The sequence below is a fragment of the Agarivorans sp. D1326 genome, from assembly GCF_056958115.1.
This window is the reverse complement of sequence record NZ_JBTWEN010000014.1, coordinates 57,672-105,785: the sequence shown is the minus strand read 5'-3', so window position 1 is coordinate 105,785 and position 48,114 is coordinate 57,672. Positions and strand designations below refer to the sequence as shown.

The 48,114-nt window shown below is 44.7% G+C and carries 58 protein-coding genes and 1 tRNA gene (1 of these 59 cut by a window edge); 41 read left to right on the top strand and 18 right to left on the bottom strand.

Features of this window, described 5'->3' with window-relative positions:
• Nucleotides 1-79: 79 nt before the first annotated feature.
• From ACYFDN_RS20405 to rplQ, 18 genes are all read left to right on the top strand, one after another.
• Nucleotides 80-155: transfer RNA gene (locus ACYFDN_RS20405), tRNA-Thr, on the top strand.
• 323 nt (nucleotides 156-478) lie between these two features.
• Complete coding sequence (gene rplN / locus ACYFDN_RS20400) at nucleotides 479-847, top strand: 50S ribosomal protein L14 (RefSeq protein ID WP_016402143.1); 369 nt, start codon at nucleotides 479-481, stop codon at nucleotides 845-847.
• 10 nt (nucleotides 848-857) lie between these two features.
• Nucleotides 858-1,172 carry a 50S ribosomal protein L24 gene (gene rplX, locus ACYFDN_RS20395; RefSeq protein ID WP_016402142.1) on the top strand — a complete coding sequence of 105 codons (315 nt, stop codon included), beginning with the start codon at nucleotides 858-860 and terminating at the stop codon, nucleotides 1,170-1,172.
• 12 nt (nucleotides 1,173-1,184) lie between these two features.
• On the top strand, nucleotides 1,185-1,724 hold the full coding sequence (rplE, locus tag ACYFDN_RS20390) for a 50S ribosomal protein L5 (protein WP_040307252.1): 540 nt from the start codon (nucleotides 1,185-1,187) through the stop codon (nucleotides 1,722-1,724).
• 13 nt (nucleotides 1,725-1,737) lie between these two features.
• On the top strand, nucleotides 1,738-2,043 hold the full coding sequence (gene rpsN, locus ACYFDN_RS20385; RefSeq protein ID WP_016402140.1) for a 30S ribosomal protein S14: 306 nt from the start codon (nucleotides 1,738-1,740) through the stop codon (nucleotides 2,041-2,043).
• A 26-nt stretch (nucleotides 2,044-2,069) separates the two neighbouring features.
• Nucleotides 2,070-2,462, top strand: coding sequence for a 30S ribosomal protein S8 (rpsH, locus tag ACYFDN_RS20380; RefSeq protein ID WP_016402139.1), 393 nt, complete (start codon nucleotides 2,070-2,072; stop codon nucleotides 2,460-2,462).
• Between the two features lie 15 nt (nucleotides 2,463-2,477).
• Nucleotides 2,478-3,005 carry a 50S ribosomal protein L6 gene (rplF, locus tag ACYFDN_RS20375; RefSeq protein WP_016402138.1) on the top strand — a complete coding sequence of 176 codons (528 nt, stop codon included), beginning with the start codon at nucleotides 2,478-2,480 and terminating at the stop codon, nucleotides 3,003-3,005.
• A 9-nt stretch (nucleotides 3,006-3,014) separates the two neighbouring features.
• Nucleotides 3,015-3,365 carry a 50S ribosomal protein L18 gene (gene rplR / locus ACYFDN_RS20370; protein WP_016402137.1) on the top strand — a complete coding sequence of 117 codons (351 nt, stop codon included), beginning with the start codon at nucleotides 3,015-3,017 and terminating at the stop codon, nucleotides 3,363-3,365.
• Nucleotides 3,366-3,375: 10 nt separating this feature from the next.
• A complete protein-coding gene (gene rpsE / locus ACYFDN_RS20365; protein ID WP_016402136.1) occupies nucleotides 3,376-3,879 on the top strand; it encodes a 30S ribosomal protein S5 in 504 nt (167 codons plus the stop codon).
• 6 nt (nucleotides 3,880-3,885) lie between these two features.
• Nucleotides 3,886-4,068: a 50S ribosomal protein L30 gene (gene rpmD / locus ACYFDN_RS20360; RefSeq protein WP_016402135.1), complete on the top strand. Its 183-nt coding sequence runs from the start codon at nucleotides 3,886-3,888 to the stop codon at nucleotides 4,066-4,068.
• Nucleotides 4,069-4,070: 2 nt separating this feature from the next.
• On the top strand, nucleotides 4,071-4,505 hold the full coding sequence (gene rplO / locus ACYFDN_RS20355; protein ID WP_016402134.1) for a 50S ribosomal protein L15: 435 nt from the start codon (nucleotides 4,071-4,073) through the stop codon (nucleotides 4,503-4,505).
• A gap of 8 nt (nucleotides 4,506-4,513) precedes the next feature.
• Nucleotides 4,514-5,839 carry a preprotein translocase subunit SecY gene (secY, locus tag ACYFDN_RS20350; protein WP_016402133.1) on the top strand — a complete coding sequence of 442 codons (1,326 nt, stop codon included), beginning with the start codon at nucleotides 4,514-4,516 and terminating at the stop codon, nucleotides 5,837-5,839.
• Between the two features lie 41 nt (nucleotides 5,840-5,880).
• Entirely contained in the window at nucleotides 5,881-5,994 is a 114-nt protein-coding gene (gene rpmJ / locus ACYFDN_RS20345) for a 50S ribosomal protein L36 (protein ID WP_000868186.1), read from the top strand.
• A 107-nt stretch (nucleotides 5,995-6,101) separates the two neighbouring features.
• Entirely contained in the window at nucleotides 6,102-6,458 is a 357-nt protein-coding gene (gene rpsM / locus ACYFDN_RS20340; RefSeq protein ID WP_016402132.1) for a 30S ribosomal protein S13, read from the top strand.
• Between the two features lie 13 nt (nucleotides 6,459-6,471).
• Nucleotides 6,472-6,861: a 30S ribosomal protein S11 gene (rpsK, locus tag ACYFDN_RS20335; RefSeq protein WP_016402131.1), complete on the top strand. Its 390-nt coding sequence runs from the start codon at nucleotides 6,472-6,474 to the stop codon at nucleotides 6,859-6,861.
• A 26-nt stretch (nucleotides 6,862-6,887) separates the two neighbouring features.
• Nucleotides 6,888-7,508 carry a 30S ribosomal protein S4 gene (rpsD, locus tag ACYFDN_RS20330; RefSeq protein ID WP_016402130.1) on the top strand — a complete coding sequence of 207 codons (621 nt, stop codon included), beginning with the start codon at nucleotides 6,888-6,890 and terminating at the stop codon, nucleotides 7,506-7,508.
• Nucleotides 7,509-7,531: 23 nt separating this feature from the next.
• Nucleotides 7,532-8,518: a DNA-directed RNA polymerase subunit alpha gene (locus ACYFDN_RS20325; RefSeq protein ID WP_016402129.1), complete on the top strand. Its 987-nt coding sequence runs from the start codon at nucleotides 7,532-7,534 to the stop codon at nucleotides 8,516-8,518.
• 38 nt (nucleotides 8,519-8,556) lie between these two features.
• Complete coding sequence (rplQ, locus tag ACYFDN_RS20320; protein WP_040307251.1) at nucleotides 8,557-8,949, top strand: 50S ribosomal protein L17; 393 nt, start codon at nucleotides 8,557-8,559, stop codon at nucleotides 8,947-8,949.
• An 88-nt stretch (nucleotides 8,950-9,037) separates the two neighbouring features.
• Here the strand turns inward: rplQ and ACYFDN_RS20315 are convergent, their stop codons facing one another.
• Nucleotides 9,038-10,300 carry a cyclic di-GMP phosphodiesterase gene (locus ACYFDN_RS20315; protein WP_016402127.1) on the bottom strand — a complete coding sequence of 421 codons (1,263 nt, stop codon included), beginning with the start codon at nucleotides 10,298-10,300 and terminating at the stop codon, nucleotides 9,038-9,040.
• Between the two features lie 158 nt (nucleotides 10,301-10,458).
• Here ACYFDN_RS20315 and metA point away from each other — a divergent pair, with 158 nt between their 5' ends.
• The 3 genes from metA to mgtE all read left to right on the top strand — a co-directional run bounded on the left by metA (nucleotide 10,459) and on the right by mgtE (nucleotide 16,734).
• Nucleotides 10,459-11,400 (top strand): homoserine O-acetyltransferase MetA, encoded by a 942-nt coding sequence (metA, locus tag ACYFDN_RS20310; RefSeq protein WP_016402126.1) that lies wholly within the window; start codon nucleotides 10,459-10,461, stop codon nucleotides 11,398-11,400.
• An 89-nt stretch (nucleotides 11,401-11,489) separates the two neighbouring features.
• Nucleotides 11,490-15,170, top strand: a complete 3,681-nt coding sequence (metH, locus tag ACYFDN_RS20305) for a methionine synthase (protein ID WP_483512492.1) — start codon at nucleotides 11,490-11,492, stop codon at nucleotides 15,168-15,170.
• Between the two features lie 226 nt (nucleotides 15,171-15,396).
• Nucleotides 15,397-16,734, top strand: a complete 1,338-nt coding sequence (mgtE, locus tag ACYFDN_RS20300) for a magnesium transporter (RefSeq protein WP_016402124.1) — start codon at nucleotides 15,397-15,399, stop codon at nucleotides 16,732-16,734.
• Nucleotides 16,735-16,800: 66 nt separating this feature from the next.
• Here the strand turns inward: mgtE and ACYFDN_RS20295 are convergent, their stop codons facing one another.
• Nucleotides 16,801-17,148: a hypothetical protein gene (locus ACYFDN_RS20295; protein WP_016402123.1), complete on the bottom strand. Its 348-nt coding sequence runs from the start codon at nucleotides 17,146-17,148 to the stop codon at nucleotides 16,801-16,803.
• Nucleotides 17,149-17,221: 73 nt separating this feature from the next.
• Entirely contained in the window at nucleotides 17,222-19,141 is a 1,920-nt protein-coding gene (locus ACYFDN_RS20290) for an ABC transporter ATP-binding protein (protein ID WP_483512491.1), read from the bottom strand.
• Nucleotides 19,142-19,242: 101 nt separating this feature from the next.
• On the opposite strand from ACYFDN_RS20290, the gene ACYFDN_RS20285 reads away from it, so the two are divergent.
• Nucleotides 19,243-19,440, top strand: a complete 198-nt coding sequence (locus tag ACYFDN_RS20285) for a YheV family putative zinc ribbon protein (protein WP_016402121.1) — start codon at nucleotides 19,243-19,245, stop codon at nucleotides 19,438-19,440.
• Between the two features lie 118 nt (nucleotides 19,441-19,558).
• Here ACYFDN_RS20285 and ACYFDN_RS20280 read toward each other — a convergent pair whose 3' ends face one another.
• Genes ACYFDN_RS20280 through ACYFDN_RS20270 form a run of 3 tightly spaced genes read right to left on the bottom strand, consistent with a single transcriptional unit; the run spans nucleotide 19,559 to nucleotide 21,265 of the window.
• Nucleotides 19,559-20,056 carry an N-acetyltransferase family protein gene (locus ACYFDN_RS20280; protein ID WP_483512490.1) on the bottom strand — a complete coding sequence of 166 codons (498 nt, stop codon included), beginning with the start codon at nucleotides 20,054-20,056 and terminating at the stop codon, nucleotides 19,559-19,561.
• An 8-nt stretch (nucleotides 20,057-20,064) separates the two neighbouring features.
• On the bottom strand, nucleotides 20,065-20,286 hold the full coding sequence (locus ACYFDN_RS20275; protein WP_016402119.1) for a SlyX family protein: 222 nt from the start codon (nucleotides 20,284-20,286) through the stop codon (nucleotides 20,065-20,067).
• A 1-nt stretch (nucleotide 20,287) separates the two neighbouring features.
• Nucleotides 20,288-21,265, bottom strand: a complete 978-nt coding sequence (locus tag ACYFDN_RS20270; RefSeq protein WP_483512489.1) for a WD40 repeat domain-containing protein — start codon at nucleotides 21,263-21,265, stop codon at nucleotides 20,288-20,290.
• A 147-nt stretch (nucleotides 21,266-21,412) separates the two neighbouring features.
• Here ACYFDN_RS20270 and fkpA point away from each other — a divergent pair, with 147 nt between their 5' ends.
• Nucleotides 21,413-22,180, top strand: coding sequence for an FKBP-type peptidyl-prolyl cis-trans isomerase (fkpA, locus tag ACYFDN_RS20265; protein ID WP_016402117.1), 768 nt, complete (start codon nucleotides 21,413-21,415; stop codon nucleotides 22,178-22,180).
• A 98-nt stretch (nucleotides 22,181-22,278) separates the two neighbouring features.
• Here the strand turns inward: fkpA and ACYFDN_RS20260 are convergent, their stop codons facing one another.
• Complete coding sequence (locus ACYFDN_RS20260) at nucleotides 22,279-22,758, bottom strand: Rsd/AlgQ family anti-sigma factor (protein WP_016402116.1); 480 nt, start codon at nucleotides 22,756-22,758, stop codon at nucleotides 22,279-22,281.
• 184 nt (nucleotides 22,759-22,942) lie between these two features.
• On the opposite strand from ACYFDN_RS20260, the gene nudC reads away from it, so the two are divergent.
• The 6 genes from nudC (at nucleotide 22,943) to ACYFDN_RS20230 (ending at nucleotide 26,591) form a co-directional block, all read left to right on the top strand.
• Nucleotides 22,943-23,737 (top strand): NAD(+) diphosphatase, encoded by a 795-nt coding sequence (gene nudC / locus ACYFDN_RS20255; protein WP_483512488.1) that lies wholly within the window; start codon nucleotides 22,943-22,945, stop codon nucleotides 23,735-23,737.
• Nucleotides 23,738-23,841: 104 nt separating this feature from the next.
• On the top strand, nucleotides 23,842-24,906 hold the full coding sequence (gene hemE / locus ACYFDN_RS20250; protein ID WP_483512487.1) for a uroporphyrinogen decarboxylase: 1,065 nt from the start codon (nucleotides 23,842-23,844) through the stop codon (nucleotides 24,904-24,906).
• Between the two features lie 172 nt (nucleotides 24,907-25,078).
• Nucleotides 25,079-25,261, top strand: coding sequence for a hypothetical protein (locus ACYFDN_RS20245; RefSeq protein WP_016402113.1), 183 nt, complete (start codon nucleotides 25,079-25,081; stop codon nucleotides 25,259-25,261).
• A gap of 24 nt (nucleotides 25,262-25,285) precedes the next feature.
• Nucleotides 25,286-26,068 (top strand): sulfite exporter TauE/SafE family protein, encoded by a 783-nt coding sequence (locus ACYFDN_RS20240; RefSeq protein ID WP_016402112.1) that lies wholly within the window; start codon nucleotides 25,286-25,288, stop codon nucleotides 26,066-26,068.
• 10 nt (nucleotides 26,069-26,078) lie between these two features.
• Nucleotides 26,079-26,399, top strand: a complete 321-nt coding sequence (locus tag ACYFDN_RS20235) for a hypothetical protein (protein ID WP_016402111.1) — start codon at nucleotides 26,079-26,081, stop codon at nucleotides 26,397-26,399.
• 24 nt (nucleotides 26,400-26,423) lie between these two features.
• Nucleotides 26,424-26,591, top strand: a complete 168-nt coding sequence (locus ACYFDN_RS20230) for a PLDc N-terminal domain-containing protein (protein ID WP_016402110.1) — start codon at nucleotides 26,424-26,426, stop codon at nucleotides 26,589-26,591.
• Here ACYFDN_RS20230 and ACYFDN_RS20225 read toward each other — a convergent pair.
• On the bottom strand, nucleotides 26,588-26,971 hold the full coding sequence (locus ACYFDN_RS20225) for a TM2 domain-containing protein (RefSeq protein ID WP_483512486.1): 384 nt from the start codon (nucleotides 26,969-26,971) through the stop codon (nucleotides 26,588-26,590). The genes ACYFDN_RS20230 and ACYFDN_RS20225 overlap by 4 nt on opposite strands.
• Before the next feature lie 2 nt (nucleotides 26,972-26,973).
• Entirely contained in the window at nucleotides 26,974-27,186 is a 213-nt protein-coding gene (locus ACYFDN_RS20220; RefSeq protein ID WP_016402108.1) for a DUF4177 domain-containing protein, read from the bottom strand.
• A gap of 243 nt (nucleotides 27,187-27,429) precedes the next feature.
• On the opposite strand from ACYFDN_RS20220, the gene ACYFDN_RS20215 reads away from it, so the two are divergent.
• A complete protein-coding gene (locus ACYFDN_RS20215) occupies nucleotides 27,430-27,666 on the top strand; it encodes a TIGR02922 family protein (protein WP_016402107.1) in 237 nt (78 codons plus the stop codon).
• Nucleotides 27,667-27,709: 43 nt separating this feature from the next.
• Here ACYFDN_RS20215 and ACYFDN_RS20210 read toward each other — a convergent pair whose 3' ends face one another.
• Entirely contained in the window at nucleotides 27,710-28,642 is a 933-nt protein-coding gene (locus ACYFDN_RS20210) for a D-2-hydroxyacid dehydrogenase (RefSeq protein ID WP_483512485.1), read from the bottom strand.
• Nucleotides 28,643-28,757: 115 nt separating this feature from the next.
• Here ACYFDN_RS20210 and ACYFDN_RS20205 point away from each other — a divergent pair, with 115 nt between their 5' ends.
• The 3 genes from ACYFDN_RS20205 to ACYFDN_RS20195 all read left to right on the top strand — a co-directional run bounded on the left by ACYFDN_RS20205 (nucleotide 28,758) and on the right by ACYFDN_RS20195 (nucleotide 30,285).
• The gene (locus tag ACYFDN_RS20205; protein WP_483512483.1) at nucleotides 28,758-29,345 is read left to right on the top strand and encodes a YjaG family protein; all 588 of its coding nucleotides are present in this window, start codon (nucleotides 28,758-28,760) and stop codon (nucleotides 29,343-29,345) included.
• A gap of 165 nt (nucleotides 29,346-29,510) precedes the next feature.
• Nucleotides 29,511-29,783 carry a nucleoid-associated protein HU-alpha gene (gene hupA, locus ACYFDN_RS20200; RefSeq protein ID WP_016402104.1) on the top strand — a complete coding sequence of 91 codons (273 nt, stop codon included), beginning with the start codon at nucleotides 29,511-29,513 and terminating at the stop codon, nucleotides 29,781-29,783.
• Between the two features lie 148 nt (nucleotides 29,784-29,931).
• Nucleotides 29,932-30,285 (top strand): sirohydrochlorin chelatase, encoded by a 354-nt coding sequence (locus tag ACYFDN_RS20195; RefSeq protein WP_152785781.1) that lies wholly within the window; start codon nucleotides 29,932-29,934, stop codon nucleotides 30,283-30,285.
• 140 nt (nucleotides 30,286-30,425) lie between these two features.
• Here ACYFDN_RS20195 and ACYFDN_RS20190 read toward each other — a convergent pair whose 3' ends face one another.
• Nucleotides 30,426-30,857: a hypothetical protein gene (locus ACYFDN_RS20190; protein WP_483512482.1), complete on the bottom strand. Its 432-nt coding sequence runs from the start codon at nucleotides 30,855-30,857 to the stop codon at nucleotides 30,426-30,428.
• Between the two features lie 557 nt (nucleotides 30,858-31,414).
• Between ACYFDN_RS20190 and ACYFDN_RS20185 the strand changes: the two genes are divergently transcribed.
• A complete protein-coding gene (locus tag ACYFDN_RS20185; RefSeq protein ID WP_220719202.1) occupies nucleotides 31,415-31,894 on the top strand; it encodes an FKBP-type peptidyl-prolyl cis-trans isomerase in 480 nt (159 codons plus the stop codon).
• Between the two features lie 38 nt (nucleotides 31,895-31,932).
• Here ACYFDN_RS20185 and leuA read toward each other — a convergent pair whose 3' ends face one another.
• Together leuA and ACYFDN_RS20175 are read right to left on the bottom strand one after the other, a co-directional pair.
• Nucleotides 31,933-33,612 (bottom strand): 2-isopropylmalate synthase, encoded by a 1,680-nt coding sequence (leuA, locus tag ACYFDN_RS20180; RefSeq protein ID WP_483512481.1) that lies wholly within the window; start codon nucleotides 33,610-33,612, stop codon nucleotides 31,933-31,935.
• Nucleotides 33,613-33,882: 270 nt separating this feature from the next.
• A complete protein-coding gene (locus ACYFDN_RS20175; protein ID WP_338623582.1) occupies nucleotides 33,883-34,986 on the bottom strand; it encodes an ABC transporter ATP-binding protein in 1,104 nt (367 codons plus the stop codon).
• Nucleotides 34,987-35,245: 259 nt separating this feature from the next.
• Here ACYFDN_RS20175 and ACYFDN_RS20170 point away from each other — a divergent pair, with 259 nt between their 5' ends.
• From ACYFDN_RS20170 to ACYFDN_RS20160, 3 genes are all read left to right on the top strand, one after another.
• Entirely contained in the window at nucleotides 35,246-36,178 is a 933-nt protein-coding gene (locus ACYFDN_RS20170; RefSeq protein ID WP_016402098.1) for a carbohydrate ABC transporter permease, read from the top strand.
• Nucleotides 36,178-37,029, top strand: a complete 852-nt coding sequence (locus tag ACYFDN_RS20165) for a carbohydrate ABC transporter permease (RefSeq protein WP_016402097.1) — start codon at nucleotides 36,178-36,180, stop codon at nucleotides 37,027-37,029. The genes ACYFDN_RS20170 and ACYFDN_RS20165 overlap by 1 nt, the downstream gene beginning before the upstream one ends.
• A 71-nt stretch (nucleotides 37,030-37,100) precedes the next feature.
• Nucleotides 37,101-38,330 (top strand): ABC transporter substrate-binding protein, encoded by a 1,230-nt coding sequence (locus ACYFDN_RS20160; RefSeq protein ID WP_016402096.1) that lies wholly within the window; start codon nucleotides 37,101-37,103, stop codon nucleotides 38,328-38,330.
• Between the two features lie 67 nt (nucleotides 38,331-38,397).
• Here the strand turns inward: ACYFDN_RS20160 and ACYFDN_RS20155 are convergent, their stop codons facing one another.
• Nucleotides 38,398-38,937 carry a YfaZ family outer membrane protein gene (locus tag ACYFDN_RS20155; protein ID WP_016402095.1) on the bottom strand — a complete coding sequence of 180 codons (540 nt, stop codon included), beginning with the start codon at nucleotides 38,935-38,937 and terminating at the stop codon, nucleotides 38,398-38,400.
• A 279-nt stretch (nucleotides 38,938-39,216) separates the two neighbouring features.
• Between ACYFDN_RS20155 and aqpZ the strand changes: the two genes are divergently transcribed.
• Together aqpZ and ACYFDN_RS20145 are read left to right on the top strand one after the other, a co-directional pair.
• Complete coding sequence (gene aqpZ, locus ACYFDN_RS20150) at nucleotides 39,217-39,915, top strand: aquaporin Z (RefSeq protein WP_016402094.1); 699 nt, start codon at nucleotides 39,217-39,219, stop codon at nucleotides 39,913-39,915.
• 200 nt (nucleotides 39,916-40,115) lie between these two features.
• Nucleotides 40,116-41,183, top strand: a complete 1,068-nt coding sequence (locus ACYFDN_RS20145; RefSeq protein ID WP_483512480.1) for a TRAP transporter substrate-binding protein — start codon at nucleotides 40,116-40,118, stop codon at nucleotides 41,181-41,183.
• Nucleotides 41,184-41,237: 54 nt separating this feature from the next.
• Here the strand turns inward: ACYFDN_RS20145 and ACYFDN_RS20140 are convergent, their stop codons facing one another.
• Nucleotides 41,238-42,191: an NADPH:quinone reductase gene (locus ACYFDN_RS20140; RefSeq protein ID WP_483512478.1), complete on the bottom strand. Its 954-nt coding sequence runs from the start codon at nucleotides 42,189-42,191 to the stop codon at nucleotides 41,238-41,240.
• Between the two features lie 1,025 nt (nucleotides 42,192-43,216).
• On the opposite strand from ACYFDN_RS20140, the gene ACYFDN_RS20135 reads away from it, so the two are divergent.
• Both ACYFDN_RS20135 and ACYFDN_RS20130 read left to right on the top strand, forming a co-directional pair.
• The gene (locus tag ACYFDN_RS20135) at nucleotides 43,217-43,657 is read left to right on the top strand and encodes a hypothetical protein (protein ID WP_483512476.1); all 441 of its coding nucleotides are present in this window, start codon (nucleotides 43,217-43,219) and stop codon (nucleotides 43,655-43,657) included.
• An 11-nt stretch (nucleotides 43,658-43,668) separates the two neighbouring features.
• On the top strand, nucleotides 43,669-44,835 hold the full coding sequence (locus ACYFDN_RS20130; protein ID WP_483512474.1) for an acyltransferase family protein: 1,167 nt from the start codon (nucleotides 43,669-43,671) through the stop codon (nucleotides 44,833-44,835).
• A gap of 70 nt (nucleotides 44,836-44,905) precedes the next feature.
• On the opposite strand, the gene ACYFDN_RS20125 is transcribed toward ACYFDN_RS20130, so the two are convergent.
• The 3 genes from ACYFDN_RS20125 to ACYFDN_RS20115 all read right to left on the bottom strand — a co-directional run.
• Nucleotides 44,906-45,490 carry a DNA-3-methyladenine glycosylase I gene (locus tag ACYFDN_RS20125; protein ID WP_483512473.1) on the bottom strand — a complete coding sequence of 195 codons (585 nt, stop codon included), beginning with the start codon at nucleotides 45,488-45,490 and terminating at the stop codon, nucleotides 44,906-44,908.
• Nucleotides 45,490-47,115 carry a hypothetical protein gene (locus tag ACYFDN_RS20120; protein ID WP_483512471.1) on the bottom strand — a complete coding sequence of 542 codons (1,626 nt, stop codon included), beginning with the start codon at nucleotides 47,113-47,115 and terminating at the stop codon, nucleotides 45,490-45,492. Before ACYFDN_RS20120 ends, ACYFDN_RS20125 begins: the two co-directional genes overlap by 1 nt.
• Nucleotides 47,116-47,189: 74 nt before the next feature.
• Nucleotides 47,190-48,114: the 3' portion of a methyltransferase gene (locus ACYFDN_RS20115; protein WP_483512470.1), read on the bottom strand. It continues 272 nt past the right edge of the window; the window shows 925 of its 1,197 coding nt (coding positions 273-1,197); its start codon lies off the right edge, out of view — the gene reads right to left on this strand; its stop codon occupies nucleotides 47,190-47,192.

The following is a 48,114-nucleotide window of genomic DNA, read 5'->3' as shown; positions in this document are numbered from 1 at the left end:
TGTGGGGCTTCCCCATGTGAAAGTAGGTCACCGCCAGGCGCCAAATTAGAAACCCAGCTTATAGCTGGGTTTTTATTTCGCTGATATAGCTCAGTTGGTAGAGCGCACCCTTGGTAAGGGTGAGGTCGGCAGTTCGAATCTGCCTATCAGCACCATATTCAATTAAGCCCGGCACTATTGCTGGGCTTTTTTGTTTTTATCGGCCAATTATTGGTCGGTTTATCTGATTAGGTTGGGGCTAATGGCTTCAACTCTAATGACCCAAGCGTGAAATTAGCCTCTTTTTAGCTGTTTTTTACTTGCAGCTTGCGTGGTAACTCTTTGTTTATTATTGTTTTTTTAATTAAATTAAACAAAATTTAGACAATCCTACCAATTAAAAAATTAGGGTGTTATAATTTCGCGCCCTTTAATTAGGCAGCCAGAGATCTCAGCGCTAATTGCTGGGGTCAGTTGTAATATATAGCGGAGCACTGAAATGATCCAAATGCAATCTACTATGGACGTGGCGGACAATTCCGGCGCGCGCCTTGTACAGTGTATTAAGGTCCTAGGTGGTTCGCACCGCCGTTATGCACGAATTGGCGACATCATTAAAGTTACTGTTAAGGAAGCAATTCCTCGCGGTAAAGTTAAGAAAGGTGACGTTATGAATGCTGTGGTAGTGCGTACTAGAAAAGGCGTTCGTCGTCCTGATGGTTCTGTAATTCGTTTTGACCGCAATGCAGCGGTTATCTTGAATGCAAACAATCAGCCTATTGGTACTCGTATCTTTGGTCCTGTGACACGTGAACTGCGAAATGAACAGTTCATGAAAATTGTGTCTCTAGCGCCAGAAGTACTTTAAGGAGTCCAAAATGGCTAATAAAATCCAAAAAGGCGATGAAGTAATAGTTATTGCAGGTAAAGACAAAGGCAAACGCGGTAGCGTAACCAAAGTTTTACCTACTGGAAAACTATTCGTTGAAGGCGTGAATGTAATCAAGAAGCACCAAAAGCCAAACCCACAATTGGGTGTAGCTGGCGGTATTGTTGAGAAAGAAGCGGCCCTTGATGCATCAAACGTAGCGATTTTTAACCCTGCCACTGGCAAGGCTGATCGCGTTGGTTTCCGATTTGAAGACGACAAAAAAGTTCGTGTATTCAAATCGTCTAATGAAATTGTAAAGTAACTGGAGTTAACGATGGCGAAACTGCATGACCTATATAAGGAAACTGTAACGCCTGAACTCTTAAAGGAGTTCGGTTACAAATCCATCATGCAAGTCCCTCGGATTGAGAAAATCACCCTTAACATGGGTGTGGGTGAAGCGGTTAATGACAAGAAAGTACTAGAGCACGCAATTGCTGATCTAGCGGCTATCTCAGGTCAAAAACCACTTACTACCAAAGCTCGTAAATCTGTAGCAGGCTTCAAAATCCGTGATGGATACCCAATTGGTTGTAAAGTGACTCTACGCGGTGAGCGTATGTGGGAGTTTTTAGAGCGTTTGATTTCTATCGCTATTCCTCGTGTTCGAGATTTCCGTGGTTTGAATGCTAAGTCATTCGATGGCCGTGGTAATTACAGCATGGGTGTACGTGAGCAAATCATCTTCCCTGAAATCGATTATGACAAAGTTGATAAGGTTCGTGGTATGGATATTACTATCACTACTACTGCCGAAACCAACGAGGAAGGCCGCGCTCTGCTGGCTGCCTTTAACTTCCCATTCCGTAAGTAAGGTAGAGTTAGTTATGGCTAAACAATCAATGAAAGCTCGTGAAGTGAAACGTGAAAAAGCCGTTGCTCGCTTCGCGGAAAAGCGCGCTGCGCTTAAAGCGATTATTAGCAGCGTGAACAGCTCTGATGAAGAGCGTTGGGACGCAGTGTTAAAATTGCAATCGTTACCTCGTGATTCAAGTCGGTCTCGTCAGCGTAACCGCTGTAACGTAACTGGCCGCCCACATGGCTACCTACGCAAATTCGGCTTAAGCCGTATTAAATTGCGTGAAGCTATGATGCGCGGTGAGGTTCCTGGCCTTAAGAAAGCCAGTTGGTAATCCACTTAATTACGGAGTAAACGATTATGAGCATGCAAGATCCTATTGCAGATATGTTGACTCGCGTTCGCAACGGTCAATCAGCAAATAAAGTATCTGTTGTTATGCCTTCATCTAAAGTAAAAGTGGCAATTGCTAACTTGTTGCAAGAAGAAGGTTACATCACAGGATACGCTGTGACTGGTGACGTGAAAAAGTCATTAGAAGTTACCCTCAAGTACTTTGAAGGTAAAAAAGTTATTGAAAAGATTGAACGTGTAAGCCGTCCAGGCCTACGCATTTATAAAGGTGCTAAAGACCTACCTAAAGTTATGGGTGGCCTTGGCGTTGCAATCGTTTCTACATCTAAAGGCGTTATGACTGACCGTGCAGCACGTAAAGCTGGCATGGGCGGTGAAATCGTCTGTTACGTAGCTTAACCGGAGGTAGGTAATATGTCTCGCGTAGCCAAGGCTCCCGTTACAATTCCTGCTGGCGTTGAAGTAAATATCAACGGCCAAGAATTAACGGTTAAAGGTAGCAAAGGTACATTGACTCGCGTTTTTAACGACGCAGTTGTTGTAACGAAAGAAGAAAACGAATTGAAATTTGCTGTAGTTGAAGGTGGTTCTTCAGCTCAAGCAGGTACCGCTCGTGCTCTTAGCAACAACATGGTTGTTGGCGTTACAGACGGGTTTGAGAAAAAACTGACACTATTAGGTGTTGGTTACCGTGCCGCTGTTAAAGGCAAGGTAGTTAACCTAACTTTAGGTTTTTCTCACCCTGTAGATTACACCTTACCAGAAGGTGTTACAGCAGAGTGTCCATCACAAACTGAAATCGTACTGAAAGGTGCTGATAAGCAAGTTGTTGGTCAGGTAGCAGCAGACATTCGCGCGTTCCGTCCACCAGAGCCTTACAAAGGTAAAGGTGTTCGTTACTCTGACGAAAATGTTCGCCGTAAAGAGGCTAAGAAGAAGTAGGTTAACACTATGGAAAAGAAAATTGCTCGTCTGCGTCGTGCAACACGCACTCGCAAAGCTATGCAAGAGTTGGGTAAAACCCGCCTGGTGATTCACCGTACTCCGCGCCATATTTACGCGCAGGTGATTGCACCTGATGCACAGGTTATTGCCGCAGCATCAACAGTAGATAAAGCCGTTGCTAACGGTCTTGAAAGTTTAAGTAATGTAGCTGCCGCTACTGCAGTAGGTAAAGCAATCGCTGAACGTGCTGCTGAAAAAGGCGTTACATCTGTAGCTTTTGACCGTTCAGGCTTTAAGTACCACGGCCGCGTTGCTGCGCTTGCAGAAGCAGCACGTGAAGCTGGTCTTCAGTTCTAAGGAGTGAGTCATGTCTAAATTTGAAGCACAAGCCGGTAGTGATCTGAACGAAAAGCTTATCGCTGTAAACCGTGTGTCAAAAGTAGTTAAAGGTGGTCGTATCTTCAGTTTCACTGCTCTAACAGTAGTGGGTGACGGTAACGGTCGCGTAGGGTTTGGTTATGGTAAAGCACGTGAAGTTCCAGCTGCTATTCAAAAAGCAATGGAAAAAGCGCGTCGTAACCTTACTAGTGTACAGCTGAGAGGCACTACACTGCAGCATCCTATTAAGGGTCGCCACTCTGGGTCGCGTGTTTACATGCAACCTGCATCAGAGGGTACTGGTATTATTGCCGGTGGTGCGATGCGTGCTGTTCTAGAAGTTGCGGGTGTGCAGAACGTATTGTCTAAGGCATACGGTTCTACTAACCCAATTAACATTGTTCGCGCTACTATCGACGCTCTTGAGAATATGCATTCTCCACAAGACGTTGCTGCGAAGCGTGGCCTAAGCGTCCAAGAAATTCTGGGGTAATAAGCCATGTCGAACAAAATTAAAGTAACACAGACTAAAAGCGGTATCGGGCGTTTGCCTAAGCACCGCGCGACTTTAACAGGTCTAGGTCTTCGTCGCATTAATCACACTGTTGAACTAGAGGATACTCCTTGTGTTCGCGGTATGATTAATAAAGTTTCTTACATGGTTAAGGTTGAGGGAGAATAATCATGCGTTTGAATACTCTTTCTCCAGCTGCTGGCTCTAAGCCAAATGCTAAGCGTGTAGGTCGTGGTATTGGTTCTGGTTTAGGTAAAACCGGTGGTCGTGGTCACAAAGGTCAGAAGTCTCGTTCTGGCGGTAGTGTTCGTCCAGGTTTCGAAGGCGGTCAAATGCCATTGAAACAACGTTTGCCTAAATTTGGTTTTACTTCACGTAAATCAATGGTAACTGCTGAAGTTCGCACTGCTGAGCTAGCTAAAGTTACTGCTGACGTGGTAGATTTGGACGCTTTGAAGGCGGCTGGTCTTATTACTCGCAACATTAAGTTTGCAAAAGTAGTACTATCTGGCGAAGTTAAAGCACCAGTTACCTTACGTGGCCTGCGTGTAACTAAAGGCGCACTGGCAGCTATTGAAGCTGCTGGCGGTAAAATCGAGGAATAGTACAAAACATGGCTAAGAATCCAGGAACAGCATCAGCAAGTGCACAAGGCGGCTTAAGCGAGCTTAAGAGTCGTTTATTATTTGTGCTTGGAGCCATTATTGTGTTCCGAGCCGGCTCCTTTGTGCCGTTACCTGGGATTGATGCCGCTGTACTGGCCGCGTTGTTTGACCAGCAGAAAGGTACCATTCTGGAAATGTTTAATATGTTTTCAGGTGGTGCACTTTCACGTGCGTCTATTTTCGCGTTAGGTATCATGCCGTATATTTCGGCATCGATTATCATCCAGTTATTGACTGTTGTTCACCCAACCCTTGCTGAACTTAAAAAGGAAGGCGAGTCGGGTCGACGTAAAATTAGTCAATACACGCGTTATAGCACACTGGTTCTAGCAACCTTCCAAGCTATTGGTATTGCTACTGGCTTACCAAATATGATGGCTGGTCTGGTAATTAACCCAGGCCTACCATTCTATTTCACTGCGGTGGTTAGCTTGGTAACGGGAACAATGTTCCTAATGTGGTTAGGTGAGCAAATTACTGAACGCGGTATTGGCAACGGGATCTCGATTCTGATTTTTGCTGGTATTGTGGCAGGATTGCCTTCTGCAATCGGTCAGACGGCTGAGCAGGCGCGTCAAGGAGAGTTACATTTGTTGTTACTCTTGTTCATCGTTGCTCTTGTATTTGCGGTGACCTTCTTTGTGGTATTTGTAGAACGTGGACAGCGTCGTATCGTTGTTAACTATGCAAAACGCCAACAAGGTCGCAAAGTGTTTGCTGCGCAAAGCACACATTTACCACTTAAGGTAAACATGGCGGGTGTTATCCCAGCTATTTTTGCTTCAAGTATTATTCTGTTCCCTGGCACATTAGCTCAGTGGTTTGGTCAAAATGAAGGCTTGTCTTTCTTATCTGACTTATCGCTAACGCTACAACCTGGGCAACCGTTATATGTGTTCTTGTATGCAGCAGCCATTATCTTCTTCTGCTTCTTCTATACTGCGTTGGTATTTAACCCTCGCGAAACAGCAGATAACTTGAAGAAGAGTGGCGCGTTCATTCCAGGTATTCGTCCTGGTGAACAAACCTCGCGATACATCGACAAGGTGATGACTCGTTTAACCCTAGCTGGTGCTTTGTACATCACGTTTGTATGTTTAATTCCTGAGTTTATGATGATCGGAATGAACGTTCAGTTCTACTTCGGTGGTACTTCGCTACTTATTGTAGTGGTGGTTATCATGGACTTTATGGCTCAGGTCCAAACCCATTTGATGTCTCATCAATATGGTTCGGTTCTGAAAAAAGCTAATCTTAAAGGTTACGGCCGATAGGCCGCCCTTGAGATTGGACTTTAACTTTTGCGGAGATAGCAATGAAAGTACGTGCATCCGTTAAGAAAATCTGCCGTAACTGTAAAGTTATTAAGCGCAACGGTGTTGTGCGTGTAATTTGCAGTGAGCCAAAGCATAAACAGCGCCAAGGCTAGTTAGTAGATTTCAAGACAATATTATTTGCAATGTGGTCATCTGTTGAGTATCCTTACGGGCTTTTCACAGATGGCCTTCGTTTAACACGAAAAATAGGAGTGTGCCAATGGCCCGTATAGCCGGCATTAACATTCCTGATCAGAAGCACGCAGTTATTGCTTTAACTGCAATCTTCGGCATTGGCTTAACCCGTTCACAGAAAATCTGTGCGGCAGCTGGTATCGCTGAAGATGTAAAGATCAGAGAACTTGACGAAACACAAATCGATAAACTTCGTGACGAAGTAGCTAAATTCACCGTTGAAGGTGATCTACGCCGTGAAGTATCTATGAACATTAAGCGCCTGATGGACCTCGGTTGTTACCGTGGACTTCGTCATCGTCGCAGTTTGCCCCTTCGCGGTCAGCGCACTAAAACTAATGCGCGCACCCGTAAAGGTCCTCGCAAACCTATTAAGAAATAAGGGGTGAGTGATAATGGCTAAAACTCCGACTCGCGCTCGTAAACGCGTAAAAAAACAAGTTGCTGATGGCATGGCTCATATCCATGCGTCTTTCAACAATACTATCGTGACTATCACTGATCGTCAGGGCAACGCGCTTTCTTGGGCTACCGCAGGTGGTTCAGGTTTCCGTGGTTCTCGTAAGTCTACTCCGTTTGCTGCACAGGTTGCTGCTGAACGTGCTGCTGAAGCAGCTAAAGACTACGGCCTTAAGAACGTAGAAGTGTTTGTAAACGGCCCAGGTCCTGGTCGTGAGTCTTCAATCCGTGCATTACATGCTGCGGGTTTCCGTGTGACTAACATCACCGACGTGACTCCGATTCCACACAATGGCTGTCGTCCACCTAAGAAACGCCGCGTGTAGTTTCTGGATAGATTGGAGAAAGAAAAATGGCAAGATATTTAGGTCCAAAGCTTAAACTTAGCCGTCGTGAAGGTACCGATCTTTTCTTGAAAAGTGGTGTACGTGCGATCGACACAAAGTGTAAGCTGGATACAGCACCTGGACAACACGGTGCACGTAAAGCGCGTCTTTCAGACTACGGTTTACAGCTTCGTGAGAAGCAAAAAGTTCGTCGTTTATACGGCATTCTTGAAAAGCAATTCCGCAACTACTATAAAGCTGCTGCTCGCCTTAAAGGCAACACCGGTGAAAACTTGTTGCAATTGTTAGAAAGTCGTTTGGATAACGTTGTTTACCGTGTAGGTTTTGGTGCAACTCGCGCCGAAGCTCGTCAGCTAGTTAGCCACAAAGCTATTCTAGTAAACGGTAAAGTGGTAAACATTCCTTCTTACAAGGTACTACCAGAAGACGTTATCAGTGTTCGCGAAAAATCTAAGAAGCAAGCGCGTATCGTTGCATCTTTAGAAATCGCTGGACAACGTGAAGCGGCATCGTGGGTAGAAGTAGACGCAACTAAGATGGAAGGCACTTTCAAGCGCCTACCTGAGCGCGCTGACTTGTCTGCGGAAATTAACGAACAGCTGATCGTCGAACTTTACTCTAAGTAAAGTTGAATTATAGAGAGGACACAATGCAGGGTTCTGTAACAGAGTTTCTAAAACCAAGGCTAGTTGAGATCGAACAAGTTAGCCCAACTCGTGCAAAAGTTACGCTTGAGCCGTTAGAGCGTGGTTTTGGCCACACTTTAGGTAACGCTCTTCGTCGTATTCTTTTATCTTCTATGCCAGGTTGTGCGGTAACTGAAGTAGAAATCGATGGCGTGTTGCATGAGTACAGCAGTAAGGAAGGTGTTCAAGAGGATATCTTGGAAATCTTGCTTAACCTAAAAGGTATTGCTGTAAAGTTAGAAGGTAAAGACGAAGTAACCTTAAGTCTTACCAAGTCTGGAGCAGGTCCTGTGGTTGCAGGCGACATTCAGCACGACGCTGATGTCGAAATCACTAACCCTGAGCACGTTATTTGTCACCTTAGCAGCAACGCTGAAATCAGCATGCGCATTAAGGTAGAACGTGGTCGTGGTTACGTACCAGCTTCAGTTCGGGTTCACTCTGAAGATGAAGAGCGTCCAATTGGTCGTTTGCTAACAGATGCGGCTTACAGCCCAGTAGAGCGTATTGCTTATACTGTTGAAGCTGCACGTGTAGAGCAACGTACTGACTTGGACAAATTGGTTATCGATATGGAAACCAATGGTACTCTTGATCCAGAGGAAGCTATCCGCCGCAGTGCAACAATTCTTGCAGAGCAGTTGGATGCCTTCGTTGACTTACGTGACGTAAGTGAGCCAGAAGAAAAAGAAGAGAAGCCAGAGTTTGATCCAATCCTGCTTCGTCCTGTCGATGATCTAGAGTTGACAGTACGCTCTGCTAACTGTTTGAAGGCAGAAGCGATTCATTACATTGGTGACTTGGTACAACGTACCGAAGTTGAGCTACTTAAAACCCCTAACTTGGGTAAGAAGTCGCTTACAGAAATCAAAGATGTATTAGCATCACGTGGTCTATCTCTAGGTATGCGCCTAGAAAACTGGCCACCTGCTAGCATCGCTGATAAGTAGTCACTGGTTTTAACGTCTTAATATAGAAGGATAAGGTCATGCGCCATCGTCAGAGTGGTCGTCAATTGAACCGAAATAGCAGCCATCGTCAGGCTATGTTCCGGAATATGGCCAGTTCATTGGTTCGCCATGAAGTTATCAAGACAACATTGCCTAAAGCCAAAGAGCTTCGCCGTGTTGTTGAGCCATTAATTACATTGGCTAAAAATGACAGTGTAGCTAACCGTCGTCTAGCTTTTGCTCGTACTCGCGATGCAGAAGTTGTTGGTAAGCTATTTGCTGAAATCGGCCCACGATTCAAAGAACGTGCAGGCGGTTATACTCGCATTTTAAAATGTGGTTTCCGTGCTGGCGACAATGCTCCTATGGCATACATTGAATTATTGGACCGTCCTGAAGTTGAAGAAGTAGTTGAAGAAGCTGCTGAGTAAACTCAGACACCAAGCCTAAAAAGCCGGACTTAGGTCCGGCTTTTTTTTGTCTAAAATTTGTTATCGCTTAGCAACTTGGATTGGATGATTACAAACGTTTATTGTGGTCGAAGTAGTATGAAATTCGAGCCCGAGGGTTAAGGTATTCAAACACTGCATCGGGCAATGCGCTTGGCTTTAAGGCTTTTTCTATGGTTAAGCCTGCTGCTTCTAAATCGATAATTGGCGCTTCGGTACGTGGAATGTTAGCGTCGTAAACTTGTACCGCTGGAAACAATAAACGCTCAGAGTTAACCGACATCACCAAGCCAATTTGGCCTGAGCTAAGCTGTACTACGCTGCCAGGTGGGTAAATACCTAGCAGGCGGATCAGAATGCCTAAATCGGCTGTATTTAGTTGTTCTTTACGCTGTTTATAAAGATATGAAATAACAGTGAAAGGAATGCGAGTTTGCTTCACATCACGTGGATGACACAAGCTGTCGTATTCATTTACCACTGAAATAAGCTGAGACAAGCGGTCGATTTGCTCACCCTTAAGTTTTTTGGGATAACCACTTCCATCTAAAAACTCGTGGTGTTGCTCAGCAATTAACTTAACTTTGGCCGGTAACGTTTCAGAGAGCTTTAGAAAATCAGCACCGTACTTGGTGTGCATTTTAAGTAAGTTTGCTTCTTGAGCAGTTAGCTTGCCCGGCTTGCGTAAAATCTTATCCGGGATCTTCATTTTACCCACATCGTGGAATAATCCCGAAAGACCCAAAATCTTAATATCACGCTCGGAAAAACCGGCTGCTTTAGCCAACATCATCGCAAGGATAGAAACGTTGAGGCTATGGTAATAAAAGCTGTCAGCATCTTTGCTGTCGTTCATTAGATGAAGTACAACGTTTTCGCCGGACAGTAAGTCATCGGCTAAGTTGTTAATTAAGCTAGTTGCGTCGTCTACCGCATTTAGCGGGCGACTTTTGAGCTTAGACATTACCGCCCGGACTTGCGCCATAGAGCGATCGAACTCTTTTTCTACTTTTTGCAGATTGCGACGGTAGTTTTTAAGTTCTTCGATACGGGCGCGCTTTTCTTCCCAAAGGGCTTTTTCTGCTTTCTCTTGGGCTTTGGGGTCGGCCTTTTTACTATCGCCATTTTCTTGGTCAACGGGCAGCGGTGGTTTGTCGCTCTTTTCAGGAACAACAATGACATGTTTTAAACCTAGGTTATGAATAACCTCAATTTGGTCTTGGCTTTTAATTTTGAAGCTGGTGAACATAAATGGGTGCTCGCCCCACTTAACAGGAAGCTTTACGTAAACTCCTATCTGTAAGCGTTCAACATTTAGCTTTAACTCTGCCATTTTTCCTTTCTACTTCATCCGTCTAGCCTGCATTATGAAGAATTTGGCACACAAAATCAGCTGCTTTTAACAAGTTCTAGACATACACTACAATCTAACTAAAATAGGTATCTAGATGTCTAGACATACATTGCCTGTTGTTAGCAAGGAACCTTTATATGCCAATTTGTATTCCTGATCAGTTACCCGCTGCTGAAGTATTGCGCAATGAAAACATATTTGTAATGCCGGAGAGCCGTGCTGCTCACCAGGATATTCGTCCCTTAGAAGTGGTATTGCTTAACTTGATGCCAAAGAAAATCGAGACCGAGAATCAGATCCTTCGCTTGCTTTCTAACTCGCCGTTGCAAGTGAACGTAAAGCTATTACGGATTAATCACCGCGTGTCTAAAAATACTCCGCAAGAGCATATTGATAAGTTTTATCGAGATTTCGAGAAATTGCGAGAGCGCAATTTTGACGGCTTAATTATTACTGGTGCACCGCTTGGTCAAGTTGCATTCGAAGACGTTTATTACTGGGACCAAGTAAAAGAAATCATCGATTGGTCGACAACTCACGTAACTTCAACGTTGTACTTATGTTGGGCGGCGCAAGCTGCGTTGTATCATTTGTATGGATTAGAAAAGCAGACACGTGAGAAGAAGTTGTCAGGGGTGTACTGGCATCAAACTAAGCATAAGCATAACCCCTTAGTGCGCGGTTTTGACGACGCCTTTTTAGCGCCTTTGTCGCGTTATGCTCACTTCGATTCTAATTTGATCACCGAAGAAACTGACTTAACAGTATTGGCCGATAACCCCGAAGCCGGTAGCTATTTATTTGCCAGTGAAGATTTCCGTCAAGTATTTATAACTGGTCATCCAGAATATGCCGCCGATACCTTAGATAACGAATATCAGCGTGACAGCCAAGAAGGTTTGAATCCTCAGTTACCAGAGAATTATTATCCGCAAGATGATTGCGGCAACTCACCTTGTGCCACATGGCGCAGTCATGGTCATTTGCTTTACAACAATTGGCTAAATTACTGTGTGTACCAAATCACGCCGTACGACTTAACAGAGCTAAAACCAAAATCCGATAATATCTTGAAATAATTTCATATAACTTTATCGCAGCTAAGCCTTTAAAGGCAGTGTGCTACACTGCCGTCTCGAAATACCAGCGAAAGAAATAGGATGTTCCCGTGTCAGCAAGGCCTCAATTAGAAAAGCAACTTTCTCAACGCATCATGATTATTGATGGCGGCATGGGAACAATGATTCAATCTTACAAGTTTGAAGAGGCTGATTACCGCGGAGAGCGCTTTGCTGATTGGCATACCGATGTGAAAGGTAACAACGATATGTTGGTCCTTTCTCAGCCTAAAATCATTGCCGATATCCACCGCGATTACCTACTTGCCGGCGCTGATATTCTCGAAACCAATACCTTTAACGCCACCACTATCGCCATGGCCGATTATGACATGGAAGCTTATTCTGCTGAGATAAACCGAGAGGCAGCCAGAATAGCCCGTGAGGTGGCCGATGAAGTTACCGCGTTAAACCCTGAACGCCCGCGTTTCGTAGCGGGGGTGCTAGGGCCAACTAACCGTACCTGTTCTATATCTCCTGATGTAAACGACCCGGGTTACCGAAACGTTACTTTTAACGAGTTAGTAGAAGCTTACGAAGAATCGACTAAAGCTTTAATTGAAGGCGGTAGCGACCTGATTCTTATCGAAACTATCTTCGATACCTTAAATGCTAAAGCTGCAGTGTTTGCGGTTAAATCAGTTTACGATGAATTGGGAATCGATTTACCCATAATGATTTCCGGTACCATTACCGACGCGTCAGGCCGTACCTTAAGTGGCCAAACAACTGAGGCATTTTATAATTCCTTGCGCCACGCAGAGCCAATTAGCATGGGCCTAAACTGTGCGCTTGGTCCCGATGAGCTACGCCAATATGTTGAAGAGCTAAGCCGCGTAAGCGAGAGCTATGTGTCGGCTCACCCTAATGCGGGTTTACCTAATGCTTTCGGTGAATATGATCTAGAAGCCAAAGAAATGGCTGAGCATATTGGTGAATGGGCGCGCGCTGGTTTCTTAAACCTTGTAGGTGGTTGTTGTGGTACAACGCCAGAACATATTAAAGCGATGGCCGATGCCGTAGAAGGTGTTAAACCGCGCCAATTGCCAGAAATAGACGTTGCCTGTCGTTTATCTGGACTAGAGCCTCTAACCATTACCCCTGAAACCTTATTTGTAAATGTGGGTGAGCGTAACAACGTTACTGGCTCGGCCATGTTTAAGCGCTTAATTAAAGAAGAAAACTACGATAAAGCCATTGAAGTTGCTTTGCAGCAGGTAGAAAACGGTGCGCAAATCATCGATGTGAACATGGATGAAGGCATGCTTGATTCTAAAGCTGCCATGGTGCGCTTTTTAAACATGGTTGCTTCAGAGCCAGACATTGCCAAAGTACCGGTAATGATCGACTCATCAAAGTGGGACATTCTTGAAGCGGGTTTGCAGTGTGTGCAAGGTAAACCTGTAGTTAACTCCATCTCTATGAAAGAAGGTGTTGAGCCTTTTGTTGAGCAAGCCAAAATTCTTCGCCGTTATGGCGCTGCCGTGATTGTGATGGCTTTTGATGAAGTGGGGCAAGCTGATACGCGAGAGCGTAAGTTCGAGATATGTAGTAAGTCGTACGACATTTTGGTGAATCAAGTAGGCTTCCCACCAGAAGATATCATCTTCGATCCTAATATCTTTGCTGTAGCTACCGGTATCGATGAGCATAACAACTATGCGGTTGATTTCATCGAAGCGGTTAAAGACATCAAAGATAACTTGCCTCACGCGATGATCTCGGGCGGCGTCTCAAATGTAAGTTTCTCATTCCGCGGAAACAACCCTGTACGTGAAGCTATTCACGCGGTATTCCTGTATTACGCCATTAAAAATGGCATGGACATGGGTATTGTAAATGCAGGCCAGCTAGCCATTTACGAAGACATTCCCAAAGAGCTTAAAGATAAAGTTGAAGCGGTTGTACTAAATACCCATGACAACGCAACCGAAGAGCTGTTAGAGATTGCCGAGAAGTACCGTGGTGATGGAACTCAGCAAGAAAGTGCTCAAGATTTAGAGTGGCGCACGTGGGATGTAAACAAGCGCTTAGAACACGCTTTAGTCAAAGGTATTACCGAATTCATCGAAGAGGATACAGAACTGGCTCGCCAAGCTGCAGAGCGTCCACTGCATGTGATTGAAGGGCTATTAATGGATGGCATGAACGTAGTGGGTGATTTATTTGGCGCCGGTAAAATGTTCCTTCCGCAAGTGGTTAAATCGGCGCGAGTGATGAAGCGAGCTGTGGCCTATCTGCAACCTTATATCGAAGCAGAAAAAGGTGAAGGGCAACGCTCTAACGGCAAAATTGTTATGGCCACGGTAAAAGGTGACGTACACGATATTGGTAAAAACATTGTTGGCGTGGTGCTGCAATGTAATAACTTTGAAGTGATTGACCTAGGTGTAATGGTGCCTTGCGATAAGATCTTAAAAGTAGCCAAAGAAGAGCAGGTAGACATGATTGGTCTATCTGGTTTGATTACACCTTCGCTGGATGAAATGGTGCATGTTGCTAAAGAAATGCAACGTACTGGCCTCGATATCCCACTGCTAATTGGTGGTGCGACAACTTCTAAAGCCCACACCGCAGTAAAAATTGAACAAAATTACGAAAAGCCGGTTGTTTACGTATCTAATGCCTCTCGTGCAGTGGGGGTGTGCCAAAGTTTGTTATCAGACGAGCTGCGCCCAGCCTTTGTTGAAAAACTGGATAAAGACTACGATATTGTGCGCGAGCAGCATGCACGCAAGCGACCTCGTACTCCACCAGTTACATTGGAAGCCGCACGCGCTAATGCAGTAAATATTGACTGGCAAAATTATACGCCACCCGTGCCTAAGCAGTTGGGCATTCAGCAATTTGAGAATGTATCAATTGCCGAGATAGAACCTTATATCGATTGGACACCATTCTTTATGACCTGGTCTTTGGCCGGTAAATATCCACGTATATTAGAAGATGAAGTGGTAGGTGAAGAAGCCAAACGTATCTTTGCTGATGCAAAGGTGATGTTAGAGCGTTTTAAAGCCAAGGACGAAATAAAAGTGTCTGGTGTATTTGGGCTATTCCCTGCTAACAGCGTGGGCGATGACATCGAAATTTATCGCGATGAGTCGCGCAGTGAATTGCTGGGTGTAAGCTCTCAGCTTCGCCAGCAAACAGAAAAGAAAAAGGGAGCCAACAACTGTTTGGCCGACTTTATTGCGCCTAAGTCTTCTGGCAAGGCAGACTATTTTGGCGCATTTTCCGTGACCGGCGGAATTGGTGAGGATGAGCTAGCTGAAGCCTACAAAGAAGATGGTGATGATTACAACGCCATTATGGTGAAGGCAGTGGCTGATCGTTTAGCCGAAGGGTTTGCCGAGTACTTACATGCTCAAGTGCGTAAAGAGTATTGGGGTTATGCCGCCGATGAAGCGTTAAGCAACGAAGAGCTGATTCGCGAAAACTATCAAGGCATTCGTCCTGCGCCGGGTTATCCGGCTTGCCCAGAGCATACCGAAAAAGGCTTAATTTGGGAGCTACTAGATGTTGAGCAGCGTATTGGTATGCAGTTAACCGAAAGCTACGCTATGTGGCCCGGTGCAGCGGTATCTGGCTGGTATTTCTCGCACCCAGAGAGTCGTTACTTTGCAGTAGCGTCTATTCAAAAAGATCAGGTTGAAGATTATGCACAGCGTAAAAACATGTCCTTGGAAGACGCTGAGCGTTGGTTAGCGCCTAACTTGGGTTACAACAGCTAAAACAACTACATATTTCTGCTCTGAGGCGCTGTTCTCAGAGCGGAAATTGCTTGAATTAAAGGCGATTCCCCCCTACAATTTGCGCCGATTTTATCACTGAGAATCTTCTATGAACCCGGACCCCGACAGTCGAAACTTTTATTGTTTTTTAAATCTTATACAAAAAATTTCCTTCGTGTAGTCCGTCTCGTTGATGTCTGGCTCTATGCGATAGCTGGAGCAGTACATGGCACAACTTCAACAAAAACTAGAGCTAGCCCTAGTTAATCTCGATAAACCAACTCTTCGTTCTACCCTTGATGAGTATCACTTTGCAGATATTGGCCAAGCCTTAGCAGAGTTCGAACCTAAAGAAGCGTTGCCGTTAATCTCTATGTTCTCCTTGGGTGATCGCGCCAAGGTTTTTTCTTACTTGCCGCCCTACCTGCAAGCCGATGTTGCTGGTTTAATGAAGCGCCATAAATTGGCTGCCTTATTTTCACGTATGGACGCCGATGAGCGGGCCGATTTGTATAATGACTTAGACGAAGAGCAGCGCGCTATGGTGTTACCGGGGTTAGCGCAAGCCGAACGTGAAGATTTACGTAAGCTGTCAAGTTATGCAGAGGGTACAGCAGGGGCGATAATGACCTCCGACTACGCCACCTTAAAAGAGCATTGGTTAGTTAGTCGAGCGCTTAAGCAGCTGCGCTTAGAGGCGCCAGATAAAGAAACCATTTATCAAACCTACGTGATTGATGGCCAGCGCCGTTTGCGCGGTACTGTGTCTTTGCGTGAGTTGATCTTGGCCTCTCCAGATACTCAAGTACGTGAGTTAATGCGGACCGAAGTGGTATCGGTAACCGTTGAAGAGAGCCAAGAGCAGGCCGCTAAGCAAATTCGTCATTACGACTTACTGGCTTTACCGGTGGTTGATGAGGTGCAAAAGTTAGTGGGCATCGTTACTTACGATGACGCGATGGACGCAGCCGTTGAAGAAGCCACCGAAGATGCGCAAAAAAGTGCCTCGGTAGGCAAGTTAGATGAAACCGTTGATCGCGTGAGTATTTGGGAGTTGTATCGTAAGCGGGTAATGTGGCTGGTATTACTGGTGTTTGGCGCAATGTTCTCGGGGGCTGGCATTGCTCACTTTGAAGATACCATTGCCAGCCATGTTGCCTTAGTGTTCTTTTTACCTTTGCTTATTGGCAGTGGCGGTAATGCTGGCTCACAGGCGGCTGCGCTTATGGTACGTGCACTAGCAACCGGTGAAGTAGACAAAAATGACTGGTCTAAATTATTTGCGCGAGAGCTACTGGTTGGTTTGGCCTTGGGCTTAACCATGGCAGCGGCAGTTTATAGTGTTGGTGTATTTCGTGGTGGACCAGATGTCGCCATGATCGTTTCAATGTCGATGATAATTATTGTACTAGTAGGCTCACTAGTCGGTTTAAGTCTTCCGTTCTTGCTCAACAAGATGAAGATGGACCCTGCCACAGCATCGGGACCTTTAGTGGCAACTATTGCTGATGTATCTGGGGTATTGGTGTATTTTGGGCTGGCCAGCATGGTGCTAGGTTTATAAAGCTGCCATAGCGAAGAAACAAAAAAGCGAGTGCTAACACTCGCTTTTTTATTGCCTTTATAAGGGCTATTTAGCTTTCTTTTCGCTGCTATTAGCTGGTTTTATTAAGCCAACACCTTCGCGAATAATCATTAGGCCTACGCTGACTAGTTTCACACAAACCCAAAGGAATACAACTAATACAATAACCTTAATAAAGGTTTGAAATATCTCGAAAAATTCTTCGCTTACTTGCTCGTTAATCGCGTCGGTATCTGCCATTAGCCATTCAAAGAAGCCTTGCATAAATGGGGCATCATGAGGCAGTGATACTAAACTGATGGTTTGAGGTAATACATAGGCTATTACTGCAATACCCACCACAATAAGCACAATGGCAATAATCAATCGTGAGCGGTCTAACGCCGTGTTCATATACATCCTTGAATCTTTATTAATAGTTTTATTGTTAGTTACCTTACTGTACTAACAAAATTGGTCAAGTGGCTTAATTAGCCTGCTCGATGCCAAAAGCGTGTTGTTGCTCTTCTAGCTGTTCTTGCAGGTCAAACCAGCTTAGCTCAGTTTCTTCGAGTTCGCTCTTAAGTTCTGCTTGTTGTTTTAATAATTTTTGTAGCTGATTTTTGTTATCGGCTTCGTACAGTTCTGGTTCAGCCATTTTTTGCTCGATGTCATCAAGCGTTTTTTGGGCTTTAGCACTGCGCTTTTCTAAACTTTCTAATTCTTTACGAATGCCTTTAGTTTGCTGACGAAATTCTGCTTCGCGACGCTTTTGTTCTTTGCGCTGGTTTACCGGGTTAGCGCTATTTGCAGCACTAGCACTGCTGTTCTCTAATCTATTGGCTTGGGTAAGCCACTGCTGATAATCATCCAAGTCGCCGTTAAATGGCGAGACCTGTTGGCTATCTACCAAGTAAAACTCATCGGTGGTCGCACGTAGTAGCGCTCGGTCGTGCGAAACAATAATCATTGCTCCGGTAAACTCTTGCAGAGCCAGTGTTAGCGCATGTCGCATTTCTAAATCGAGGTGGTTGGTTGGCTCATCCAGAAGTAGCAAGTTAGGCTTTTGCCACACTACCAAGGCCAATACTAAGCGGGCCTTTTCGCCACCGCTAAAGGGGGCTACTTGCTCGAGCGCTTTATCTCCTTGAAAACCAAAGCTGCCTAAATACTTGCGTAGTTCAGCCTCTGTCGAGTTTGGTGCTAAGCGTTGCAAATGCTGCATAGGTGTATCGTCGGGGCGCAGTGTTTCAAGCTGGTGCTGAGCAAAATAACCCACTTTTGCCATTTTGTTTATTTCAACATTGCCAGCGAGTGCTTTAAGTTCGCCTGATAACAGCTTAATAAAGGTTGATTTACCAGCGCCATTACGCCCCAACAAGCCAATTCGGCTGCCGGGAACTAAGTTAAATTTAACCTGTTCTAAAATGGTTTTGTCTTCATAACCGGCGCTCACCTTTTCCATAGTGAGCAAGGGAAGCGGCAAGTTGTCGGGCTCTCTAAAGTGGAAGCTAAACTGCGAGTCGACATGTGCTTGGCTAATCACTTCCATTTTCTCTAGCGCTTTTAATCGGCTTTGCGCTTGCTTGGCTTTGCTGGCTTTATAACGGAAACGATCCACAAAGCTTTGCATGTGGGCGCGCTCGCGTTGTTGTTTCTCATACATAGCTTGTTGTTGAGCTAACTGTGTCGCACGCATTTGCTCAAAGTCGGAGTAACCACCGGTATATTCATTGAGCTTTTGATGCTCAATATGCACGATGCGATTAACGATGTTATCGAGAAAATCACGATCGTGCGAAATAAGGATTAAGGTTCCGGGATAGCGCTTTAGCCATTGCTCTAGCCATACAACGGTGTCTAAATCTAAGTGGTTGGTTGGCTCATCAAGTAACAACAAATCGGAGCGAACCAGCAACGCTTGGGCTAAGTTTAGGCGCATTCGCCAACCACCAGAAAAATCACTCACGCTTTGTTGTTGGCCAGCCTCGCTAAAACCTAAACCAGCCAGTAGCTCAGCAGCTTTGGTTTTTATCTGGTAGCCGCCAATGGTATCCATTTGGGTGTGCAAGGTAGCTATAAGCTCGCCCTCGTCTGATTCTTCAGCAGCGGCGATATCTTGTTCCAATTGGCGAAACTCTTGGTCACCGTCAAGCACGTAATCAATAGCGCTGCGTTGTAGCTCTGGTGTTTCTTGGGCTACGCTGGAAATTTCCCACTTGCTCGGTACTTTTAGGTCGCCTTCATCAACTTGCAGCTGATTTTTAAGCAAGGCGAATAGCGAAGACTTACCGCAGCCATTTTGACCGACTAAACCCACTTTTTGACCAGCGTGAATAGTGAGGTTGGTTTCTGCTAATAGAAATTTGCTGCCGCGCTGCAGGCTAATGTTGTTGGCTACGATCATGGTTGTTGCTATGTGCTGCTAAAAGTATGCAATAATGCCGCTATGATAACCGATGCGGTGAATGCCGCATAGCAACATGGTAGTGCAAACTAGAGTTAACTATGGCAAGACATCGTTTTATTGCTGGCGCAGTATGCCCAGAGTGTAGTGAGCAAGATTCTATTCGTTTAATCGTTGAGCAAATCGACGGTGAAGAGCGCGAGCATATTGAGTGCGTAAGCTGTGACTACCGCGCCGAGCGTCCTAAGCAAGCTGCAGAAAAAGCCGAGCAAGATATTATTGGTTTGTTTAAGCCTTAATGAGGTTTTAGCCTTATCGACTTAAGCAATTTGCGGCTCTATTAAGGCATAGCTTACCCTTTGATTTCGGTAAGCAGTGAGCATAATGCTTATTTTAGTCCAGTTAGCTCATCTGACTTTAAGCGAGAGATTTACCCAGTATCGTTAAGCTGAAGCCTTGGCCATCCATCCAGGCTACATTAGGCAGTTGACCCCAGCGTTGATATTCAAGTTTTTCGAATAGGGCTAGGCTAGGGGTATTGTGACTAAATATGAAGGCAAGTAGGATTTCTATTCCTAGCGCTTGGGCTAAGCTTTCGGCCTCAATTAACAACTTACCGCCTAAACCTTTACCGCGTTGGCTTTCTGCTAGATATAAACTAATTTCAGCGCTATGTTGGTAGGCTGGCCGACCATAAAAATCACTAAAACTTAACCAAGCAATCACCTCTCCTGTTTGTTCTAGCACATATAAGGGGCGCTTAGGATTTTGGTGCTGCTCAAACCAAGCTTGGCGAGAGGTCACCGTTTGTGGCTCTGTGTCTGCCGTTACTTTGCGTGAGGCTATCGTTGAGTTATAGATCTCAACGATGCTGGGCAGATCGGCCTGCTGGGCTAAACGAAATGAATGAGACATAGCTGCGCTTAGTAGTGAGGAGGGGGCGTTTCTTGCTCTTGCGGAGCCACCGCTGCGCTGCCATCACCTTCAAACAGTTTGGCGCGAATCAGTTTAAACTGGTGCTCTAAGGTCTCTAATTGGCTTTGTTGGCTTTGCAATGCAAGGTTTAGTTGCTCGATAGTGTCCTCTTGAAAGGCCAGTTTTGTTTCTAAGCGTTCAATAACACTTTCTAATTCTTGCTGATTCATACTACTTTTTAACCTGCCAAATTTCGACTAACCCACTGGAGCTTGCGCTCGCTAGTTGGCCATTATCAAGCATCGCTGCACTATACACAACAGCGCTTTTGGGGCGGGTTTTCTTGGTAGGGGTGACCAACCAATCTTGTAAGGCTTGGCCACTGGCAACATGCCAAAGGCTAAGCTTTCTGGCAGCTGAACCGGTGATTAGCCATTCACCATTATTAGTAAAGCTAACGTAAGAGAAAATGTTTTGTCTGGCAGTGAGCTTGAGCTTACTCACTTGCTCGCCGCTAGGTAAGGCCCATACTCGCGCAAGTTTGCCGTTGTCAGAAGTAAAGGCATACTTTCCGTCAGATTCTAAAGCCACCGAGGAAACGCGTCCTTGATGAGGGAAACGCAAAATAACTTGCGCGGTTTGGGTATCCCAAAATAAAGCTTGGTAGTCGTTGCCGCCGGTGAGCGCATAGCGCCCGTTGGCCGACAGTGCAACAGCGTTGATTTTTTCGCTGTGGCCTAAAAACTCTAAGCGGCGGCCAGATCTCAAGTTAAGGTGAATAACTTTGCCATCGCCTAGGCCAATAAGTACCTGCTGACCATTACTCGATAACGCGATATCACGGATGCTTGATTCACTGAGTTTCCAATACCCTAGGGCTTGTCCGCTATTTATGTCCCACACCACAAAGTCATCACGACTGGCGCTAATGGCAAACTGTTGGCCTTCGGCAATTTTAACTAGAAATACTTGGTTATTTTGTTGGTTTTGATGATCCCATTGAAACAGCTGACGTTGTTGCTTTACATCCCAAAGGCTTAAACCATGATGGATAGAAGAAACTAAACTCAAGCTACCATCACTCGAAAAATCGGCTGCATAAGCGCCGTCGGTAGCTTGTTGCCAGCTACTTAGCGGGGGAGCATCGTCACTACAGCTGCTGAGGAGCAAAGCGATGCCATAAATCACAAACAACTTAATAAATGTCATTTTTTTACGTTTTTTTACGGAACTGTCACTAGGTTGTGTTGACTAATAGGGTTAGTATAAGGGCTTTGTCGGCTAAGTGTTTAATTATTCATAATGATCTTGCACGCAATGCCACAGATTTAATGCGACTCTATTGGAGATAAATGAATGAAAAAGTATTTTGCCGTGTCGGTTTTAGCCGCCTCGATTTTTGCCGTAACTGGCTGTCAGGAAGAAAAAGCTGAAGCTCCAGCGGCAGCGCAAGTTGCCTTAGAAAATGTAGACCAGCAGCAAGCATACGCGATCGGTGCCTCTGTTTCTCGCTACATTGCGACAACTCTAGAACAGCAAAAAGAGCTTGGTCTTGAATTAGACAACGCATTGGTTCTTAAAGGTATGCAAGATGGACTTAGCGGCGAAGTTGCTATGTCTGAAGAAGATATTCAAGCTTCTCTTAAAGCACTAGACGAAAAGCTAGCGGGTTTAGTTGAAGCAAAAGCTGCTGAAGATGCTGCAGCTGCTAAAGCAGAAAGCGATAAATACCTAGCTGATAATGCAGCGCGTGAAGGCGTAACGGTTACTGATTCAGGTCTTCAATTTGAAGTACTAACTGATGCAGAAGGCGATAAGCCAAGTGCAGCAGATACTGTAACTGTTCACTACAAAGGTACCCTAACTGACGGTTCTACTTTTGATAGCTCTTACGACCGCGGCGAGCCAGCAACATTCCCACTTAACCGTGTAATTCCTGGTTGGACAGAAGGCGTTCAGCTAATGTCTAAAGGTGCGAAGTACAAATTCTTCATCCCTTCTGAGTTAGGTTACGGTGAAAACGGTGCAGGTAGCATTCCACCAAACTCTATCTTGGTATTCGAAGTTGAGCTAATCGACATCGAGAAAGCTGATGCTCCAGCTGAAGAAACGCCAGCTAGCTAATTAAGCGTTAAGCTAAACAAAAAAACGCAGCACTAGGTGCTGCGTTTTTTTATGGCTAAGCAAAAATAAAAAAGACCGTCATAGGCCTTTACTTAAAATTATTCTGCGGCTGCGCTTTGCTGGCTATGTTGGTAAAGATGATCCAGTAACTCATCTTCGATAGCAAAGCGAACTTCCATCTCTTGACCCAGTAGTGATAGATCTTTATCAAAACTACCAAGTTCTAAATCTTCGTTAACCTCAGCGTACTTATCATTAAAGGCTAGTGCAGTGTCGGTTGTTTCGGTGATCTGAGGGAGCAGCTTTTCTCCAGGAAGAGTATCGCCATCGTTGGCACATTCACTAACGATTTGCTCGTAGATTTCAAAATGCCCAGTCGAGGCGTAGTCAACTAACTGTTGGCAAAACTGGGTAATTTGAGGCAGTGCGGGTAAAGAGCGTTCGTCACTGTCGTAAGGTGGCAGCCCTGCTAATTCACAATAAGCGATGAGTAATTGTTTTCTGGCATCTAGCCAAGCATCAATAACTTGACTAGCGCCTCCCCATTTGGCTTGAGCTTGTTCTAGTTTGCTTAGCATCGCCCTTGCTCCTAGTTCCCTAATTTATGTAACTATAACTAAATAAAATCGCGGCTTTCGTCAACCGATATTTAGTTTAAGTGCGGCTTGGCTAAACATTTGTCAGTCGGGAAAAGCTTGTTATGTAGTGTAAGCTTGGTCATTATTCGCTAATTGAGCAAGCGCGCGATAAAAAGGACCAACCGTGAATAAGCAATTTGGCTGGTGGTTTTTCACCTGTGGTAACCAAATATTAGTTATTCCTCAAGGGGAGCGGATCCCCTATGGCGATGTTGACGATTTACCATTGCCTGACTTGGATTTTTCCAAAGTTGAACGTTTTTCCCATTATCAAGGGGAAGCATGTTTACGGCTTGAACTTGCCGAGCCTATTGATTTAGGCATGGGTGAGTGGATAGAGCTACGTGCCAGCATGGCGGTATTAAATAGCCAGCTGTTTGACTTAGTGGGAAAAGCCCAACAATTTGCCTTGTTCCTTAAAACGCATCGTTTTTGTGGGAGTTGTGGAGAGGCCTTAGAGCGAGTGGACTGGGAACTGGCAATGCAATGTCAACAGTGCGGCTTTCGCGCTTACCCACGTATTTCTCCGAGCATTATTGTATTAATTAGCCACGGTAATAAAGTGCTGTTGGCTAATCATCGGCGTCATCAAAAACAAGAACAACCGATTTACACAGCCATTGCTGGCTTTGTGGAAGCGGGCGAAACTCTTGAGCATACTGTTCACCGTGAGGTACGCGAAGAGACAGGCTTACGGATAAAAAATCTGCGCTATTGGAAAAGCCAACCTTGGGCATTCCCGCATTCTTTAATGGCCGCTTATTTTGCTGAGTACGATGAGGGCGAAATACAGATAGACCGTCGAGAATTAGCCGACGCACAGTGGTTTGATGTAAGCCAACTGCCACATTTGCCACCACCTGGCACCATTGCTCGCGAAATGATTGACCATTGGAGTGAGCAAGTTACCCACAATTAGTGAGAATCCGGTACAGAATTACCCATTGCTAGTGCTAAAGGCTTGAGTTGTTAAGGCAGCTAGTTACAATGCTCTAGCTAAAATTTTAGATAATTGGGAAAGGTATGTCGGAACTCAAAAACGATCGCTATTTGCGCGCACTGTTAAAGCAGCCAGTTGATGTGACACCAGTTTGGATGATGCGTCAAGCTGGGCGTTACTTACCAGAGTATCGCGAGGTTCGCGCTGGCGCCGGTGATTTTATGTCGGTATGCCGTGATGCCGATTTAGCCTGTGAAGTTACCTTGCAACCTTTACGTCGTTTTGATCTGGATGCCGCCATTTTATTTTCAGACATACTTACCATTCCCGATGCTATGGGCTTAGGTTTGTACTTCTCGACTGGAGAAGGCCCTAAGTTTGAACGCCCTGTCACTAGCAAAGCGCAGGTAGAGGCCTTAGGTGTGCCAGATCCTGAGCAAGAGCTGGGTTACGTAATGAATGCAGTTCGCACCATTAAACGTGAGCTAAAAGGTGAAGTGCCTTTGATTGGCTTCTCTGGTAGTCCCTGGACTTTGGCGACTTACATGGTTGAAGGCGGTACAACCAAATCTTTTGCAGGTATTAAGAAAATGGCCTTTAGTGAGCCAAAGACCCTGCATATGTTGTTAGATAAACTGGCTGACTCGGTAATTCTATATCTGAACGCCCAAATCGCTGCTGGTGCGCAATCTGTGATGGTATTTGATACATGGGGCGGGGTGTTGTCACCACGTGATTACAACGAGTTCTCTTTGCAATACATGCACAAAATCGTGAGTGGTTTAACCCGCAATGTAAATGGACAAGCTGTGCCGGTGACCTTATTCACTAAAAATGGCGGCCAGTGGTTAGAGCAAATTGCTGCTACTGGTTGTGATGCAGTTGGCCTAGATTGGACCATTAATATTGCTGATGCTAAAGAGCGCGTAGGGGACAAGGTTGCCCTGCAAGGCAATATGGACCCATCGATGTTGTATGCGCCAGTAGAGCGGATTCGTGAAGAAGTACAAACTATTCTGGCAGGCTTTGGTGAGGGTAGTGGCCATGTATTTAACTTAGGTCACGGTATTCACCCAGACGTAAACCCAGCGCATGCTGGGGCATTTATTGATGCTGTGCATGAGTTTAGTGCTAAATACCACAAATAGATTTTTGTGTGGCTCCGCCCACATATTACAAAGTTAAATAACACATATAAGCAGTATGCTTAGTTGTTACACTGAAAATCGCTCGCTATTGCAAGTTAATTTGCTATAGTGAGCGTCTTAGAACTCTTTACGGATGAAGTTCGTTTATACCCGTAACAGAGAGCTTGACGTTATGAAATCCCCACTACAAATAAGCATTGTTGTTGTATTAGTGCTGATCGTTGTTGTCACCTACAAACTAAAAAGTGTTGGTGAATCGAATCTACATCCTTATATTTCTTCGCATTTTTCTAAAAGCGAACCAGAAAATCTTGCGCAACCTTTACGCTTAACGCAGACTGAGCGCATTAACTAAACAAATAGCGCTGTAATTGTTGTGATGTTTTTAAGCTTTCTGCTTATTGGTGCCATTGCTGGCTTAATGTCGGGACTGTTTGGTATTGGCGGCGGTCTAGTTATTGTGCCGGTGTTAATTGGTAGCTTTGGCGCAATGGGCTTTGCCAGTGATTCAGCCATTCACCTCGCTATTGGTACCTCTTTAGCGTCGATTATTGTTACCGCAAGTAGTGCCAGCTATGCCCATTACTGCCGAGGCTCGATTGACTGGCAAGTAGTGAATCGTTTAGGCATTGGACTAATTGTTGGCTCAATGTTTGGCGCTTGGCTTGCCACGCAATTACACGCCGATCACTTAAGTACTTATTTTGCTGGCTTTTTGCTGTTTATGGCTGCTTACATGGCGTTTGGTCGCACTCCTAAGGCACAAAAAAGTTTACCTGGGCCGCTTGGTACAGGACTGTTAGGCACACTGGTAGGAAGCATTTCAGCAATGTTTGGCATTGGTGGCGGTACCATAACCTTTCCTAGCCTTAGCTGGTTTGGTGTGCCAGCTCCCAAAGCCGTGGCAATTTCTGCGGTATGTGGCTTACCCATTGCGCTGGTAGGCACGATATCTTATATCTACAACGGTTGGCATGTTGCCGAACTACCTAGCTGGAGTTTGGGTTATGTTTATTTGCCGGCATGGTGTGGCATAGTATTAACCAGTTCTATTTTTGCTCGTTTGGGCAGTCGTTTGGCGTATCGCTTGCCAGCGAGACGCTTGAAACAAGCCTTTGCACTATTGTTGCTAATAATGGCAATTAAGTTACTCACAGAATAAGGTTTTATATATGAAGCAGTTGATGTTGGGCATATTGTTTTCCTTGAGTAGTATTTATGGCGCTTATGCAAACGATGAGGTATCTCAAGAGTATTTGGGCGAAGTGCTGGTGGAGTCTCGAGAAGGCCTTTATCAAGATCCTCCCGAGCAAGATTATGCGCGTTTAGTCGCTTTTGGTTTAGACACGCGTTATAGCGTTTTTGTGAGAAGTTGGTTGTACTTTGAGTTGCAAATGGTGACCCAAAAAATAAGCCTACAGCCAGACGATGAAGCAGCTAAAGCGCGCCAACAAATTCTTTTCAACTTACGCCGTCAAATTGATTTAGAATAAGCCCGATTTCAACAAGGAGTATGCATGTCGTTACTGTTAGCTATCACCATTTTGGTGTGTGATGTATTTGCCATCGTAAAAATCATAAAAAGTAGCGCTGAAGTAGGGCGTAAGTATTTGTGGGTATTTTTGATTTGCTTGCTGCCATTGGCAGGCTTTTTACTGTGGTTAGTTAAAGGACCAAAAGATTAAGCCGATTTAACCTGCTCTAATAATTGCTGCATTTGTTGGTTGTTATAATCTAGCACCACTAATTCGGAGCGAAATAGAGCAGGCAGTTCTACTATTGTAATTGCCGCTAATAAGCCTAAACCAAGCAGCCCAGCGCCTAAGGCTACCAGTAGTATTGCAATTATGGATATTACTAAATTAACCGCACCACGTAGCCATTTCCCCAAATAAAAATGATGCAAGCCAGCCAATAACAGGTAGTTAAGCACTGCGTAGCTGTCGGGATCTTTCACTTGTTTTTGCCAGCGCTGATAAAAATGCTTACGTTGCTCTTGAGGCAACAGAGCAATTTGCTCCCGCAATTGCTCTTGCCGCTGTTCTACTTGCTCGCGATGCAACACCTTTAACGACCTAAAGTGACAATTACCGTTTCGCGGCTCCAAAAAAGCCAAAAACGGCGATTTTCGATTACCTGAAATACCAACTGCCAGCCATCAGCGGCTTCTTTATTTAAGGTCGCTTCTACTTTTTGCAAAGGCATGCCCGATGCGCCTAAAAACAGGGTGCCAAGAGCGCCTTCGGTAATTGCTAAAACTTTGTATTCTTTAAACGCCATGATTTCTCTCTTCATTTAACTTTAGCGTCGACTATAAGCTATGCTTAAAAGCAAAACCATCATTAACCACTAAACAAAAGCTATGCTAATGTTAATTAACGGATGTTGTTTTGAACAATATGTTTTTAAAGGGATTGTTAGGCAGCGTACGGAACTGAGTACATAGGTAGAAGTGCTTTAGCTAGGCTAAAGTTGCTATTTGTTGCTATTGTTACGTAAATGGCTAAGCCTTAGGGACCTACTATGAAAGTAACCATGCTTTATTACGATGAGGATAACCCGTTGTTGTTGCAACAGCAGGTATTGTCGGGGCTAAACCAAAGCAGTAAAGGCCGGGTGATTATTCCTAATGACGATAAAGTGGGTAAAATTATTATCGCTATTCTTGATGGAGAGGTAAAAGTGCTTAACTCTCTGGGAGATCGCGCGTTTGCGGCTTTTGACTTAGAAAAGCAAATTGCTTTTGAAGGTGACTCGTAAACACCGCTAAGGGCAGCGAGCCTTCGCTGCCTACCGTTTCTGGCTAATAACCCTTCGAAAAATCTACTCTATCTGTTAATTCTTCCCCTGCTAAATAGTTCTCCAACTTGCTAGCAAATAGCTCAATGATATCGCTCACTCGGCTGGGCGCTGCGATATGGGGCGTAATAATACAATTACTTTGCGACCATAAAGGATGGCTTTTAGGCAGTGGTTCTGGGCTAGTCACATCCAAAATAGCGGTAGCTTTGGGCTTGGCTTCTAAAAAGGTGAGTAGTGCCGTTTGGTCTAGTGTGTCTCCGCGACCCACATTAAAAAACACTACCTCATCGGCCAAGCTAGCAAAAAACTTCTCGTTTAATAAACCAAGGGTTTGCGGAGTATTAGGCAACACCGCAACCACTACTTTAGCGGTGGCACATATTTGTTTATGTTGTTCAAAGTTGGCCACTTGGGTAAACGGTGCTTTGGCTGCGCCGCTATGGCTTAGAGCAACCGTGCGCATGCCAAAATGATTAGCGGTAGTTGCCAAGTGTTGGCTAATATTGCCACTACCAACGCTGCAAAATGTAAGGCCTTGCAAACTACGGCCTGGTTGAGTTTTCCATAGCGCTTGCTGTTGTTGATGTTGATAAGTTTGATGCTGCTGAGTGTGAGCTAATAGGTAAGAAAATACATATTCGCTCATCAAAGGGCCAAATACACCGCGGCTATTGGTAAGTATGTAGTGTTGAGGTAGGTGATTTTTTAGTAGTGCATCGACACCCGCAAAACTAGAGTGTAACCATTTCAAGTTTGGCATTTGGGTGACGATGTTGGCTGCCTCGCTAGGCGTAGCTAATAGGATTTCACTCGCCAACGCCGCTTTGTTCAACAAGCTTGCTTGTTCAGCATAAAACCATTGGCATTGAGGGAAACGCGGGCTTAAAGCCTCGACATACCGCTGAGCTTGAGGAGTTACAATGGTAATTTGCATATGGCACCTTGTGGTTGAATAAGACTAAACTTCGCTAAGCAAGCGTGCTGGTGTTAAGCTGCATAGCAAATTAGCCCTGATTATCTTAATCGTTTTATTGAGTGCGGAGCAAACCATGCTTACCCCTTGTGATATCGACCGTTTAGCCCAGTTAAGCAGTAAGCAACAATCACTTTATTGTTTAGCTTTATGCCAACGCATGGCGCCAAACTACTTATTGTTTTGCCAAGCTGCAGAGCTGGAACACGACAGTGACTTTAACAAATTACTCAGTCTATTTTGGGAAAGCGCACTGCATCCTAAAACCAAAATTAACTTTTCTGCTCAGCGTGAGCGCTTTGATAACTTAATCCCAGACCCACAGAGTTACGACATGTATGGCGTTTATCCTGCCTTAGATTGTTGTGTGGTGGTGGAGTGCCTATTTAATGCTTTACTTGAACCAACTGGTCAAGAAGCTGAACAAGCTAGTCAAACCTCATTAGCTAGTGTTTTAAGCTTGTTAGAGCTGCAATTTGGAGAACAAACAGAACAAGAGATCTTGGCGCAAGATTTAGTGATACAAGAGTTGGCTTTTCAAAGTGAATTACTTGACCTAATTGAGCAACTTGAACTAGGCAAAGCGTCTATGCAAGCCTTGAAAACGCTGGCTGCTAACCAAGGTGTGAGCAATTTAGGGATCTGTTTAGAAGACAATGCTTAAGGAATAATCCTCTTTTAAGCGGTGTTTTTGTGACTGTTTACGCATAAATTGGTTAAAGCCCCGCCAAACAAGGCTCTAAAGAAGAAAAACTCTTTGCGCAGCGTTTTTTTTTCTCTTAAAGTGAAGCTGGATTATTTAAAAACGAACATAAAGGATTTAGACATTATGAACAAAACTGAACTAATTGATGCTATTGCTGAAAAAGCTGACCTATCTAAAGCTCAAGCTAAACTAGCACTAGAAACAACTTTAGGTGCAGTAACTGACGCGCTTAAAGAAGGCGACCAAGTTCAGCTAATCGGCTTTGGTACATTCAAAGTTAATCATCGTGCAGCGCGCACTGGTCGCAATCCTCAGACTGGCGCTGAGATTCAAATTGCAGCAGCCAATGTACCTGCCTTTGTAGCTGGTAAAGCATTAAAAGACGCTGTTAAATAGTTTCTTTAAAACCAGCCCTCAACTCTGAGGGCTGGTTTTCTTCAATATCCCCTTTCCCATCTCTAGACACTTTCAGTAAGATACCTGCAATACCTACTCAATTGGCTAGCGCCTACATTGAATTAATCTTGTAACTCTTAGGAAGTGTATGAAAGCCTTATTGGTCGTGGCACACGGAAGCCGCCGTCCTCAATCAAATCAAGAAGTGGTTGAGCTGGCAAAACAGTTGGCTGAAAAGCTAAGTCATTACTCTCAAGTACATGCTGCTTTTTTGGAATTGGTTGAGCCTACGATTCCACAACAGATAGAACGTTGTTATCAGGCTGGCGCTAAACAAATAACTTTGTATCCGCACTTTTTAGCCGCTGGTACACATGTGGTGAATGACCTGCCACGCATTATCGAACAAGCCACTAACGAGCACCCAGGCCTAACTATAGAGCTGTTGCCACATTTGGGCGGCTTTGATGGCTTGGCCGAGTATATTAGCCAAGCGCTCTAGTTGATATTGGTTGAGTTGAGTTCGCTCGGCTTGGCCTTATAGTTTGCTTAAAGCAGTAAGCCACAGCTTCAAGTTCGCTGTGGCAACTTAGCCGAGCTTTTATACCAAAAGCTTTATGTGGCCTGTCTAGTTGGGTTTACTTAAGCCGTATGCTTAGAATCTGAAAAATCGCGTAATCGCTCTAGCAACTGAGATAAATAATGTGGGTGCGCCAAGCGCAGTAAATCATTCCAATTGCGATAGGTGAGTGTTTCTTTTAGCAGCAACACTACTTTGGTTAGCGGAGCCGATCTAAGTAGCTCTGGGCGATACAGGTAGTCACCTCCCTCTTGTACAAACCAAGAGCTCGATTCGAAATGCTCAAAAAGCTGCTGGCGCTCGGCTGTTTCTCTTAGTACGGCCAGTTGGTTTAGCTGATCAAGTGAGCGAATGCTTAGGCTTATGCCGGCTAACTCATCAATGTGATGTTGCTGTGGCAAGCTGCGCAGAGAGAACAAATGTTCCATTAATGCTTGCGATGCATTAGACGGGGTTTGGTTGGACGGGTAGGGAACTACGTTGTCGATACTCATCGGCTATCTCCTAATTTTCAACCTCCTTGTTGATTAATATTGCAGCGTTATAAATGGATGATAGCGCTTTCAAAAACTCAATCAAGCAAATCGCGGTTATTGCTGGTATGTAAAAAATGAATAAGTTAATTAAACCCAAGAAAACTTTTACAAGAAAAAGTATATAAGACTAAGGTCGAGGTGTAGATGTAATAAACTTCGTCTAGGCTGTTTGTTTATCATCTCTAAAATAACTAGAAATACCAGTTGCAGGGAGCACACAATGCAAGACTACCAAGCCAAAGACATGGAGTTGTCATTATTACCCACAAGAAGACGACGCAATAGAAGAAATTCTCTGGCTAAATCGGACCTAGATGTAAACGTTTCCACTAAGCTTAGAGACAATCAGCAAGTTAATAAAAGAGCATTTTCCACTGTCTCCGAGAGTTGTATTGTGCAGTGCTTAGACTGAGATCTAGGTCTGCTAACTAAGTAGCGGCTACGTTTGCTGATAATACTTGGCAAAGCGGCTGCGTTTTGTTGTAGTGTGGCAACGTTTATTTTGAGAGATAGTTATGAAAGTTGCTAAAGACACAGTGGTTCGCTTTGAATATACCTTACATGAAACCGATGGTGCTCTATTAGAGAGCACTAATGGCGAAGCTGTAGCTTATTTACACGGGCACAAGTCGATGATTCCTGCCATTGAAGAGGGCTTAGAAGGTAAAGAAGCCGGTGCCGAAGTTGCCTTGAGCTTAGCCCCAGAAAATGGCTACGGTGTGCGCAACGAAGAAGCCGTGGAGCGAATTTCTGTTAAGCACTTACAGGGCGCTAAAAACTGGAAGGCCGGTATGCCAGCTGTGGTGCAAACAGAGCAAGGCCCACGTCAAGTTACGGTAGTTAAGGTTGGCAAGTTTATGGCGACTATTGACACCAACCACCCCTATGCAGGCAAGCATCTAGACTTTGCTATTAAGTTAGTTGAAGTGCGAGCCGCCAGTGAAGAAGAGATCTCTCATGGCCACGCCCATGGTGCTGGTGGTCATCAGCACTAAACGGTCTACTCGCGCAGCAATGCTGCGCGAGCGTTAGTTTAAGCGGGTTGTGGCTGGCGTTGTTCCTCAGTGATTAGTTGCTGATTGAATGCACACAACAGGGCTTTAAGGCTGGCGGTTAGTATGTCTTTATCAATTGCTACACCTAGGTAGCGTTTGCCCGCTATTTTGGTTTCTATGTAACATACTGCTTCTGCTTCAGCGCCTTTACTCAAGGCATGCTCGTTATAGTCTAGCACTTCTATCTGTTGCTTAAACTCGGCGGCTAATCCATTCACAAAGGCTGCTAAAGCGCCGTTACCACTGGCTTGAATATCACAGCGCTGCTGCTTACGCTCAATCAATACTTGGATCTGCTCTTGTTGTTGGTAGTTAACCTGATAATTAGTTAACTTGTAGCCCTGCGCTTGCTCCAAATAGTGATTGTTAAACAATCTCCAAATTTTCTCAGGACTGATTTCTTCACCACTTTTTTCTGCATCGGCTTGCACTATCGCGCTAAATTCAATTAAGGCCCAACGAGGTAACTGAATGCCGTAATCCTTATCTAAAATGTAAGCAATGCCGCCTTTACCCGATTGACTATTAATGCGGATCACTTCCTGGTAATCGCGGCCCAAATCAGCCGGGTCTATAGGTAAGTAGGCAACATCCCAGTGTTGGTCGGCTTGTTGAATGTCTAAACATTTCTTAATTGCGTCTTGATGGCTACCCGAGAAGGCAGTAAATACCAGCTCGCCCACATAAGGGTGGCGTGGGTGAACCGGCAATTGGGTGCAAAACTTCACTACTTGGACTATTTCGTCGATGTCGGCTAGATCTAATTTAGGATCGATACCTTGGCTATAAAGGTTCATTGCCATGGTTACGATGTCCATGTTACCAGTGCGCTCGCCGTTGCCTAACAAAGTCCCTTCAACGCGGTCGGCTCCGGCTAGTTGGCCCAACTCAGCTGCTGCAATGCCACAACCTCTGTCGTTGTGAGTATGCTGGCTAATAATAATGTCTTCGCGATGGGCAATGTGCTGAATAAACCATTCGATTTGGTCGGCATACACATTGGGAGTAGACATCTCAACGGTAGCGGGCAAATTAAGAATGATTTTCTGCTGTGCTTTGGGGCGCCACTGGGCCACAACCGCGTTGCAAATCTCTACGGCAAAGTCTAACTCAGTGCCGGTAAAGCTCTCGGGGGAGTACTGAAATTGCCAATTAGTGTGTGGATTTTGGTCGGCATGTTTTTGTAGTTCTTTAGCGCCTTGCACTGCAATATTAATGATGCCAGCTTTGTCTAATTTAAATACCTTATCGCGCTGCACTTTTGAGGTGGAGTTGTACAAATGCACAATGGCATTTTTTACTCCCTTTAATGCTTCAAAAGTACGGCTAATCAAGGCCGGACGAGCTTGAGTTAATACTTGAATCGAGACATCATCAGGTATTTGATTTGTTTCAATTAACCAGCGTACAAAATCATAGTCTGTTGTAGAGGCGGCTGGAAAGCCCACTTCTATTTCTTTAAAGCCTAATTTTATTAGCAAGGCAAACAAACGCTGTTTTTGCTCTACCGACATCGGCTCGATTAGGGCTTGGTTGCCATCACGTAAATCTACACTACACCATTGTGGAGCTTGATTAATGCTGTTGTTTGGCCATTGGCGATTGGTCAACGCGACCGGTTTAAATGAAGCGTATTTATTGTGATTAAACTGAGACATTGCGACATCCTTGATATTGGAAAGAAAAATAGAAAAGCCAGTTTGCAGCCAGCGCTTGGCTAGTTAATGCGCTGACTGTGGCTTAGTCGCAGAGTGAAAGTCATAGTGTTTATCCCAGAAAACTAATATGGATAAAGTGTAAAGAATAACCTAGGGAGAGTGCTTGCTAAGATTGTTGGATATGAAGTGTTTTGAGCAATTATTGCTTCCCCTTGTGAAAAGGTAAGCAATAATTGTCTCTATAGGGACTTTATTGTAGTGTCGAGAAGATTACTGAACAGTTTTGTTGTAAACACGAACCGCTTCATCGGAGTGGTTAAATAAATAACACTCCGACAGTTCACAGCTAAGCGTTATGTCGGTAAACCGAGCAACTTGGTGATCGCCATTTACGTGCACTTTAATCCCATCAATATCACCTAGCTGACCAAATAAGTAGGTAGCATTACCTAGGCGTTCACTTACTTCGTTTTTGAAGCCAAGTTTTAGTGCGCCAGTATCATCTAAACGCAAGTGCTCAGGGCGTATGCCCAACTTGAGTTCTTCGCCTACGGTTACGCTGTTATCGCGAACTGTAATAGTGATGTGTTGGCCATCTGCCAATTGGATATCAGCTTGGTCGCCTTCCAAGGCATGAACTTTACAAGGCATAAAGTTCATCTTTGGTGAGCCAATAAAGCCAGCTACAAAAAGATTCTCAGGGTAGTTGTAGAGCTCAAGTGGCGAACCTACTTGTTCAATATTACCGGCCCGTAGCACCACAATTTTGTCGGCTAAAGTCATTGCTTCAACCTGATCGTGGGTTACATAAATCATCGTGGTTTGAAGTTCTTTATGTAGCTTGGCTATTTGTAAACGCATTTCAACCCGCAACTCAGCATCTAGGTTAGAAAGAGGTTCATCAAAGAGGAAAACACGAGGATCACGAACGATCGCGCGTCCAATCGCAACCCGCTGACGCTGACCACCAGATAGCTCTTTAGGGGTTCTTTGTAACAAGTTTTCCATCTGCAAAGTTTTTGCAGCCATGTTCACCCGCTTATCGATTTCAGCTTTTTCTACGCCGTTCATCTTCATGCCAAAACCCATGTTCTCGGCAACCGTCATGTGTGGGTAAAGGGCATAAGATTGGAATACCATTGCAACCCCGCGCTCTGCGGGGTCAACATTGTTAACTACTTGATTATCAATGCTTAACTGGCCGCCTGAAATGTCTTCTAGACCAGCAATCATACGCAGTAGGGTAGACTTACCGCAGCCCGAGGGCCCAACAAATACTACAAACTCTCCGTGTTTAATATCTAGGTCAACGCCGTGAATCGTTTCAATTTTGGCGTAGCGTTTCACTAAGCCGGTAAGTGTTATATCTGCCATTTTCTATCCCTATCTTTGGTTGCTTTTAAATCTTAGCAACGGAACAAGTATGATGTTGATCATAAATCTTACTTTACCTTAACATTCTCCTTGTGAAAACGTTTACTTGTCACAATTTTTGATCTAAGTTTGATTATAACAATAGTTAATTGACTGCTCGTAAGGGTGGTTAAAATTGCTGAAATGCGATGTGTATCAAGGGTAAACCGCTATTTATAGCTATATTGTTTGATACCTGCAGGCAAATAAGGAACATGGAATGGCGTCGAGTTCTTCAAATAAATCTCCAGAAAATGCTGTTAATTCAGCTTCTGAGTTGGTTGCGGGTAAACGATTACGCGCTAGTGATGTCGCACCTTGGATGTTTTTAGGTCCGGCATTAATCATTTTTTCCATTTATGTGTTGTTTCCAGTTTTAGAAAGTATCTGGCTCAGCTTTTTTGAATGGGATGGCCTGGGTGAAAAAACCTTTATTGGGTTTGGAAACTACATTGAATTGTTCGACAGCGATCAGTTTTGGACAGCCTTAACCAACAACATTATGTGGATGGTGTTGTTTATGTTGGCACCGCCCATGGGTTTAGCTATTGCACTATTTCTTAACCAGCAGGTTTACGGAATTCGCCTGGTAAAAGCTTTGTTCTTTTTTCCCTTTGTTATTTCGCAAGTAGTTGTAGGTTTGGTGTTCTCTTGGTTCTACGACCCAAGCTTTGGTGTTTTGAATAGTGTGATCACTTTCTTTGGTGGCGATCCGGTTTCTATTCTAGCCGACGAAGACTTGGTGACTTACGGCATTATCGCCGCCGGGCTTTGGCCTCAAATCGCTTATTGCATGATTTTGTACCTCACAGGCCTCAATAACTTAAATCATGAGCAACTTGAAGCTGCGCGTTTAGACAACGCCAAGGGCTGGAAAATGCTGTGGTACATCGTGTTACCGCAATTAAGGCCAGCAACGTTTATTGCCATTGTGGTAACCGTGATTGGCGCACTGCGTTCATTCGACTTAGTGGCCACAATGACCGCGGGTGGTCCGTGGGGCAGCTCAACAGTATTAGCATACATGATGTATGAAGAATCAATTTTCAACTATCGCATGGGTTACGGCGCAGCGGTGGCTGTAGTGCTATTTTTAATTATGGATATCTATATCGCTTACTTCTTGTGGCGGATGATAAGGAGTGAGAAATAATGTACCCACGTCCTATAGAAAAGGCGTCTGCCTTCACTAACATTAGCTACCGTGTGGCATTGCCGATTTCGATTGTATTGTGGCTGCTGCCATTGCTGGCAGTAATGGCAACCTCGGTGCGCTCGCTTAACGATATTAACCAAGGTAATTACTGGGGCTGGCCAAGTGAGTGGATGTTAATTGAAAACTACACTCAGGTATTTACTTCTACGCCGATGTTCCAGTACCTGATGAATAGCTTAATCATTACGCTACCAGCGGTAGCCGGTTGTGTAGCCTTGTCTACCATGGCGGGTTTTGCTCTGGCTAAATACAACTTTAAAGCCAACATTTGGATCTTCGCCACTTTTATTGCGGGTAACTTTGTGCCGTTTCAGATTTTGATGATCCCGGTGCGTGATTTAACCATTCAGTTTGGTTTATACGATACTCACTGGGCGCTTATTTTATTCCATGTGGCCTTTCAAACAGGGTTTTGTACCTTGTTCATGCGTAACTTTATTGTTGGCTTACCTACCGAGTTGATTGAGTCTGCGCGGGTAGAAGGCGTAAGTGAATTTAAGATTTTTTGGCACATTGTATTGCCATTGGTAAAACCGGCTACAGCGGCGTTAGCGGTACTGGTGTTTACCTTTATATGGAACGATTTTTTCTGGGCCTTGGTACTGGTACAAAGTGATGAAGTGCGACCAGTTACCGCCGGTCTCAGTGCGTTGCAAGGTCAGTGGTTGGCATCATGGCAGTTGATCTCAGCTGGTGCAGTAGTAGCGGCCTTACCTCCGGTCATACTATTTTTTACCATGCAACGTCATTTTATTGCTGGGTTGACCCTCGGGGCAACTAAAGGCTAAACACACCCTCAAGCAATAATGAGGGAAGTAAATAAATCCTGCTCAAGGACAACAAAACTAAAGGAATGTAAATGATGAGTAAACTAAAACAATGTGGTCAAGCCTTAGCGCTAGCTACTTTAATTGGTGGCTATGCTAACGCTGGCGAACTGATTATTAACTCTGACGCTTCTGACCCTGCACCTAAAGCCGCATTTGCAGAAATCATTGCTGAATTTGAAAAAGAGTACCCAGACATTAAAGTGAAGTACAACTTGTATGATCACGAAGCCTACAAAACTACCATTCGTAACTGGCTAGTAACCTCGCCGCCAGATGTTGTGCATTGGTATGCAGGTAACCGTATGAAAGCCTTTGTTGATAAGGGCTTGTTTGAAGATGTGAGTGACCTTTGGCAACAAAACGACATGGCTGCAGATTTTGCAACAGCTGCGCCTGCGATGACTATTGATGGTAAGCAATGGGGTGTTCCTTATACCTATTACCAGTGGGGCATTTACTACCGTAAAGACATTTTCGAAAAATATGACATCGAAGAACCCTACTTATGGGAAGAGTTAGTTGAGGCGTCTAAAATTCTTAAAGAGAATGGCGTAGCGCCTATCGCTATTGGTACTAAGTACCTATGGACAGCAGCCGGTTGGTTTGATTACATGAACCTTCGCGTAAATGGTTTAGATTTCCACATGGAACTGATGGATGGCAAAGTGCCTTACACCGATCCTCGTGTTGTGAAAACCATGGAAAAATGGAAAGAGATGATTGAACCTGGTTACTTCTTAGAGAACCACGCATCATACTCATGGCAGGAAGCACAGCCGTTCTTATACAACGGTGAAGCAGCCATGTACTTAATCGGTAACTTCATTACCCCTAACTTCCCAGATGAAGTGAAAGATAAAATGGGTTTCTTCCAGTTCCCTATTATCGACCCAACGGTGGGTGTAGCAGAAGATGCACCGATGGATACCTTACATATTCCAGCTAAAGCCAAAAACAAAGAAGATGCTAGAAAATACCTAGCGTTTATGGCGCGTCCTGAGAATCAAACTAAAATCAACAAAGCCTTGTTACAAATTCCACCTAACAAAAAAGCTAAAGCTGAGGACAATGAGTTCTTAAATAAAGGTGTGGCGATGTTGGGTTCAGCTTCAGGTACGGCGCAGTTCTATGACCGCGATACCGATCCTGCTATGGCTAAAGCCGGTATGAAGGGTTTCCAAGAGTTTATGGTACACCCAGATCGCTTAGATAAGATTTTAAAAGGTCTTGAGAAAACACGTCAGCGTACGTTTAAGTAATCCCAGATAAGTTTTCCTTAACTACATATCCATAATAAAAAGCCCTGTTTAACAGGGCTTTTCTTGTTTAGAAGTTAAAGGCTGCACCAATATATAGGCCCTTAGTAAAATCTAAATCGGGTTCGTTAGCGTAACGGAATTGAATAGCGCGATAGCCAAGGTATACATCTGCCTGCGGCATGATTGAGTAAGCAATCTTGGCGTCTAAATCGTAGTAACGGTTTAGCTCGCTGCTGGTTAATACCGAAGGAGCATAATAAGCGCTGCCCGATATTTTTAGGTTTTGGGCAACGGCAATACTGTAATCGCCACCAATGGCGAAGGCATGCGGGTTTTCACGGTGGTTAGCCCACAGTTTGGTAAATTTTGCGCCAATGGCAAATTTATGGATGTCTTGTTGGTGAGTCGCTTTTATGCCGAAATCTGCTAAATCACCCTCTGGGCGAGAGTACATGTAGTTAGCTGACATCTCTGCACCAGGTGCAATTTGCGTTGCAAAACCTGTTTCAAAAACGTCGTTATTAAGATCAAACTTAATTGAACTCGCCAAGGCTGCGGTACTACTTACAGCGAATAGACTCGCCGCTAACAAAGAACGCTTAAACATAATTCTCCTACAATAAGCTCTAATCAGACAAAAACGCGGAGATCATACCATTTATCTAAGTTATTATCTGATTACATTGCATTTATCGAATATAAAATCTAACAAACTTAAATCTTCAGGTTATTTAAACAAGCTGCTTAAGCGCTGCGTTAAGCTTTTAAAACAAAGTAAATCACTTATCTGTAGCAAAAATCAGTGACGATGCTAATTGTGGCCTATAGTTAGGCTGCAGCAAGATGACTTGCATTTGTCACTAAATGTTTGAAAAGGAGAGCAAACATGCCGTTGTTTAATCGATTAATTGCCGAAGGGATCGGCACGTTTTGGTTGGTATTAGGTGGATGTGGTAGCGCAGTTTTAGCCGCAGCCTTCCCCGAAGTGGGGATTGGTTTAGTAGGTGTGTCGATAGCCTTTGGTTTAACCGTGCTGACTATGGCTTTTTCAATTGGTCACATATCTGGTTGTCACTTAAACCCTGCCGTTACCATAGGCTTAACGGTTGCTGGGCGTTTTTCTAAAGTTGATGTGTTTCCTTACATTTGTGCCCAGTTACTGGGTGGCTTTGTGGGGGCGATTATTTTGTATTTAATTGCCAGTGGTAGCGGAGATTACGACCTAGCAAGTCATGGTTTAGCCAGCAATGGCTACGACATGCACTCACCGGGTGGTTATACATTAGTGGCCGCATTAGTATGTGAGATAGTGATGACCTTTATGTTTCTATTCATTATTTTGGGTGCCACCGATGAACGCGCACCAGCGGGGTTCGCCCCTATCGCAATTGGCCTGGGTTTAACTCTTATTCATCTGATATCTATTCCGGTTACTAATACCTCGGTTAACCCAGCACGAAGCACCGCCCCTGCGCTAATTGAGGGTGGCATTGCCTTGGGGCAACTTTGGTTATTTTGGGTAGCTCCTATTATTGGGGCTGTGTGTGCTGCACTTATGTACAAGCAAGTGTCGGCTAAAAACTAGCTGCTTATTCGTTTCAACACCTTAAAGCCTTTCTTATTAGAAAGGCTTTTTTATTGCACTCGACTTAGGGCTTAAACGCTGTATGAGTCAGGCTAAGGCTCTGTTATCATTCTGTTAATGAAACTAAAGTATGACTTTAGGTTTCAGTGACACAACATAATAATAATCACTAAAGTACTACCTACACATAAGGATTTATCATGAGAAAAGGATTGCTCTGTTTTACTGCGTTATTGGCGAGCTGTTTTTCTATTAATGCTATTGCAGAGGGCAAGGTTTATAAGCTTAAGCTAGCTGAATCTTGGCCAACTAAATTCCCGCTACTTGATACTGGGGTGCAACGTTTTGCCAAAATGGCCGAACAGATGTCGGATGGGCGGCTGGTGATTCGTGTTGATTCTGCCAACAAACACAAAGCACCTTTGGGTATTTTTGATCTTGTAAAAAGCGGTCAGTACGACATGGGCCACTCGGCGTCTTACTACTACAAAGGCAAAGTGCCTAACACCATGTTTTTTACCACCATGCCTTTTGGTATGACGGCGATGGAGCAACACGCTTGGTATAGCTATGGTGGTGGCAAAGAACTCATGGCGAAGGTGTATGAGCCGCATAACTTGCTAACCTTCCCAGGTGGCAATACTGGGGTGCAAATGGGCGGCTGGTTTCGCAACGAAATTAACAGTGTAGATGATCTACAAAATCTGAAAATGCGTATCCCAGGTTTTGCTGGTGAAGTGCTGGCTAAACTAGGCGCTACGCCAGTAAACATTCCGCCAGCTGAGTTATATACCGCTCTTGAACGTAATACTATTGACGCTCTAGAGTGGGTTGGGCCTTCGTTAGACTTACGTATGGGTTTTCACAAAATTGCCCCTTATTACTACACCGGTTGGCATGAGCCAGGTTCAGAGAACATGTTTCTTGTGAACAAAAAGAAGTTTGAATCTCTACCAGCAGATTTGCAGGCCATTTTAGAAACGGCAATGCGCGCCACAGCCTTTGATATTTATGTAGAAGCCACAGCAATGAGCACCAATAACTGGGCAACTATGTTGCAAGAGTACCCAGACATTAAAGTGCGTACCTTCCCTAAAGAGGTTCTCGCTGCATTGAAAAAAGCCAATGATGAGTTGCTAGCGGAACACGCCGCCCGTGATCCATTAGCTAAAGAGATTATCGAGTCGCAGCAAAGCTTCACTGAAAAAGCGCGTGCTTACACACTTATTTCTGATCTTGGTTACCTAGAGAGCACTAAAGATTTGTAAATAACGGATAATAAAAAAAGCGGCTTAAGCCGCTTTTTTTGTATTTGATATTGCTTACTGGTTAATTTGAATAACAATGTTACCGGTAGCACCTGCTTGCATAACTGCTTGATGGGCTAAAGTGGTATCGGCCAACTTAAAGCTTTGGCTTATTACAGGACGCACAAAACCGGCTGTGGCACCCGCATATATCGCCGAGTGTATTTGAGTAAGCTGTTTGCTATCGGCATTTGCTAGCGCCATACCCATTACGCAGGCGTCTCGCGCCATTAAATCGCGCGGATTAATTTCTACGCTGCCGCGACTACCTATTATTACCACTCTTCCACCTTTATTAAGCAAGGGAAGGTCATCGCCTAGGTTTTGATTTGCCAGCATCTCCAAAATGACATCAACCGCTCCGGCTTGTTGTAGTGCTTGATAATGTTCTGTTTGGTGGTGATTGGCCACAAGGTCTGCACCTTGTTGTTTCAATAAGGCTAAACCTGCATCACTACCTGCAGTAGCAAACACTCTGCATCCTGCCGCTTTGGCTAATTGAATTGCCGCCAAACCTACTCCGCCACTCGCGCCATGAATCAACACTGTTTCAGCTGCTTGAACCTTGGCGCGAATAAACAAAGCTCGCCAAGCTGTTGCGTAAGGTGTGCCTAAACAAGCGCCTTGTTCAAAGCTTAAGCCATCGGGAAGGGCGTGAACTTGCTGTGGGCTAGCTAAACATAATTCAGCACTGGCGCCACTTATGGTACCTGCACAATACACGCGTTGCCCTAACTCGAAGCCTGTTACCTTGGCGCCCAACTGGACAATAGTACCTGCGGCGTCTTTTCCCGGAGTATGGGGAAACGTCGCGGTGTAATTGTTAGTACCAGCAACGATGTAAGTATCTACAGGGTTCACGCCAGCGGCCTCAACCTTTATGAGGATCTGCTCGGCATTTGCTTGTAAGTCGTCAATTTGGTTAAGGCTAAGTGTGTCGCCATGATGTTGAGCTTGAATAGCTTGCATTGTTACTCCTTCTATTTAGGGGCGTTGTTTTTTCCTAGCGTAGCTCAATTAATTGCAGGAAAAGCTGAGTGAAGTAACAGCTTAATGATCTTTTTGCTGTTAGTTAGCAAAGAATTTTTGAATGGCGTGCTAAGAAAAATGTAATGAAAGTGTTTTCAAAGAGGCGATTTGGTAATTTTATTACCAAAAGCTAAATTTAATAATATTGAAATTAAATTTCATAATACTAAATGTGCGTTGTGTCGCATAAAATTAAAACCGTAAGAGAAAGTTAGTAACAAAAAGCATTTGCCAGAGGTTATTTTCTTTCAGAATTAACTTAAACATAAAGGTGAACATATTATGGAATTATTCGGATTATATTACGCTCTTCGCGCTAAAAACGTTAACAACGAACAAACAGTAGCTCAACGTAGCCGCTAGTTAAACAAGTAACAATAGGAAACAAATTATGTACGATTTATTTGGATTAGTAGCCCTTAACTACTTTGGATACAACAAAACTGAAGAACAAAAACTTCAAGAACGTAGCCGCTAAATTAAACACTAATATAGAGAGAATGATTATGATGGATTTTATGGGTTGGGTTGCACTAAGCTACCTACAAAACAAAAAAACTGAAGAACAACGCATTGCTGAATTAAGCCGTTAATTTCAGAACAACGCTAAACCGAAATAGTTAAATAGAAATAGTTTTACAGTAAGAATGATGTAATCGCCGATCAGGCGAACCAGCTCTCCTCAACCTCCCTGAGGAAGCAAATACAATCCCCAGTAGTATTTTTCAATCAACAACTAGATTTGAATCTTCCCACAACTAATTGCTTGAACGTTACAACCTAGATCCCGATTAGCTATCCAACTCGAGATACTCTTTAAAAGCCTCAATTCGAAGCAGTTTTTTTTCATGGCGGTACGAATTTTTCTTCGATTTAAGAAAAATTATATTGTTTGCTCGCAAAACCAGTAATCCGGCTGCTTAGCTTGGCCTAGTTGTGGAAAACTACACCTAGGAGGCGAGCCTATGTTGAAATCAACACAAACTATCCCATGGTCGTACTTAAGACATTTATGCTTGCTTAGTCTTATTATGAGCTTGGCATTGCCTTTATATCGGTGGTGGCTTAATGACCGGCCTAAAGGTGTAGAGCAAGATCGGGTAAGCCAAGATGCCAGTGCCTTTTTCGGAAAGTGGCAAGGCCGTTGGAGTGGTGTCGTGGAATTTACCATTGATTTTAAACACCAGCCTAATGCGCAGCAGATTGAAGTGGTACTGCAGCATGTCGCCAACGCTGCTTTGGGTATAGACGACAAGCCTCGGCACTTTATTGCTGATTTTAAACAGGGTGAAGTCTCCTATAGCGATACTGACTACCAAACTCGATATTGGTTTAAAGGAAACGAGTTATGGGCTGAATTAACGGGTAAGCAGCACGCTATCACCGTTATGAGTCGAGTAAATTGAGCGGGGGGAACATGCATAGCTTACGTGGTTTCGATGGGATGAGAGCCCTAGCTTGTTTAGCTGTACTTGCGCATCACTTAGCACAACGCTTAGATTCTCATCACTGGTTAGTTAAGGGCTTGCATGCTGGTGAGTTAGGTGTGAGTTTGTTTTTTGTGTTATCTGGGGCTTTGCTAGCTTACCCATTTTGGCAAGCGCATTTTTCTGCTCAAACTCTGCCACGCATTAAAGAATACGTAAAACGAAGAGCCGCTCGCATCATTCCAGCGTATTACTTGGTGCTGTTTGTTAGCGTTTTATTAAACTTGCTAATTGCGCCTCAAGATTATGCCTTGCCACGTCTATTAGCTGGCTTAAGCTTTATTGCGCCTTATCACTACATTAGTTTTTTCCCCAGCGATATAAACGGTCCGTTATGGTCAATAGGTTTAGAGGTGAGTTGTTATTTATTGCTGCCGCTTTTATTAATGCCGCTTTGGCGACGTAAAACAGCAAGCCTGAAAGCGGCAATAGCCTGGGGAGTCGCGTTGCTAATCGTAATGCAGTTTTTGCATTACTTAATTGTTCTACTTTTTATGACCGACCAAGAAGGTAAAGGTTGGCAGTACGGAATTATTGGTGGAGCAAAACAGTGGCTGCCTTACTGGAATATTGCCAGTTTTATGGGGCAGTTTTTGTGTGGCGTTATCGCTGCTGCCGGTATTGCTTGGTATGAAAAGCAACAGCAGTTGAGGCATTACTATTTTGATCTGGCTTTTCTCGGTGCCTTTGGTTTGGCTACTTGGATGAGCTTAAATTATTTGGTCCCGGGAGCGCCTAGCCAAAGCCTTGGTCAAGCTTATTTGGCCCCATTGTTTTCGATGTTGTGTGCTGTCGCTTTGCTGGCCGCCCATTTTAGCCGTTATTGCAGCTGGCTGTTAGATAATCGCTTGTTCTCCCATATCGCAACTTTATCCTTCGGTATTTATCTTTGGCATTATTTGATAATGGAGATCATTCGTATTTTGTGGGTGCCGCAATACCATTATATGGGCATGGAGGATATTGCCTTTGGTTTGCAAATTGGGGCATTGGTAGTGTGTTTGTCTTGGACTATAGCCGCATTAAGTTTCTACTTGTTGGAAAAGCCGATACTTAACTGGGCCCGTGGTTCAAACAAAATGAATCGCAGCGCCTAGGGGCTGTTAACACTATCTCTAAAAGTGATAATGCTCTGCTCCCATGGCTTAGTTGTTATGTTAGCCGTTATTATCGACGGCCTAGTTCAAGGCATTCTTGGTATACATGGCAATCAACGAGGTGATCATTCACCATGCCGACTGCTTGCATAAATGCATAACAAATAGTGGGGCCGACAAAATTAAAGCCGGCTTTTTTTAGCGCCTTCGACATAGCTTGTGATTCGGCGGTTTCTGTGGGGATGTCGGCCATGCTGGTCCAGCTATTCTGAATGGGTTTCCCACCAACAAAACTCCACAGGTACTCACTAAAATCGATGCCTTGTTCTTGCATTGCCAAGTAGCTCTTGGCGTTGCGGATCACCGAGTTCACCTTGAGCTTGTTGCGAATAATGCCGGGGTTCTGCAGTAGCTCTTCAACTTTAGCTTGGTCAAACGTGGCGATCTGGCTAGGCTCAAAATCCGCGTAGGCTTGATAGTAAGTCTGCTGCTTACGCAGGATGGTGATCCAAGATAAGCCAGCTTGCTGCCCGTCTAAGCATAGCTTGGCGAATAAGTCCTTAGAGTCGTAGACCGGACGACCCCAAACTTGGTCGTGATATTGCTGATAGAAGGGGTCATCCCCGCACCATGGGCAGCGTTGCTGTTGGCTCATTATCCATCCTCATCTTCGGGTTGCGGCATGCGCTCTTCCGGAATAGGTTCTAGAACAGGCGCAGGGTCTGTGGCCGGCTGAACAGCTGTTGCTGGCTCTGCTGGAGCCGCTTCGCTTGTGGCTGCAGGCTCTTCAACGCTTGCTTCTTGATTGGCGCTGTTTTGCCTTGGCTCGGTGGCTGCTTCCGGTCCAGCGGCTTCAGTTGCAGCTGGCGTTTGCTCGGTTTGCTGCTCGCTATCTAAGGCTGGCTGTTCTGTCTGGCCTTCAGCCATGCCCAATTGTTCAGCATTTTGCGCGGCCACTTGTTTCTTAATCTGCTCACCTTCTTGTTCTAGGTCTTCAATGGTCCGACGCTCACCTAGGTTGAAGATGGCAAAACCAGCACTCACCACCTGGTTCTGAGCACGGCCGATCACCACTGCATTAAAGGGCGAGAAGACCTCTTCTACATCATCAGTAATGGGGTTGGAGATAGTGCCGAGTAGTTGGCCTTTGTTGACTCTAGCACCCAACTCGACCCTGTTTAACAGGATGCCGCCATCACGGGCTCGTAACCATTGCGAGGCATAAAACACCGGCTGCGGTGAAGACCAAAAGAACGAACGTGGCAACATGTTCACAGAGCTTAAATAACTCTGCACCGCTTTTACTCCAGTATCTACTTGCTTCTCGTCCACAGTGTAGGGGCCACCTACTTCCATCACTACCGTAGGAATGCCAGCTGCGGTAGCTGCGCCGCGCAAGCTGCCCGAGGGCGCAATGCTTTGCAGTACCGGAATGGCACCAAATTGGTTGGCTAACTCAGAGACTTCTGGAATGGTTAAATCTGCGCGAAGCTGAGTGAGGTTTTCGCGAAACATCGATCCTGAATGTAAATCAACCAAGCTGTCGCAGTGTCGAATGATGCTATTGAAGAGGCTGTAGGCGACTCGCGAAGCGGTTGAGCTGTTTGGGCTACCTGGGAATGCACGGTTTAGGTCACGACGATCAGACATATAGCGATCTTTGCGAAACAGACCATCAATATTTACCACAGGCACAGAGATAACCGTACCTTTTAGTTGCTCAGGTTCCAGCTGCTTAACCACCCGGCGCGCTATCTCCACGCCGTTTACTTCATCACCGTGTACCGCCGCAGTGATACAAACGCGTGGACCAGGCTCTTTACCGTGTATCACTACTACTGGGGTGGCTAGCTCAAAGCCGCCTGGTAGGTGGCCAGAGTACCAGTCTAGGGTAGCGCTACTATTTGGACTAAGCTCGGTATTGAGTAAAGACAGTGGCCCCCAAGTTTCTTCCTGCGGCTGTTCTTCGGTAGTTTGGCTGGCGCTGGCTTGGTCTGTTTTACCGGCTACGATAGGAATGATTGGCTTAGGTGGTTCGGGCAAAGCCAGTTCTGCTTGCGGTTCGCTAACGCTGCCTGCTTCAGCTTCAACTGAGTCATCTTCTGTGTTTGACTCTGTTAAGTTCGAGTCTACTTCTACTTGCTGATGGCTAATCTCTGTTGTGGTTTCTTCTATGTCAGAAAGCTTTTGATCGTAGAGTTCTTCATATTGATTTTCTTGTTCTGTCGCAGCGGCACTGAAACAGAAACATAACAAAACCAAAATTAAACGGCGTGACATAGCGTCTCCAAAGTTTGAACAAGCGACAATAATTATCAAGCCGCGAGTGTAGCAATTAAAAGTGTAAACCAGAGTTAGCTGAGCTGCGCCTGTATTAATACATTACGTGGACTGGTTTTAAAGGGAAAAAGTTCCATTAATCCAACTTGATAGCCCTGATGTTGAAGAAATAAACAGCGGTCTAACAATAACCACCGTTCCATAATAGGACGAAATAGCAGTTGTACTAACTCGAGTTGCCTTACTAACAAGTGGCGTTGTTGGCCTTTTTCCAGGTAAAGCTGTTGATCAAAAGTATCGGGAAAGCCTATTTGATGTTGTTGGCAGGCCCACTGCGCAAAGTCTGAAAATTGGGCATCTTTACTGAACCACTGCTTACCAACAGAAGGCAGCGCTTGGTAGTGTTCGGTGTTAGTGAGCTCTTCGCGTAAGCTTTGATAACTGAGTCGCCAGTGTATTTCGCGCTGACGTAGAGTTTGTACTCGCTGCCCAGAGGTGACCGATTGCGCCACCGCCAATCGTAAATCTGTTTTGCTTAAGGTAAGTGCACTTTGCTTAGCCAGCTTTGATAAAGGCTGGTAGTGAGAGCTGTTAATTAAATGATAACAGCAGGGGCAAACACTGAGTTTTTGCGGCTTATGATTTGCGGCTAAGCGCAGTAGCTGCAGATGTAACTCCCCACAGGCATGCAACGCTACCGCATGTTGCTTACTTTTGAGGTGCTGCTGGGCGCTTGGCTCAAGTACATCGCAGTGATGAAACTGTTGTGGCAGTTTAAGTTGATTAGCTTGTTGCTGGCCCCTGTCACACAAACTTGCTTGCCAATCTAAACTGGTTATTGGCAATTGATGGTGAAAGCTAATTAAACGCCCTAAATGCCCTTTGCCGGCGCACCACTCCAGTATTGGTAAGTTTTCACCTTGGAGCTGTTCGCTAAAGGCTTGAATTTGTGCTGCCTTTCGCCCCTTTATTCCGTTGGTTAACCAAAATGGGGTCTCC

Bases quoted from the DNA above. Each gene is read 5' to 3' on its own strand.
- secY (WP_016402133.1), top strand. From the start codon at position 4,514: ATGGCTAAGAATCCAGGAACAGCATCAGCAAGTGCACAAGGCGGCTTA.
- ACYFDN_RS20295 (WP_016402123.1), bottom strand. From the start codon at position 17,148: ATGAACACGGCGTTAGACCGCTCACGATTGATTATTGCCATTGTGCTT.
- ACYFDN_RS20145 (WP_483512480.1), top strand. From the start codon at position 40,116: ATGAGAAAAGGATTGCTCTGTTTTACTGCGTTATTGGCGAGCTGTTTT.
- rplF (WP_016402138.1), top strand. From the start codon at position 2,478: ATGTCTCGCGTAGCCAAGGCTCCCGTTACAATTCCTGCTGGCGTTGAA.
- hupA (WP_016402104.1), top strand. From the start codon at position 29,511: ATGAACAAAACTGAACTAATTGATGCTATTGCTGAAAAAGCTGACCTA.
- rplX (WP_016402142.1), top strand. From the start codon at position 858: ATGGCTAATAAAATCCAAAAAGGCGATGAAGTAATAGTTATTGCAGGT.
- ACYFDN_RS20290 (WP_483512491.1), bottom strand. From the start codon at position 19,141: ATGATCGTAGCCAACAACATTAGCCTGCAGCGCGGCAGCAAATTTCTA.
- ACYFDN_RS20215 (WP_016402107.1), top strand. From the start codon at position 27,430: ATGAAAGTAACCATGCTTTATTACGATGAGGATAACCCGTTGTTGTTG.
- ACYFDN_RS20185 (WP_220719202.1), top strand. From the start codon at position 31,415: ATGAAAGTTGCTAAAGACACAGTGGTTCGCTTTGAATATACCTTACAT.
- ACYFDN_RS20280 (WP_483512490.1), bottom strand. From the start codon at position 20,056: ATGTCTCATTCATTTCGTTTAGCCCAGCAGGCCGATCTGCCCAGCATC.
- ACYFDN_RS20175 (WP_338623582.1), bottom strand. From the start codon at position 34,986: ATGGCAGATATAACACTTACCGGCTTAGTGAAACGCTACGCCAAAATT.
- hemE (WP_483512487.1), top strand. From the start codon at position 23,842: ATGTCGGAACTCAAAAACGATCGCTATTTGCGCGCACTGTTAAAGCAG.
- rpsH (WP_016402139.1), top strand. From the start codon at position 2,070: ATGAGCATGCAAGATCCTATTGCAGATATGTTGACTCGCGTTCGCAAC.
- ACYFDN_RS20235 (WP_016402111.1), top strand. From the start codon at position 26,079: ATGAAGCAGTTGATGTTGGGCATATTGTTTTCCTTGAGTAGTATTTAT.
- ACYFDN_RS20205 (WP_483512483.1), top strand. From the start codon at position 28,758: ATGCTTACCCCTTGTGATATCGACCGTTTAGCCCAGTTAAGCAGTAAG.
- ACYFDN_RS20260 (WP_016402116.1), bottom strand. From the start codon at position 22,758: ATGCTAAGCAAACTAGAACAAGCTCAAGCCAAATGGGGAGGCGCTAGT.
- rpmJ (WP_000868186.1), top strand. From the start codon at position 5,881: ATGAAAGTACGTGCATCCGTTAAGAAAATCTGCCGTAACTGTAAAGTT.
- rpmD (WP_016402135.1), top strand. From the start codon at position 3,886: ATGTCGAACAAAATTAAAGTAACACAGACTAAAAGCGGTATCGGGCGT.
- ACYFDN_RS20315 (WP_016402127.1), bottom strand. From the start codon at position 10,300: ATGGCAGAGTTAAAGCTAAATGTTGAACGCTTACAGATAGGAGTTTAC.
- ACYFDN_RS20130 (WP_483512474.1), top strand. From the start codon at position 43,669: ATGCATAGCTTACGTGGTTTCGATGGGATGAGAGCCCTAGCTTGTTTA.
- rplO (WP_016402134.1), top strand. From the start codon at position 4,071: ATGCGTTTGAATACTCTTTCTCCAGCTGCTGGCTCTAAGCCAAATGCT.
- rpsN (WP_016402140.1), top strand. From the start codon at position 1,738: ATGGCTAAACAATCAATGAAAGCTCGTGAAGTGAAACGTGAAAAAGCC.
- ACYFDN_RS20140 (WP_483512478.1), bottom strand. From the start codon at position 42,191: ATGCAAGCTATTCAAGCTCAACATCATGGCGACACACTTAGCCTTAAC.
- ACYFDN_RS20120 (WP_483512471.1), bottom strand. From the start codon at position 47,115: ATGTCACGCCGTTTAATTTTGGTTTTGTTATGTTTCTGTTTCAGTGCC.
- ACYFDN_RS20275 (WP_016402119.1), bottom strand. From the start codon at position 20,286: ATGAATCAGCAAGAATTAGAAAGTGTTATTGAACGCTTAGAAACAAAA.
- rplR (WP_016402137.1), top strand. From the start codon at position 3,015: ATGGAAAAGAAAATTGCTCGTCTGCGTCGTGCAACACGCACTCGCAAA.
- metA (WP_016402126.1), top strand. From the start codon at position 10,459: ATGCCAATTTGTATTCCTGATCAGTTACCCGCTGCTGAAGTATTGCGC.
- ACYFDN_RS20245 (WP_016402113.1), top strand. From the start codon at position 25,079: ATGAAATCCCCACTACAAATAAGCATTGTTGTTGTATTAGTGCTGATC.
- rpsK (WP_016402131.1), top strand. From the start codon at position 6,472: ATGGCTAAAACTCCGACTCGCGCTCGTAAACGCGTAAAAAAACAAGTT.
- ACYFDN_RS20325 (WP_016402129.1), top strand. From the start codon at position 7,532: ATGCAGGGTTCTGTAACAGAGTTTCTAAAACCAAGGCTAGTTGAGATC.
- ACYFDN_RS20125 (WP_483512473.1), bottom strand. From the start codon at position 45,490: ATGAGCCAACAGCAACGCTGCCCATGGTGCGGGGATGACCCCTTCTAT.
- fkpA (WP_016402117.1), top strand. From the start codon at position 21,413: ATGAAAAAGTATTTTGCCGTGTCGGTTTTAGCCGCCTCGATTTTTGCC.
- ACYFDN_RS20165 (WP_016402097.1), top strand. From the start codon at position 36,178: ATGTACCCACGTCCTATAGAAAAGGCGTCTGCCTTCACTAACATTAGC.
- aqpZ (WP_016402094.1), top strand. From the start codon at position 39,217: ATGCCGTTGTTTAATCGATTAATTGCCGAAGGGATCGGCACGTTTTGG.
- leuA (WP_483512481.1), bottom strand. From the start codon at position 33,612: ATGTCTCAGTTTAATCACAATAAATACGCTTCATTTAAACCGGTCGCG.
- rpsE (WP_016402136.1), top strand. From the start codon at position 3,376: ATGTCTAAATTTGAAGCACAAGCCGGTAGTGATCTGAACGAAAAGCTT.
- rpsM (WP_016402132.1), top strand. From the start codon at position 6,102: ATGGCCCGTATAGCCGGCATTAACATTCCTGATCAGAAGCACGCAGTT.
- ACYFDN_RS20270 (WP_483512489.1), bottom strand. From the start codon at position 21,265: ATGACATTTATTAAGTTGTTTGTGATTTATGGCATCGCTTTGCTCCTC.
- ACYFDN_RS20160 (WP_016402096.1), top strand. From the start codon at position 37,101: ATGATGAGTAAACTAAAACAATGTGGTCAAGCCTTAGCGCTAGCTACT.
- ACYFDN_RS20285 (WP_016402121.1), top strand. From the start codon at position 19,243: ATGGCAAGACATCGTTTTATTGCTGGCGCAGTATGCCCAGAGTGTAGT.
- ACYFDN_RS20155 (WP_016402095.1), bottom strand. From the start codon at position 38,937: ATGTTTAAGCGTTCTTTGTTAGCGGCGAGTCTATTCGCTGTAAGTAGT.
- rpsD (WP_016402130.1), top strand. From the start codon at position 6,888: ATGGCAAGATATTTAGGTCCAAAGCTTAAACTTAGCCGTCGTGAAGGT.
- ACYFDN_RS20135 (WP_483512476.1), top strand. From the start codon at position 43,217: ATGTTGAAATCAACACAAACTATCCCATGGTCGTACTTAAGACATTTA.
- ACYFDN_RS20210 (WP_483512485.1), bottom strand. From the start codon at position 28,642: ATGCAAATTACCATTGTAACTCCTCAAGCTCAGCGGTATGTCGAGGCT.
- ACYFDN_RS20170 (WP_016402098.1), top strand. From the start codon at position 35,246: ATGGCGTCGAGTTCTTCAAATAAATCTCCAGAAAATGCTGTTAATTCA.
- rplQ (WP_040307251.1), top strand. From the start codon at position 8,557: ATGCGCCATCGTCAGAGTGGTCGTCAATTGAACCGAAATAGCAGCCAT.
- ACYFDN_RS20240 (WP_016402112.1), top strand. From the start codon at position 25,286: ATGTTTTTAAGCTTTCTGCTTATTGGTGCCATTGCTGGCTTAATGTCG.
- mgtE (WP_016402124.1), top strand. From the start codon at position 15,397: ATGGCACAACTTCAACAAAAACTAGAGCTAGCCCTAGTTAATCTCGAT.
- ACYFDN_RS20230 (WP_016402110.1), top strand. From the start codon at position 26,424: ATGTCGTTACTGTTAGCTATCACCATTTTGGTGTGTGATGTATTTGCC.
- rplE (WP_040307252.1), top strand. From the start codon at position 1,185: ATGGCGAAACTGCATGACCTATATAAGGAAACTGTAACGCCTGAACTC.
- ACYFDN_RS20195 (WP_152785781.1), top strand. From the start codon at position 29,932: ATGAAAGCCTTATTGGTCGTGGCACACGGAAGCCGCCGTCCTCAATCA.
- ACYFDN_RS20220 (WP_016402108.1), bottom strand. From the start codon at position 27,186: ATGGCGTTTAAAGAATACAAAGTTTTAGCAATTACCGAAGGCGCTCTT.
- rplN (WP_016402143.1), top strand. From the start codon at position 479: ATGATCCAAATGCAATCTACTATGGACGTGGCGGACAATTCCGGCGCG.
- ACYFDN_RS20190 (WP_483512482.1), bottom strand. From the start codon at position 30,857: ATGAGTATCGACAACGTAGTTCCCTACCCGTCCAACCAAACCCCGTCT.